Source organism: Acidimicrobiales bacterium (genome assembly GCA_036270875.1).
Lineage (GTDB): Bacteria > Actinomycetota > Acidimicrobiia > Acidimicrobiales > AC-9 > AC-9.
Window position 1 is genome coordinate 1 of sequence record DATBBR010000070.1, and the last position, 57,671, is coordinate 57,671.

At 70.1% G+C, this 57,671-nt stretch carries 57 protein-coding genes (1 of these 57 running past the window's edge); 24 read left to right on the top strand and 33 right to left on the bottom strand.

The window, feature by feature from the left end:
- The 4 genes from VH112_07890 to VH112_07905 all read left to right on the top strand — a co-directional run.
- Positions 1-207, top strand: a 207-nt coding sequence (locus VH112_07890) for a hypothetical protein (protein ID HEX4540152.1), incomplete at its 5' end; no start/stop codon positions are given.
- Positions 208-306: 99 nt separating this feature from the next.
- Positions 307-1,704 carry a M20/M25/M40 family metallo-hydrolase gene (locus tag VH112_07895; GenBank protein HEX4540153.1) on the top strand — a complete coding sequence of 466 codons (1,398 nt, stop codon included), beginning with the start codon at positions 307-309 and terminating at the stop codon, positions 1,702-1,704.
- Positions 1,701-3,206 (top strand): glycine hydroxymethyltransferase, encoded by a 1,506-nt coding sequence (locus tag VH112_07900; GenBank protein HEX4540154.1) that lies wholly within the window; start codon positions 1,701-1,703, stop codon positions 3,204-3,206. Before VH112_07895 ends, VH112_07900 begins: the two co-directional genes overlap by 4 nt.
- A gap of 197 nt (positions 3,207-3,403) precedes the next feature.
- Positions 3,404-3,751, top strand: coding sequence for a hypothetical protein (locus tag VH112_07905; protein HEX4540155.1), 348 nt, complete (start codon positions 3,404-3,406; stop codon positions 3,749-3,751).
- Positions 3,752-3,860: 109 nt separating this feature from the next.
- On the opposite strand, the gene VH112_07910 is transcribed toward VH112_07905, so the two are convergent.
- The 4 genes from VH112_07910 to VH112_07925 all read right to left on the bottom strand — a co-directional run bounded on the left by VH112_07910 (position 3,861) and on the right by VH112_07925 (position 6,480).
- A complete protein-coding gene (locus VH112_07910; GenBank protein HEX4540156.1) occupies positions 3,861-4,076 on the bottom strand; it encodes a hypothetical protein in 216 nt (71 codons plus the stop codon).
- A gap of 91 nt (positions 4,077-4,167) precedes the next feature.
- Complete coding sequence (locus VH112_07915; protein ID HEX4540157.1) at positions 4,168-4,662, bottom strand: hypothetical protein; 495 nt, start codon at positions 4,660-4,662, stop codon at positions 4,168-4,170.
- A 104-nt stretch (positions 4,663-4,766) separates the two neighbouring features.
- Entirely contained in the window at positions 4,767-5,264 is a 498-nt protein-coding gene (locus VH112_07920; protein ID HEX4540158.1) for a DUF1003 domain-containing protein, read from the bottom strand.
- Positions 5,254-6,480 (bottom strand): CBS domain-containing protein, encoded by a 1,227-nt coding sequence (locus tag VH112_07925; GenBank protein ID HEX4540159.1) that lies wholly within the window; start codon positions 6,478-6,480, stop codon positions 5,254-5,256. Before VH112_07925 ends, VH112_07920 begins: the two co-directional genes overlap by 11 nt.
- A gap of 269 nt (positions 6,481-6,749) precedes the next feature.
- Between VH112_07925 and VH112_07930 the strand changes: the two genes are divergently transcribed.
- Positions 6,750-6,938, top strand: coding sequence for a hypothetical protein (locus VH112_07930; GenBank protein ID HEX4540160.1), 189 nt, complete (start codon positions 6,750-6,752; stop codon positions 6,936-6,938).
- Positions 6,939-6,995: 57 nt separating this feature from the next.
- On the opposite strand, the gene VH112_07935 is transcribed toward VH112_07930, so the two are convergent.
- From VH112_07935 to VH112_07975, 9 genes are all read right to left on the bottom strand, one after another.
- Positions 6,996-8,114, bottom strand: a complete 1,119-nt coding sequence (locus tag VH112_07935) for an ATP-binding protein (protein HEX4540161.1) — start codon at positions 8,112-8,114, stop codon at positions 6,996-6,998.
- A complete protein-coding gene (locus VH112_07940; protein HEX4540162.1) occupies positions 8,111-8,875 on the bottom strand; it encodes a response regulator transcription factor in 765 nt (254 codons plus the stop codon). The genes VH112_07935 and VH112_07940 overlap by 4 nt, the downstream gene beginning before the upstream one ends.
- A gap of 74 nt (positions 8,876-8,949) precedes the next feature.
- Entirely contained in the window at positions 8,950-10,011 is a 1,062-nt protein-coding gene (locus VH112_07945; protein ID HEX4540163.1) for an NAD-dependent epimerase/dehydratase family protein, read from the bottom strand.
- The gene (locus VH112_07950) at positions 10,008-10,691 is read right to left on the bottom strand and encodes a class I SAM-dependent methyltransferase (protein HEX4540164.1); all 684 of its coding nucleotides are present in this window, start codon (positions 10,689-10,691) and stop codon (positions 10,008-10,010) included. The genes VH112_07945 and VH112_07950 overlap by 4 nt, the downstream gene beginning before the upstream one ends.
- 11 nt (positions 10,692-10,702) lie before the next feature.
- Positions 10,703-11,341 (bottom strand): DUF2064 domain-containing protein, encoded by a 639-nt coding sequence (locus tag VH112_07955; protein ID HEX4540165.1) that lies wholly within the window; start codon positions 11,339-11,341, stop codon positions 10,703-10,705.
- 25 nt (positions 11,342-11,366) lie between these two features.
- The gene (locus VH112_07960; protein ID HEX4540166.1) at positions 11,367-11,996 is read right to left on the bottom strand and encodes a glycosyltransferase family 2 protein; all 630 of its coding nucleotides are present in this window, start codon (positions 11,994-11,996) and stop codon (positions 11,367-11,369) included.
- Positions 11,997-12,007: 11 nt separating this feature from the next.
- Complete coding sequence (locus VH112_07965; GenBank protein HEX4540167.1) at positions 12,008-13,582, bottom strand: glycosyltransferase family 39 protein; 1,575 nt, start codon at positions 13,580-13,582, stop codon at positions 12,008-12,010.
- Positions 13,579-14,034, bottom strand: a complete 456-nt coding sequence (locus VH112_07970; protein HEX4540168.1) for a hypothetical protein — start codon at positions 14,032-14,034, stop codon at positions 13,579-13,581. The genes VH112_07965 and VH112_07970 overlap by 4 nt, the downstream gene beginning before the upstream one ends.
- Complete coding sequence (locus VH112_07975; GenBank protein HEX4540169.1) at positions 14,035-15,219, bottom strand: molybdopterin-dependent oxidoreductase; 1,185 nt, start codon at positions 15,217-15,219, stop codon at positions 14,035-14,037.
- A gap of 193 nt (positions 15,220-15,412) precedes the next feature.
- On the opposite strand from VH112_07975, the gene VH112_07980 reads away from it, so the two are divergent.
- The 6 genes from VH112_07980 (at position 15,413) to VH112_08005 (ending at position 21,194) form a co-directional block, all read left to right on the top strand.
- Entirely contained in the window at positions 15,413-16,507 is a 1,095-nt protein-coding gene (locus VH112_07980; protein HEX4540170.1) for a hypothetical protein, read from the top strand.
- Complete coding sequence (locus tag VH112_07985) at positions 16,504-17,469, top strand: ABC transporter ATP-binding protein (protein ID HEX4540171.1); 966 nt, start codon at positions 16,504-16,506, stop codon at positions 17,467-17,469. The genes VH112_07980 and VH112_07985 overlap by 4 nt, the downstream gene beginning before the upstream one ends.
- A 10-nt stretch (positions 17,470-17,479) precedes the next feature.
- Entirely contained in the window at positions 17,480-18,259 is a 780-nt protein-coding gene (locus VH112_07990) for an ABC transporter permease subunit (GenBank protein HEX4540172.1), read from the top strand.
- A gap of 59 nt (positions 18,260-18,318) precedes the next feature.
- Complete coding sequence (locus tag VH112_07995) at positions 18,319-18,813, top strand: thioesterase family protein (protein ID HEX4540173.1); 495 nt, start codon at positions 18,319-18,321, stop codon at positions 18,811-18,813.
- The gene (locus tag VH112_08000) at positions 18,810-19,160 is read left to right on the top strand and encodes a VOC family protein (protein ID HEX4540174.1); all 351 of its coding nucleotides are present in this window, start codon (positions 18,810-18,812) and stop codon (positions 19,158-19,160) included. Before VH112_07995 ends, VH112_08000 begins: the two co-directional genes overlap by 4 nt.
- A gap of 141 nt (positions 19,161-19,301) precedes the next feature.
- On the top strand, positions 19,302-21,194 hold the full coding sequence (locus VH112_08005) for a glycosyltransferase family 39 protein (protein ID HEX4540175.1): 1,893 nt from the start codon (positions 19,302-19,304) through the stop codon (positions 21,192-21,194).
- A gap of 108 nt (positions 21,195-21,302) precedes the next feature.
- Here VH112_08005 and VH112_08010 read toward each other — a convergent pair whose 3' ends face one another.
- From VH112_08010 to VH112_08020, 3 genes are all read right to left on the bottom strand, one after another.
- Entirely contained in the window at positions 21,303-21,641 is a 339-nt protein-coding gene (locus VH112_08010; GenBank protein HEX4540176.1) for a P-II family nitrogen regulator, read from the bottom strand.
- Positions 21,638-23,119 carry an ammonium transporter gene (locus VH112_08015; GenBank protein HEX4540177.1) on the bottom strand — a complete coding sequence of 494 codons (1,482 nt, stop codon included), beginning with the start codon at positions 23,117-23,119 and terminating at the stop codon, positions 21,638-21,640. The genes VH112_08010 and VH112_08015 overlap by 4 nt, the downstream gene beginning before the upstream one ends.
- A 160-nt stretch (positions 23,120-23,279) precedes the next feature.
- Positions 23,280-23,696, bottom strand: coding sequence for a hypothetical protein (locus VH112_08020; GenBank protein HEX4540178.1), 417 nt, complete (start codon positions 23,694-23,696; stop codon positions 23,280-23,282).
- 400 nt (positions 23,697-24,096) lie between these two features.
- Between VH112_08020 and VH112_08025 the strand changes: the two genes are divergently transcribed.
- Positions 24,097-24,645, top strand: a complete 549-nt coding sequence (locus VH112_08025) for a helix-turn-helix domain-containing protein (GenBank protein ID HEX4540179.1) — start codon at positions 24,097-24,099, stop codon at positions 24,643-24,645.
- Between the two features lie 27 nt (positions 24,646-24,672).
- Here VH112_08025 and VH112_08030 read toward each other — a convergent pair whose 3' ends face one another.
- Positions 24,673-24,918 carry a hypothetical protein gene (locus VH112_08030; GenBank protein HEX4540180.1) on the bottom strand — a complete coding sequence of 82 codons (246 nt, stop codon included), beginning with the start codon at positions 24,916-24,918 and terminating at the stop codon, positions 24,673-24,675.
- A gap of 397 nt (positions 24,919-25,315) precedes the next feature.
- Here VH112_08030 and VH112_08035 point away from each other — a divergent pair, with 397 nt between their 5' ends.
- Positions 25,316-25,468, top strand: a complete 153-nt coding sequence (locus VH112_08035) for a hypothetical protein (protein HEX4540181.1) — start codon at positions 25,316-25,318, stop codon at positions 25,466-25,468.
- Positions 25,469-26,158: 690 nt separating this feature from the next.
- On the opposite strand, the gene VH112_08040 is transcribed toward VH112_08035, so the two are convergent.
- The 8 genes from VH112_08040 to VH112_08075 all read right to left on the bottom strand — a co-directional run bounded on the left by VH112_08040 (position 26,159) and on the right by VH112_08075 (position 32,465).
- Complete coding sequence (locus tag VH112_08040) at positions 26,159-26,815, bottom strand: PadR family transcriptional regulator (GenBank protein HEX4540182.1); 657 nt, start codon at positions 26,813-26,815, stop codon at positions 26,159-26,161.
- Positions 26,812-27,843, bottom strand: coding sequence for a DUF4097 family beta strand repeat-containing protein (locus tag VH112_08045; protein HEX4540183.1), 1,032 nt, complete (start codon positions 27,841-27,843; stop codon positions 26,812-26,814). Before VH112_08045 ends, VH112_08040 begins: the two co-directional genes overlap by 4 nt.
- A gap of 81 nt (positions 27,844-27,924) precedes the next feature.
- The gene (locus VH112_08050; GenBank protein HEX4540184.1) at positions 27,925-28,392 is read right to left on the bottom strand and encodes an MOSC domain-containing protein; all 468 of its coding nucleotides are present in this window, start codon (positions 28,390-28,392) and stop codon (positions 27,925-27,927) included.
- Positions 28,393-28,443: 51 nt separating this feature from the next.
- A complete protein-coding gene (locus VH112_08055; GenBank protein HEX4540185.1) occupies positions 28,444-29,541 on the bottom strand; it encodes a hypothetical protein in 1,098 nt (365 codons plus the stop codon).
- A gap of 136 nt (positions 29,542-29,677) precedes the next feature.
- A complete protein-coding gene (locus VH112_08060) occupies positions 29,678-30,502 on the bottom strand; it encodes a VC0807 family protein (protein ID HEX4540186.1) in 825 nt (274 codons plus the stop codon).
- Complete coding sequence (locus VH112_08065) at positions 30,499-31,488, bottom strand: diiron oxygenase (protein ID HEX4540187.1); 990 nt, start codon at positions 31,486-31,488, stop codon at positions 30,499-30,501. The genes VH112_08060 and VH112_08065 overlap by 4 nt, the downstream gene beginning before the upstream one ends.
- The gene (locus VH112_08070; GenBank protein HEX4540188.1) at positions 31,485-32,162 is read right to left on the bottom strand and encodes a TetR/AcrR family transcriptional regulator; all 678 of its coding nucleotides are present in this window, start codon (positions 32,160-32,162) and stop codon (positions 31,485-31,487) included. Before VH112_08070 ends, VH112_08065 begins: the two co-directional genes overlap by 4 nt.
- A gap of 96 nt (positions 32,163-32,258) precedes the next feature.
- Positions 32,259-32,465: a hypothetical protein gene (locus VH112_08075; GenBank protein HEX4540189.1), complete on the bottom strand. Its 207-nt coding sequence runs from the start codon at positions 32,463-32,465 to the stop codon at positions 32,259-32,261.
- A gap of 156 nt (positions 32,466-32,621) precedes the next feature.
- Here VH112_08075 and VH112_08080 point away from each other — a divergent pair, with 156 nt between their 5' ends.
- On the top strand, positions 32,622-33,107 hold the full coding sequence (locus VH112_08080) for an HU family DNA-binding protein (protein HEX4540190.1): 486 nt from the start codon (positions 32,622-32,624) through the stop codon (positions 33,105-33,107).
- 178 nt (positions 33,108-33,285) lie between these two features.
- Positions 33,286-34,167 carry an undecaprenyl-diphosphate phosphatase gene (locus VH112_08085; protein ID HEX4540191.1) on the top strand — a complete coding sequence of 294 codons (882 nt, stop codon included), beginning with the start codon at positions 33,286-33,288 and terminating at the stop codon, positions 34,165-34,167.
- Positions 34,168-34,201: 34 nt separating this feature from the next.
- Here the strand turns inward: VH112_08085 and VH112_08090 are convergent, their stop codons facing one another.
- Positions 34,202-34,909 (bottom strand): HAD-IB family hydrolase, encoded by a 708-nt coding sequence (locus VH112_08090; protein ID HEX4540192.1) that lies wholly within the window; start codon positions 34,907-34,909, stop codon positions 34,202-34,204.
- Between the two features lie 205 nt (positions 34,910-35,114).
- On the opposite strand from VH112_08090, the gene VH112_08095 reads away from it, so the two are divergent.
- From VH112_08095 to VH112_08110, 4 genes are all read left to right on the top strand, one after another.
- Positions 35,115-36,665 (top strand): alkaline phosphatase family protein, encoded by a 1,551-nt coding sequence (locus tag VH112_08095; protein HEX4540193.1) that lies wholly within the window; start codon positions 35,115-35,117, stop codon positions 36,663-36,665.
- A gap of 552 nt (positions 36,666-37,217) precedes the next feature.
- Entirely contained in the window at positions 37,218-39,104 is a 1,887-nt protein-coding gene (locus tag VH112_08100; protein HEX4540194.1) for a ferritin-like domain-containing protein, read from the top strand.
- Between the two features lie 55 nt (positions 39,105-39,159).
- On the top strand, positions 39,160-40,962 hold the full coding sequence (locus tag VH112_08105; GenBank protein HEX4540195.1) for a carboxyl transferase domain-containing protein: 1,803 nt from the start codon (positions 39,160-39,162) through the stop codon (positions 40,960-40,962).
- A 188-nt stretch (positions 40,963-41,150) separates the two neighbouring features.
- Positions 41,151-41,816 carry a maleylpyruvate isomerase family mycothiol-dependent enzyme gene (locus tag VH112_08110; GenBank protein HEX4540196.1) on the top strand — a complete coding sequence of 222 codons (666 nt, stop codon included), beginning with the start codon at positions 41,151-41,153 and terminating at the stop codon, positions 41,814-41,816.
- An 86-nt stretch (positions 41,817-41,902) separates the two neighbouring features.
- On the opposite strand, the gene VH112_08115 is transcribed toward VH112_08110, so the two are convergent.
- The 5 genes from VH112_08115 to VH112_08135 all read right to left on the bottom strand — a co-directional run bounded on the left by VH112_08115 (position 41,903) and on the right by VH112_08135 (position 48,026).
- On the bottom strand, positions 41,903-43,240 hold the full coding sequence (locus VH112_08115; protein HEX4540197.1) for a DUF445 domain-containing protein: 1,338 nt from the start codon (positions 43,238-43,240) through the stop codon (positions 41,903-41,905).
- 118 nt (positions 43,241-43,358) lie between these two features.
- On the bottom strand, positions 43,359-44,246 hold the full coding sequence (locus tag VH112_08120; protein ID HEX4540198.1) for an ABC transporter permease: 888 nt from the start codon (positions 44,244-44,246) through the stop codon (positions 43,359-43,361).
- Complete coding sequence (locus tag VH112_08125; protein ID HEX4540199.1) at positions 44,236-45,048, bottom strand: ABC transporter ATP-binding protein; 813 nt, start codon at positions 45,046-45,048, stop codon at positions 44,236-44,238. Before VH112_08125 ends, VH112_08120 begins: the two co-directional genes overlap by 11 nt.
- A complete protein-coding gene (locus VH112_08130; GenBank protein ID HEX4540200.1) occupies positions 45,045-46,124 on the bottom strand; it encodes an ABC transporter substrate-binding protein in 1,080 nt (359 codons plus the stop codon). Before VH112_08130 ends, VH112_08125 begins: the two co-directional genes overlap by 4 nt.
- Before the next feature lie 117 nt (positions 46,125-46,241).
- A complete protein-coding gene (locus VH112_08135) occupies positions 46,242-48,026 on the bottom strand; it encodes a hypothetical protein (GenBank protein ID HEX4540201.1) in 1,785 nt (594 codons plus the stop codon).
- Positions 48,027-48,154: 128 nt separating this feature from the next.
- On the opposite strand from VH112_08135, the gene msrB reads away from it, so the two are divergent.
- The 5 genes from msrB to VH112_08160 all read left to right on the top strand — a co-directional run bounded on the left by msrB (position 48,155) and on the right by VH112_08160 (position 54,853).
- Positions 48,155-48,580 (top strand): peptide-methionine (R)-S-oxide reductase MsrB, encoded by a 426-nt coding sequence (gene msrB, locus VH112_08140; GenBank protein HEX4540202.1) that lies wholly within the window; start codon positions 48,155-48,157, stop codon positions 48,578-48,580.
- A gap of 73 nt (positions 48,581-48,653) precedes the next feature.
- Positions 48,654-50,264 carry a glycosyltransferase family 39 protein gene (locus tag VH112_08145; GenBank protein ID HEX4540203.1) on the top strand — a complete coding sequence of 537 codons (1,611 nt, stop codon included), beginning with the start codon at positions 48,654-48,656 and terminating at the stop codon, positions 50,262-50,264.
- Between the two features lie 10 nt (positions 50,265-50,274).
- Positions 50,275-51,504: a hypothetical protein gene (locus VH112_08150; protein ID HEX4540204.1), complete on the top strand. Its 1,230-nt coding sequence runs from the start codon at positions 50,275-50,277 to the stop codon at positions 51,502-51,504.
- Positions 51,505-51,715: 211 nt separating this feature from the next.
- Positions 51,716-53,209, top strand: a complete 1,494-nt coding sequence (locus tag VH112_08155) for an NAD(P)/FAD-dependent oxidoreductase (GenBank protein HEX4540205.1) — start codon at positions 51,716-51,718, stop codon at positions 53,207-53,209.
- A 135-nt stretch (positions 53,210-53,344) separates the two neighbouring features.
- Entirely contained in the window at positions 53,345-54,853 is a 1,509-nt protein-coding gene (locus VH112_08160) for a DUF2142 domain-containing protein (protein HEX4540206.1), read from the top strand.
- Here the strand turns inward: VH112_08160 and VH112_08165 are convergent.
- Together VH112_08165 and VH112_08170 are read right to left on the bottom strand one after the other, a co-directional pair.
- A complete protein-coding gene (locus tag VH112_08165) occupies positions 54,788-57,211 on the bottom strand; it encodes a hypothetical protein (GenBank protein ID HEX4540207.1) in 2,424 nt (807 codons plus the stop codon). The genes VH112_08160 and VH112_08165 overlap by 66 nt on opposite strands.
- A 39-nt stretch (positions 57,212-57,250) precedes the next feature.
- Positions 57,251-57,671 carry the end of a hypothetical protein gene (locus VH112_08170; GenBank protein ID HEX4540208.1) on the bottom strand. 1,427 nt of this gene lie beyond the right edge of the window, so only the last 421 of its 1,848 coding nucleotides appear in the window; the start codon falls outside the window, past its right edge; its stop codon occupies positions 57,251-57,253.

Sequence of the window (57,671 nt, forward strand, 5' to 3'; positions counted from 1 at the left end):
CAGGTCTACGGCCATCGGCTGGCGTCGACCGGGGAGGTGGCGGAGTGGGTGAGGGGGACGAGCCTGACCCGGTACTCCTCACGCCTTCCCGACGACCTGTTCGGCGAGTACCTCGACCAGTACCGCAGTCGGCTCGTCCAGGCCCTCGGGAAGCAGGAGCCGTACTTCTACCCCTTCAAGCGCATCCTCTTCTGGGGCGCGACGTAGCCGTCGGGCGCGGTACAGGTCGCGGCTCATCCAGTCCAGTACCCCCCTGGCGGTCGAGACGGCGTGAGAGGGATGCTGTGCGATGCTGGGGTCTCTCGTGTGCAGACACACGATGACGTCGGAGCGGACCTCGACCAAAGGGAGCGGGTATTGACCGTCGTCGACGAGGTGACCGACCTCCTCCAGCACCTGATCCGCAACGCCTGCGTGAACGACGGGACGCCCGAGTCCGGCCAGGAGGTGCGGAGCTCCGACCTCCTGTCGTCCTACCTGGAGGGGTCCGGGCTCGATCTCGAGCGCTACGAGGCGCTGCCGGGCCGTGGCAACCTCGTGGCTCGCATCGAGGGCAGCGACCCGACGGCGCCCTCGTTGCTGCTCATGGGCCATACCGACGTGGTTCCGGTCACCGCGGCGCGATGGAGGCGGGACCCGTTCGGCGGCGAGCTCGTCGACGGCGAGGTCTGGGGACGGGGCGCCATCGACATGCTCAACGAGACCTCGGCCATGGCCGTGGCGTTCAAGGCCCTCGCCGTCGAGGGCTGGCGGCCGCGGGGCACGCTCAGCTACCTCGCCGTGGCCGACGAGGAGGCACTCGGGACTTTTGGAGCCGACTGGATGCTGCGATGGCACCCCGAGGCGGTGCGCGCCGACTACGTGCTCACCGAGTCGGGTGGCTTCGAGATACCACTGCCGTCGACGTCCGGCCCGAAGCGGTCCATGATGGTGGGCGAGAAGGGCACCCATTGGGTGAAGCTGCGGGTACGGGGCACGGCGGGGCACGGATCGATGCCGTTTCGCAGCGACAATGCGTTGGTCAAGGCGGCCGAGGTGGTGCGTCGGATCGCCGAGTACGAGCCGGGCACCGACATCAACGACGTGTGGCGCGGCTTCGTGAGCCAGGCCGACCTCCCCGACGAGATCGCTCGCATGCTGCTCGATCCTGGTGCGCTGCGCTCGTTCGTCCAGGAGAGCGACGACATCGGGGTGGCTCGCATGGCGCACGCGGCGACGCACACCACGTTCGCTCCGACCATCGCCCACGGCGGTACCAAGACGAACGTCATCCCCGACAGCGTCGAGCTCACGTTGGACATACGGACGCTGCCAGGCCAGAAGGCCGAGGACATCGACCAGATGCTCGAGCACGCCCTCGGCGATCTGGCCAGCCACGTCGACATCGAGTCGCAGACGACCGACGAGGCGACGAGCTCACCGGTCGACACGCCGCTGTGGGACTCGATGCAACGGGTCACCAGTCGGCTGAGCCCTGGCTCCACCAACGTCCCGTTCATGATCGTGGGAGCCACCGACGCTCGGTTCTTCCGGCGGGCGGGATCGGTCGCCTACGGCGCCGGTCTGTTCAGCGACCGCATCTCGTTCGCCGACTTCGCGTCGATGTTCCACGGCGACGACGAGCGCATCGACCAGGAGTCGCTCCGCCTGTGCACCAAGTTCTTCGAGGAGGTCGCTCGGGACCTGCTGGGAGGTGGCCGGTGACCGTCGGCTCGCTGCTCGATCGATACCTCTCGGGTCTCGGCGTGGAGACCCGGGCGCTGGGCGCATCGGCCGAGGCGATCGCCTTCGCCGCCTCGCTCGATGTCGTGGCCAGCGTCGCGCCCGAGGTCGCGAGCTCGATCATGGCCGAGCTGGCCGACCAGCGCTCCCACCTCAAGCTGATCGCCAGTGAGAACTTCGCGTCTCCTGCGGTGCTGCTCGCCATGGGCAACTGGCTGTCCGACAAGTACGCCGAGGGCGTGCCGGGACACCGCCACTACGCCGGCTGCGGCAACGTGGACGCCATCGAGACCCGAGCGGCGGAGCTCGCCCGGTCGTTGTTCAGCGCCGACCACGCGTACGTGCAGCCCCATTCGGGCATCGACGCCAACCTGGTCGCCTACTGGGCCATCCTCAGCCACCGAGTCGAGGCCCCCGCCCTCGAGCGCCTGGGGGCCGCCGACGTCAACCGCTTGTCGGTCGAGCAATGGGAGGGGTTGCGCCACGAGCTCGGCGACCAGACCCTGCTCGGGATGGCGCTCGACGCCGGCGGCCATCTCACCCACGGCTTTCGCCCCAACATCTCGGGCAAGCTGTTCCGCCAAGCCTGTTACGGGGTCGACCCCGCAACAGGGCTCCTCGACTACGACGACGTGCGCCGGATCGCCCGCGAGGTGCGCCCGCTCGTCCTCGTGGCCGGCTACAGCTCCTATCCCCGGCTCATCGATTTCGCCCGCTTGCGGGAGATCGCCGACGAGGTGGGCGCGACGCTCATGGTGGACATGGCCCATTTCGCAGGCCTGGTGGCAGGCGGCGTGCTCCGGGGCGACCACGACCCCGTTCCCCACGCCGAGGTTGTCACCACGACCACCCACAAGACACTGCGCGGCCCGCGAGGGGGGCTGGTCTTGTGTACAACCGAGCTGGCGGCAGCCGTCGACCGCGGCTGCCCCCTCGTGCTGGGCGGCCCGCTCCCCCACGTCATGGCGGCCAAGGCGGTGGCGCTGCAGGAGGCGTCGAGGCCCGACTTCTCCAGCTACGCCCAGGCGGTGGTGGACAACGCCCGCACGCTCGCCGACCGCCTGCAGGCCGCCGGGGTCGGGGTCCTCACCGGCGGCACCGACAACCACCTGGTGATGGTCGACCTGCGCAGCTTCGGCCTGACGGGCCGCATCGCCGAGGCCGCCCTCCGAGACGCCGGCGTGACGTGCAACCGCAACCCCATACCCGCCGACCCCGAGGGCGCCTGGTACGCGAGCGGGCTGCGCCTCGGCACCCCCGCCGCCACCACCCTCGGCATGGGCGCCGACGAGATGGGCCAGGTCGCAGAGGTCATCGGTGACGTGCTCGGCGCGACGAGCCCCGCCGCCATCGCCTCGGGCCCGAACGCCGGCAAGCCGTCCCGGGTCAAGTACACGGTCGACGACTCGGCCCTCCAAAAGGCCCGAGCGCGCGTCCAGGAGCTCCTCGGCCGGCATCCGCTGTATCCCGGCGTCAACCTCTGAGCGGGACTGGGCCTTCTACCTGGGACGTCACGCTCTGGGGAAGACTTCGGCGGGACCTGCTGGGGGACGCCTGAAGGCATCTTGGTCGCCACCAAGACAGGTCAAGGTCCGCGCGATCCCGAAGTACAGAACACCAAACACCGATGAGAATGTAGCCCCGGTGCCCTTGTCGGTATCGAGCGCAGCTGGAGCTGGCCATGACCTTCGACCTGGCATCGGCCCGAGGTTGGGTGGCCCAGAACCAAGTCTTTGCCGCTAGGAGGCGGCGCGAGGGAGACATGACGGCGGCGCAATACTTCGCCAAGGCCGCTGCGGACGAACAGGCTCGGATCGACGCGCTGATCGAGGCCAAGGGCTTGGCGGGGGACCTGGCCGAATGCGACGGCGCCACCGGTGACTACGGGGCGAGGCTGTGGTATCTGCTCGATCAGGTCATTCCCGAGATCGACCTTATTGAGGTCATTGATACCGACGTCGTTGAAGAGAGAGCCGAGACACCCACCGGATCTGGGGCAGCCATCGACGACGCGGATCGCGACGAGTGATCTCGCGCCGTGGGTGTCGCCGACCTGGGGGACGACAGGGCGCGGCTCGACCGGCTGCGTAAGGGGTTGCGGGAGGTGCCGGGCGACGGGTGCTGAGGCGACCAATCGGCTAGGAGTCCACGATCTCCTGACACTCGACGCACCGGTCCCCACCGACTACGGGATTGCTCCAGGGTTCGTCCTTGCGAACCGTGTACTGGTCGGTGATGGGATGCGCGGCCTCGCCCTCATCCAAGTTGAAGGCGTGTGTGACCTTCCTCCGTGGGTCTCGCTTGCCTGCCGGGTCGGGATCTTCCCTGACGATGGCCTTCACCCACGTCGCCATGGGGCAAATGTACAGGGCGCTACCCCAGCACCGGCGCCACCGTTGACGGCTGTGGCCGCTGCCCCCAGCATCGCGGCGACAACCATGAACCTCACTGTTTGAACTGGCAGTCCGTGTGATCCCCGTGGTAGTCGACGTGGTCAAGATGGTTGGTCACTTGGCCGTTGTCACCGTGGTGGTACTGGCTGTACAGGTCATTGTGGAGACAACCGCCGTATGGAGGGCGCTCATCAACATGGTGGACCCCCGGGCTGTCGTTGTGCGGTACGTCGGTGTGCGTCCCGCCCGTGTCCGCGTGAGTGGCGCCGGAGTCTGAGTGGTCGGTATGGCCCCTGTCGGTGTGTGAGGTGTCGGTGTGGGTCGAGTCGCCGTGCGAGCTGTCGTTGTGGCCGGCGTCCTGATGGTCGGCGTGGTCACTGTGGCCGCCTGAGTCGGTGTGGTCACCGTGGCCCGCCGCCACGCTGGAACCACCACCACAGGCGGCGGCCATCACCGGCAGGGACAGTACGGCCGGCAGGGCGATCCCGGCTCGCAACAGCTCCCGCCGGGAGAACTGTCGATGGCGCTCGCGCCGCTCTTGGTCCAATGACCGCCTCCCCCTTGCAGTCACGCCAGACAAGCCAATGATCCGACTCGCATGGTAGGGATCAGGAGCTCGGCACGCAAGCACTCCCAGGTGCTGCTCCGACTTCAGGTCCGGCTGACGCCGCCACCTCGCGTCGAACCCTCCGCTGCGCCCTCGATCGTCTCCGCCAGCTCGGCGACGAGCTCGGCGATGTCCTCACGGGACGCCTTGGCCTCGAGGGCGATCCGCATGGCGGCGATCTCGCGGGCCAGGAAGTCCGTGTCGGCCAGCTGGCGAGACTCCGCGTCGCGGTCGCGCTCCACCTCCGCCCGGTCGCGCTCGGCCTGGCGGTTCTGGGCCAGCAGGATCAGCGGGGCGGCGTAGGCCGCCTGCGTCGAGAAGGCCAGGTTGAGCAGGATGAAGGGATATGGATCGAAGCTGAGGCTGGCGGCCACGGCGTTGAAGGTGATCCACATGACGACGATGATGCTCTGGATAGCGAGGAAACGAGCTGTCCCGAAGAACCGGGCCAGCGTCTCCGAGAACCGTCCGAAGGCCTCGGGGTCGTAGTGGATCCCGCCGCTGATCCCGCGGGGCATCGCCAGGGTGTCTTCATGGGCCATTCGCTGTCGTCCTCCTCGGGTCTCGCCAGTTTGGGGGCAGCACTCGGTCGAGCACGTCGTCGACGGTGACGGCGCCGACGAGGCGCCCGGCGGAATCGGTGACGGCCACGGCGAGCGCGTCGTAGGCGGCGACCCGGGCGGCGACCTCGGCCGCGCTGATGTCGGCGGCGACCGGTGCCGGCCTGTCGTCGAGGCATCGACCCAAGGGCCTCGGAGGAGGCTCCCGGAGCAGGCGTTGATAGCCCGCCACGCCCAGGTACCGGCCGGTCGGGGTGTCGGTCGGCGGGTGGGTGACGAACACCTGGGCGGCCAAGGTGGCGGGGAGCTCCGGGTCGCGCATGCGGGCCAGCGCCTCGGCCACGGTCACCGTCGGCCGCAGGATGACCGGCTCCGGGTTCATCAACCCGCCGGCGGTGTTGGGGTCGTAGTCGAGCAGCCGGCGCACGGGGGCCGCCTCGTCGGGCGTCATCGCCGCCAGCAGGGCGCCCTGGCGCTCGGCCGGGAGCTCGCCCAAGAGGTCGGCGGCGTCGTCAGCCTCCATCTCGTCGAGCACGTGGGCCAGCCGGTCGCCGTCGAGCCCTTCCACGATGCGCAGCTGCTCGTCCTCCGAGAGCTCTTCGAGCAGATCGGCCAGCCGGTCGTCATCGAGGGCCCCCGCCAGCACCCGCCGGCGGGCCAGCGGGAGCGCCCGGATCGCCGCCGCCATCTCCACGGGGTGGAGCGCTCCGATGGCGGCGGCCTCGCGCCCGACGGGGCTGCGAACGGTGAACAGCTCGGTGGCCTCGGGCCAATCGATGATCTCGGGAGGCCGCCGGCGCCCGAGGCGACCACGAGAGCCGAGGGCCACGGTCGCCACTTCCCAGGCGAACGACACCATCGGGTCGGGGCGGATGGCCAGGTCGATGACCCTCTGTCCGCGCAACGAGCGGCCGAGCAGCTGGCCCATGACCAGGAGCTCGCCCGGCCGCAGCTCGAACTGGCGGAGGTTGATCGCCCCCCGCAGGCGGGCGCCCTCGTGGCTCAGCTCGGCGATGCGACCGGCGGCGACGAAGACCCGCCGGCGCTGGAGCGCGACGACAAACCCGCGGACGTCCGGCGCGTCACGGCCGCCCCATGCGCTGAGCACGACGTCCGCCAGCTGGCCAACGGCGGCCCCGTCGGCGCCGAGCAGCGACAATCGGACCAGCCGCGAGACATAGACGAGACGCTCCGCCACCTCGCCAAGGTAGCTCCCGCGCCCGGGGCAGCCACTGAACGTGCCTGAGGGCGACGTGTCGAAACCACGACGAAAATCATTCAGCCCGAGTTCATCTGGGCTTCACAGGCGTTCGGCCAGACCGTTCGCTCGCCGACACGGGCGCCCAATAGCATCGGGCGTGTGCCGTGAGGAAGACTCGGGGAAGGCTCGGTCCATGACGCCCAGCGGCGCCAAGGGCCCGAGGCGATCAGCGTTTCGCTCACCTTGGCGACTGAGAGGTGAAGACCATGGCGTCTAGCGCAAACGGCCGTGAGACGTCGGAGCAGAGGGCTCCGTTCGGAGACCATACGCTTCCAAAGACCATCCGCATCCTGAGCGACCGGGCCGAGCTGGAGGAGGCGCTGCGCAAGGCGGCCGCCCACGATCAGGCCCTGGCCGACCAGATCTCGAGGCGCGCTGCCCGCTACCGCCGCTGAGCGTCCTGTCGCGAGCGGGTGCCGTCGGCGAGCCGAGGCTGCCGAAGCCGGCAGCGATCAGCCCGATGAGAAAGGTACGAGCGGATCGGAGCCATCACGCTGCAACGGCATCCGCACGGTGAAGGCGCACCCGGCTCCCTCGTTGTGGACCACGATCTCACCGCGCTGCGCCTCGACGAGGCCTCGAGCGATGGCAAGACCGAGGCCCGCTCCCCCACCGCCGTCGCGGCCGCGGGCGGCGTCGCCCCTGTAGGCCACCTCGAAGACCCGCTCGAGGTCCTGGGCCGGGATCCCCCCACAGGAGTCGAGCACCGTCACCGTGGCCGAGCCGTCCTCGTAGCCGGCGGCGATCGTCACTTGCCCTCCGGCCGGCGTGTGTCGGATGGCGTTGTCGAGCAGGTTGCGGAGGGCCCGGCCGAACTCCGGGGTCGAGAGCTCGACGCTGGGGCCCGAACCGACGGCCCGGCCGCTCAGGCGTATCGCCTTGGCCTCGGCGGCGGGCCTGGCCCCGGCGAGCGCGTCGGAGACGAGGTCGGTGAGGGAGGCGGGCGCGGGCGACAGCCGCAGGGTGTGGGCCCCGATCCGGCTGAGCTCGAACAGCTCGTCGACCAGCTTGGCCAGGCGCTCGGTCTCGAGCCGCATGGTCCGGTGGTAGCGGGCGACCGTCTCGGCGTCGTCGACCACACCGTCCTCGAGGGCCTCGACCATGGCCCGGATGCCGGACAGCGGCGTGCGAAGGTCGTGGGAGACCCACGCCACGAGCTCGCGGCGAGAGGCCTCGACGGCCTGGGCCCGGGCCCTGGCCTCGGCCAGGCGAGCCTGGTCATGGCCGAGGATGAGCGCGGCAAGGATGCCGACCGTGCCGGCCGGCGGCAGGACCACCAGGAGCACGGCGAGGTCGTGGTCGTTGATGAACATCTGCGACGCAGCGACGAGGACGCCGGCTCCCACCGCGGCCACCACGCCCAACGCGACCACCGCGGCCTGGAACCCGACAGACCGCGGGGGCGCGCCGCGAAGGGCGCCCCACCCGATGACGCCGACCGCACCGGCCGCACCGATGCTGATGCCCGACAGCGTCATCGCATCGCCCCAGGGCATCCCGGTGGCCAGCGCGGCCAGCGTGGTGACGAGGGCGCCGGCAGCGACGACCAGCCATACCCGCCGTGCGGTCACGGCTCGAACCGGTAGCCGACGCTCCACACGGTGACGACGTGACGAGGATCGGCCGGGTCGGCCTCGACCTTCTCGCGCAGTCGCCGGATGTGGACCGTGACCGTCGACGTGTCGCCGTAGGTGTAGCCCCAGACATGCTCGAGCAGCTCCTCCCGGCTGAACGCCCGCCGCGGGTGGCGCATCAGGAAGACGAGGAGGTCGAACTCCTTGGAGGTGAGGGCGACGAGCGTCCCGCCGAGCCGGGTCTCGCGGGCCGCGGTGTTCACGCTGAGCCGGCCTGCCGTCAGGACGGCGCCGGACGGCGTCGAGCCGGCGGACGCCCCCCCTGCGGCCGGCCCGGCATCGGGCTGCGGCCACGGCCCACCTCGAGCCCGGCGCAGCACCGACCGGATCCTGGCCATGAGCTCCCTGGGCGAGAACGGCTTCGACACATAGTCGTCGGCACCGAGCTCGAGGCCGGCGATGCGATCGGCCTCGTCGCTCTTGGCGGTCAGCATGATGACCGGGATTGGGGCCGCCAGCCGCAGGCGCCGGCAGACCTCGAGCCCGTCCAGGCCCGGAATCATGAGGTCGATCACGACCAGGTCCGGCAACGAGCGAAGGGCTCGCTCGACGGCGTGCGTGCCGTCCGCCACCTCTTCGACGGCGTAGCCCTCACGGGTCAGGTAGCGGGCGACCACCTCCGAGACGGTGCGATCGTCCTCGACCACCAGCACCCGGGTGGTGGCGCCGTCGGGCGCGGGCGCAGCGAGGCCCTCCACTCCCGTGATGCTAGGCCCCGGGTCCCCGGGGCGTGGCGCGCGGCCCGCCGGGCCGCGCCATCCGTGAGGCCTCCTCATGACGATCGCGCCGCTCGCAGCTCGGCGCGTGCGAGCTCCTGCATGCCGTCCGCGAACCCGACCTCGCTGCGAAAGCCCAGCCGATCCGCGGCCAGCGCCGGCGACGCCGTCACGTGGCGGACGTCGCCAGGGCGGTAGCGGCCGGTGACCACCGGGGGCGGTGCATCCGATCCGACGGCGAAATGCAGGGCGGCGGCCATCTCCGCCACGGAGTGGACCTCCCCCGAGGCCACGTTGAGCGGCCCGTCCGGCGGCTCGGGGGCGAGCAGCGCGAGTCGGTTGGCCCGGGCGACGTCGCGCACATGGACGAAGTCGCGCCGCTGACCACCGTCCTCGAACACCAGCGGGGCCAACCCCGCCAGCAGGCGGCTGCGGAAGATGCTGGCCACCCCCGCGTAAGGCGTGTCCCGCGGCATCCTCGGCCCGTAGACGTTGTGGTAGCGCAGGCGGGTGACCGGCACGCCCCGCTCCTGTCCGAACACCGCGCAGAGATGCTCCTGGTGCACCTTGGTGGCGGCGTAGATGCTGCGCGGCTCCAGGGGGGCGGCCTCGGTCACGGCCGACGGCTCGAGCGGCGCCCTGCACGCAGGGCACCTCGGCTCGAAGCGCCCCGCGTCGAGATCGTCGGGCTGGCGGGGCAAGGGCCGCACCAAGCCGTGATCGGTGCACAGATAGGCGCCCTCCCCGTAGACGACCATGCTGCTGGCGAGGACGATCCGGCCCGCGAAGCGGTGGCCGTGGAGCGCCCGGAGCAGGACGGCGGTGGCCCGGTCGTTGTCGTCGACGTAGCCGGTGACGTCGGCGAAGTCCACGCCCAGGCCCACCCTGGATGCCTGGTGGCACACGGCATCCACTCCCTCGGTGGCGGCCATCGCCAGGTCCGGGTCGGCGAGATCGCCGAAGCGGTACTCGGCCTGTTCGTGCAAATACGACGGCAGGCCCCCGTGGGCATTCGGGTGCAGCGAGTCGACGACGCGCACCTCGACCCCGGCCTGGACCAGGTCGTCGACCACGTGCGACCCGATGAAGCCGGCGCCGCCGGTGACGAGAACCCTCACGCTCCCTCCGCCAGCGCGATCGCCCAGGCGTCAGCACCGAGGCCCGATCCGCACCCGACGCATCCGTCGTGATCCGACCGCGGATCATGGCCGTGATCACCTGCCGGGTGCCGAACGAGCCGGGCGAACCAGCGACTCCCGGACTCCCAGATGGCAGAGACTCCGAGGCCCGAGGACTCGGCCGTGAGGGGCAGGCGGGAGGCGGCCACACGGGCCCACGGGAACCACGGTCCGCGGACCGAGCCATGCTCGACGCGGGCGCGCATCCGCCCGGTCGGGGTGCCGGGCGGATCGACCTCCACCAGCGCACAACCTCCAGGGGCCAGGAGCTGACCGATGCGACGGAGCAGTGCCGTCGGCGACCCGCCGATCCCGATGTTGCCATCGAGCAGCAGCACGGTCTGCCAGGCCTCGGCCAGCGGAAGCGGCCGGAAGACGCAGCGCTGCAGCACCGCGGCGCCACGGTCGCGCGCGACCGTGACCGCGAGGGGCGAGATGTCGATGCCCAGCGCAGGCACGCCCATCCTGGCCAGGGCCAGGACGTGGCGGCCGGGCCCGCATCCGACGTCGAGCGCTGGCCCCACGACCTCGCCCAGGATCCGCTCCTCCTCGGGCGTCGGTTGACCGCGCCAGCGGCCCGGCTCCAGCGAGAGGGACGACCCGTCGGTACCGCGAAGCACGGGACGAGCCTTCATGCCGAGCGGGCCGCCCGCTCTTCGGTGGAGAGGCGCAGGGCAGCGGCGAAGCGGGTACCGGGAGCGATCTGGGAGACGGCCACGGCGTCCTCGATGCGGTCCACGTCGCGCAGGATCGGCAGCTCGACGACCCGATGCCCCAGGGCCCGCAGGCGCCGGTGCTGGGCCGCACCGGTGTGGGGCATGCTCATCGGCACTCCGATGAACACCCGAGGGTCCGGGCGCGGGAGGCCGATCGCCCACCATCCCCCGTCGAAGGCGGGGCCGAACAGGGCAGCCGTCGACGGCGGGCACAGCAGCCCGAGGGCCTGGTCCAGGACCGCTGACGTCACCTGGGGCGTGTCCATCCCGATCTGCACCCCCGGGCCCCCGGTGTCGACCCAGGCGTTGGCCAGGCGCTCGCCGAGACTCCGCCCCCGCTGGGCGATGACCTCGAAGCCCGGCGGCAGCCAGTCGCCCGGCCGCCCGTCGAGGGCGACGACGCGGCGCTCGGCGCCGCAGCCGGCCACGGCCTCACAGGTGTCGGCCAACGACGCCTCGGCCAGGGCCGCGGCCTCGACGGGATCACACGGCGGGCACAACCGGGTCTTTACCCGGCCCGGCTCCGGCGCCTTGGCCATCACGAGCACGTGCACGAACGCCTCCTGGTCGGGCCGACGCTCATCGCAGGGCCGCCCCCATGTCGCGCGCGGCGCGCACCGTCCCCCTGAGCGTGCCGGTCACCTTCGAGCGCCCGACCCGGCGTCGGTAGGTGACCGGGACCTCGTTCACCCGCCAACCCGCCGCCCCGGCACGCAGCACCATCTCGAGGGGCCAGCCGAACCGACGGTCGACGATACCGAGGTCGAGCAGGGCACGACGACGGGCCGCCCGCATGGGGCCGAGATCGGAGAGGTGCACGCCGGTGCGCCGTCGCAGCTCGACGCACAAGGCCAGGTTGGCGGCGCGCAGGTGCAGCGGCCAGGCAGCCCGATCGGCGTGACGGGCGCCGAGCACCAGGTCGGCTCGATCGACCCGCACCGGGGCGGTCACGCGCTCGAGGTCGAGCGGGTCGAGCGATCCGTCGCAGTCCATGATGCAGACGACCTCCGACGACGCCGCAACCAGCCCGGCGAAGCAGGCCCAGCCGAAGCCGGGTCGGCCCTCGGATACGACCGCGGCGCCCGCCCGTCGGGCGATATCGGCCGAGCCGTCGGTCGACCCGTTGTCGACCACCAACGGCTCGTAGCCGGCGGGCATGCGACCGAGGACCCACGGCAGGGCCTCGGCCTCGTTCAACACTGGAAGCACGACCTGGATCGTCATCGCGGTCCCGCCCGCCGGAGGAAGAGCACCGTCGGGCGCAGCTTCTGATCGGTGACCGGATAAAAGGCAGCGCCCGACATGATCGGCGCCGGCACTTGGACGAAGTCCCGCCGCAGCACGTCGGCAAAGCCGCGCTCGTCGTCGGTGTCGTCGAGCACGACCGCGCCGACGGCGGGCGAGGCAATGGCCCCCGGCAGATCACGCAGGAGGACGCGGCGGCCGCGATCGTCGCCGCTCCGAAGCACCTCGAAGATCGCGTCTTCCTGGGCCGAGGTCCCCTTGCCGGCGATCGTCGCGTACCAGGGGTGGTCCAGCACGATGACCCGGCCGGGCAGATGACGAAGGGTCGCGACCAGCTGGTCCCCCGCCCGATGGTCGGCCGCGGTCGGGATCTGGGCCGCCAGCGGGTATCGCAGCTGGCCGAGCTGGAGCGCGATCGGCGCGGCCAGCAGCCCCGTCACCAGCCAGCGCCACCGGACTGGCGGCGCCCGGCGCAGAGCGGCAACGGCGTGCCCGACGAGCAGGGCCACCCCGGCGGCCGCCGGGATGAGCACGTCGTCCCAACCACCGCTGTGCAGCCGTCCGACCCAGCTGGCGCCGACCAGGCCGAGCACCACAGCCAGTTCGAAGCCCAGCACGTCAGGGCGAAACGGCCACCGGCGGCGAATCGCCCAGGGCCCCAGCACGGCCGCCGCGGCCAACAGCAGGGCCACCCCCAGGGGGTGCCAGAGGTCGTGGACCCAGAAGCCGGTCAGTGCGCCAGAGACGAACGGCTGGTGAGCCAGCTCACCGAAGACGTAGTAGGCGTACCAACCGTGGGACAGCGCGTTCATGACCAGGGTCGACCCGATCACGAGGACACCCGCCGTCCCGGCGGCGCTCGCCCCCACCCGCGGCCGGCGGAGCAACAGCCAGGCCAGCAACGGGAGGGCGGCCACGAGCGCCGTCTGCTTGGTGAAGAAGGCGAGGAACACGAGGACGCCGACGGCAAGCCCGCCCCGCCATGACCGGGCGCGCCTGGCGGCGAGCACGGCCAGGAGAAACAACAGCAGGAACAGCGAGTCGACCCGGCCGAGATCGAGCCAGGCGCCAGTGAGGCGGAACGTCGCCGCGTACAGCCCGACAGCGCACAAGCCGGCGACGCGGTCGCGCGTCTCCGACCTGACGAGGACGTAGATCACCAGGAACGTCGCCAGCGACGCCGTGAACGACACGAGCCGGAGGGCCAAGAAACCGACACCGATCACGTGCGCCACCGCGCCCGAGGTCCAGAAGTACAGCGGCGGGTACGGCCACGGCACGTAATGCAGCGATGGTTGGACGTACAGGCCGTGACCGGCAGCCGCCCGCTGCACGATGCCGACGGCACCGCCCTCGAGCCATTCGAGCTCGAAGGGGTAGCCAATCCGGTGCAGCGCCACCCAGAGGTAGGCGGCGACGGGAAGCATGGCGACCGACCCGAGCACCAAGCCGGGTAACCAGCCGAGACCGGGCCGCTCCCGGGGTGGTCTCACCGGCGCCCGCTCCTCGTGAGCCAGGAGGGGCTCGACGGCAGTGGCGACGTCGCTCACCCGCGGGCCCTCCAGAGCCGACCGAGGTAGAGGAGCGCGGACCCGGCGAACAGGATGCCGGTGACCAGCAGCCATCGACCCAGGTACGGACCGGTACCGAGCCCGGTGGCCGATCGGTAGGTCCGCTCGCCCAGTCCCAGCACGAGTGGGAAGAACATCAGAAACAGCAACCCCGACAGCAGGGCGGGGATCCTGATGTGGTTGATCAGGGGCGGGGCCGCGCCGTGGCCGGACGGCAGGCGGATGCGGCGCATGAGACGGTCGACGAGAGCGTCCAGCGGGAACAGCACGAAGTCGTGAAGGACGGCGGCGGCCACGAAGTAGACGCCGATCATCCATGCGTAGGGCACCTGGACCACGCGGTCGATGACGTAGCCGGCGAAGGCGAAGCACCCAGCGAGCAGCACCAGATGGGCGGGTCGGGCGCCGTAGGCGCGACGAAGGCGCTCCACTCAATCCACCGCGAAGCTCATCTGGCGGACCCACTTGGTGTTGTGCACACCCGGCGCGGCGGGGACGATGACCCGGGCCGGGTAGCCGTGGTCGGGCGAGAGGTCCACACCGTTGACCCGGAGAGCGAGCAGGGAACGGGAATCGGCGACCTGGTACCCGCTGAGCGTGGCCTGCCCGAAGGCGCCGTTCACTTCGAGGGACTGCACATAGACCGAGCGGGGCGCGTGCGCGCCCGCCATACGGGCGAGGTCGGCCAGACGGACACCGGTCCACGTCTGCTCGGTCGACCAGCCTTCCACGCAGGCGATGGGCAGGCGGTACGTGTGCTGAGGAAGGGAGAGCAGCTCGGGGCGCGAGAGCTGTCGGACCACCGGGCCCTGCAGCACCAGGCGCCACGCGTCACCGGTGAGCTCGGGACGGATACCGGCCGCGCCCGCCGTGCGGTTGATCTGGAAGTCGGTGGGACCGCCCCCGTACGAACGTCCTCGGGGGGCCAACAGCGCGGTGCTGCGCAGGGCATCGACCGACTCACCGAGAGTGAGGGCGAGCACGACGAACGAGGCGCCCCCCACGACCCCGAGCAGACCGCGTCGCGAGATCGTGGGCGCGGAAGGGGCGACCGGTGCCAGGCCGTCGGGTTCCGGAGGTTCGGGGACGGTCTCGGCGACACCGGTCCGTAGTTCCGCCCGCAGGCTCCGGCTGCGGAGCGCCGTCACCAGTCGAGGCGTCTTCAGCACGACATGAACGGTGAAGCCGGCGAGGAAGGCCCAGGCCCCGAAGAAGTGGGCGTCGTAGAAGGAGAACTTCCACGGGTAGAAGTACTCGACGTTGAAGATGCCGGTGAAGAACTCGAACACCGCGCCGCCGACCAGCAGCACCAGGCTGGCCCGTTCGAGCGCATAGGCGATCGAACGGATAGGGGGCCACGCGAACAGCCTCGGGATGACCGACCACAGCTTGGCCAGCAGCACCGGCGTGAGGACCAGGCCCAGGATCACGTGCGTGCCCTGGCTGACCCGGTAGACCCACGACGGGTTGGTGATCCAGCTGAAGAGGTAGAAGCCCAGCACCCCGTGCGCCGGCGTGGTGTCGTTGTGGGCGAGCCGCGGGTTGTAGGCGGCGTAGGAGACGAGCCCGGTCACGACGAGTACCGGGATCCCGATCAGCAGGACCGAGCCCAGCACGCTCGTCAGCCATGGCCCCCGAAGCGGGCTTCGCCAGACTCTGGGCCGGAACGGCCACGGTGGGCGACGCATCAAGGGGTATAGTGCCCGCTCGCATCCGCCCCTTACCGTCGATGAGCGACAGTTCAGACTTCTTTAATTCCTTGGCGCCCGCGTACCGGGCCGCCGGGTGGGGACCCTACGGTGGACTTCCATGTCCCGGGCTTGGCGGTGGATCGTGGTGGCGGGTGGCGTCGCCGTCCTGATCGCCATCCCCCCCGCCGTGGGCGCCCTCCCGGTCTCGGTCACCGCCCCGCCACCGGCCGTCCTTCTCCAGCGGGTGGTCCACTCCACGGCCGTCCCCTATCAGGGGTACGCGCTCAGCGAGGCGAACTTGGGCCTACCCGACGTCGCCCAGGCCGGCGACGCGACCGATCTGCTGAACAACACCTCCCGCCTGCGGGCGTGGGTGGACGGCACCGACCGTTGGCGGGTCGACCAGGTCTCCACGGTCGGGGAGAAGGACACCTACGCGGACCAGGGCGGCGTGTGGATGTGGGACTCCGGGCATCACAAGACGACGCGCGTCGAAGGCCAACCTGGGGCCCGGCTGGCGCGCCCTACCGACCTCCTTCCTCCCGAGCTGGGAAGGCTCCTGGCCGCGGCGGCCACCGCCGACGAGGTGCGCGCCGTGGGACCGAGGCGAGTGGCCAACGTCGCCGCCGCCGGGATCCGGATCACGCCGCACACCAACGCCACCACCATCGCAGCCGTCGACCTCTGGGTCGATCCCGGGAGCGGTCTCCCGCTGGAGGTGGCGATCTACGCCAAGGGGAGCTCGCGCGCCGCGCTGCGGTCGCGGTTCCTGGACGTCTCGCAGTCGCGGCCCTCGTCGTCGCTGGTGACCTTCCAGCCGCCATCGGGTGCGATCGACTACCACGACTGGGACGACGTCGACATCGCGGCCCGCATCGACCAGCGGTCTCCGATCCTGCTTCCGAACGTCCTCGGGTCGCTCGTCCGGAGGACTTCCCGCCCTGCGGCCGTCGCGACCTACGGGGCTGGCTTCTCGGTCGTGGCCGCCGTCGGCATCCCCGGACAAGTCGGGGGCCAACTCGAGCGGCAGCTGGCCCGCCTCCCGACGATCGACACCCCGGTAGGTCAAGGGCGGCTGGTGCAGACGCCGTTGCTCAACGGGCTCGTGGTGTCGAACGGTGGCGCGCTCTACGCCATCATCGGTGCCGTTCCTCCCGGTCAGCTCGCCGGCCTAGCCGGGAGCCTTCCGTACCTGGGAGTTGCACCGCTATGAGCGCGGTGATCGAGACCAGCGGGCTGATCAAGCACTACGGCACGGTCACCGCCGTGGAGCGCCTGGACCTCGAGGTGGAGGAGGGCGATCTCTACGGATTCCTCGGACCGAACGGGTCGGGCAAGTCGACAACCGTGCGAATGCTCCTCGGCCTGGTCTTCCCCAGCGCCGGGCGGATCCGCGTGCTCGGTCGCGACATGCCCGCCGAGGGGCGATCGGTCCTGCCGGCGATCGGCGCCATCGTGGAGGAGCCCGGCTTCTACGGCCACCTGTCGGGCGCCAGGAACCTCGCCCTCATCGAAGCGGCGAGACGGGACGACACGCGCGCCGGCCGTAGGCGCCGGATCGGCGACGCCATCGACAAGGTGGGGCTTCTGGGCGCCGCCCGGCGCCCGGTGAAGGCCTACTCGACGGGCATGAAGCAGCGCCTGGCCATCGCCGCCGTGCTGCTCCGGCGCCCCCGCCTCGTCATCCTCGACGAGCCGACAAACGGTTTGGACCCACAGGGGATCCACGAGATCCGCGACCTGCTCCGCGAGCTCGTGACCCAGGGGACGACCGTCTTCCTCTCCAGCCACCTGCTCGCCGAGGTCGAGCTGATCTGCAACAGGGCGGCGATCATGTCCGACGGCCGCCTGCTGGCCCAGGGCGATGTCACTCAGCTGCTGGCGCCGACCGGTCGCGTCCGGGTCGAGACCCCTGACGCGAGCACCGCCGTCGAGCTGGCCCCGACCATCGGCGGGGTCACGGTCCACGACCGGACGCCGAGCTCGGTGGTCCTGGCCCTCGACGGGAAGGCCCCGGAGGAGCTCAACCGGGTGCTGGTCGAGAAGGGCGTGCGGGTGCGGGAGCTCATAATCGAGCGGCGCCGGCTGGAGGATCTGTTCCTGGACCTCACGGGCCACCAGACCGCCGACCGGAGCACGCCGAGGGAAGGGCACGGGGACAGTGCTGCGGGTTGAGCTTTACAAGATGATCGTGCGCCCCCGCACCTGGCTCATCATCACGGTGCTCACCGGGTTGCCCGTCGTGGTGGGCGTCCTGCTCAAGGTAACTGGAGTGGCTCCCCGGCCGGGAACGGGCCCGCCCCTGCTGGCCGAGGTGCTCAGCAACGGCAGCCTGTTCCCCGTCGCCGCCCTCGGCCTCGTGCTGCCGCTGTTCCTGCCCGTGGCCGTGGCCATGGTCGGCGGGGAAGCCGTCGCTGGCGAGGCGGCGGGGGGCACGCTCCGTTACCTGCTGATCCGGCCTGTCTCGCGCGGCTACCTCCTGCTCGCCAAGCTGGCGACGGTCAGCATCTTCGTGGTGCTGGCGGTCGTCGTGATCGCCGCGGTGGGCTTCATCGTGGGAGCGTCGCTCTTCGGCGTCCATCCGCTCGCCACCGTCTCGGGTCAGACCGTTCCGGCCCAGGACGCGACCCTGCGCATCTTCGTCGCCGTGGTGTTCGCCATGGTCTCGATGCTCGGCGTCGCCGCCATCGCCCTGTTCGCATCGGTGCTCACCGACTCGCCCGTCGGAGCCGGCCTGGGAGCCATCGCCGTGCTCGTGTGCTCCGAGGTCTTCGACCTGCTCGACGCCGCCGCCGTGCTCAAGCCGTACCTCCCCACGCACTACTGGCTGTCGTTCGTGGACATCTTCCGGTTCCCCATCCTCTGGCACAACGTGGCCCGAGGCTTCCTCATCCAGGCTGTCTACATCCTCATCTTCCTTGGGGCCGCCTGGGCGAGGTTCTCGACCAAAGACATCACGAGCTGAGGGGGACAGCGGCGCCGCCCTGCGTCGCCGTGAGGTCGACCGCGTCTACGCTTCCGCCCATGCGCCGGCGCTCGGACGCTCGAGGCGGTCGCGCCGGTGACGGCAGCTCCGTGGTTCATCGCACGGTCGAGATCGACCTCGACATCTACACCTTCGACATCGACTTCGCAGGCCACGTCAGCAACATCACCTACATCCGCTGGCTGGAGATCGGGCGTCTTCAGCTGCTCGTCGACGCTGGCATGCCCACGCCCGAGCTCCTCGCCGAGGGGCTGGCACCGTTGCTCGTGCGCACCGAGATCGACTACCGACTCCCGCTGAGGCTCGGGGACCCCGTGCACCTGTCGCTGGACCTGGCCGAGCTGCGGGCCGCGTCGGCGGCCATCGACTTCCGCATCACCTCGAACGGCCGGCTGGCGGCGGCGGCCCGGCAGCTCGGGATCTTCGTCAAGCTGGACACGGGCAAGCCCACCCCGATCACCCCTGACCGCCGTGCTCGGTTCACGCCCTATCTCCAGCAGGAGCCGTCCGATCGCGAAAGACTGGAATCGTGAGAACGCTCGGTGTCCATCACGTCTCGATCAAGGTCGCCGACACCCGGGAGGCGATTCGCTTCTACTGCGACGTGCTCGGTCTCTCGGCGCGAAGCGACCGACCGGACCTCGGCTTCGGCGGGGCCTGGCTCGACGCCGGCGGCCAGCAGGTCCACCTGGTGGAAGGCGAGCTGCCCCAGGACCAGGGTCAGCACTTCGCCCTCCAGGTCGACGACCTGGGCGCGGCGATCGACGAGCTGCGGTCCCGTGGCGTCAGCGTGAGCGATCCCATTCCCATCGCCAGCGCCCAGCAGGCCTTCGTCAACGACCCCGACGGCAACCTCATCGAGCTGCACCAGCCCGGCTGAATCGCCCGGCAGGGCGCGGCACCCGTCTGTAAACGCCGACCAGCTTGATCTGCGCTGCGACCAGGGCATATTCTCCTGCCCGCTTTGGGCGATTTGTCCGAAGGACGACAGTGCGCAGCTGGGGAAGGGGAGCCCGACACCGTGCAACGGGTCGATCGTCGTCTCGCCACGTATCAAGGCGACGCCAGGGCTGGCGACATCGATGCCATGTACAACCTGGCGGTCTCGCTCGAAGCGCGACAGATGTGGGCCGGTGCCCGACTGTGGTACGGCCGGGCGGCAGCTGCCGGCGACGTCGACGCCATGTTCAACCTGGCCGTCCTGTTCGACCGATTGGGGCAACCGGCCGAAGCCACCAGATGGTTCCGGCGAGCAGCCTCGGCAGGGGACCACGAAGCGCGGCTGACCTTCGACCCGCCGCTCGAGTCGATCCGCCATGCATACCGCGACCCGGTGCTCGACACCGCACCCGTCGCCGACGCAGCCGACGATGCTGTCGATGCTCGCCCCGGCCTGACGCGGGTCTCTCTGAGCCCTTCGACCCGTCGATGGCGCTGGCTTGTCGGTTCCATCGTCCTGGTTGCGGGGATCTGGCCCATCGTGGGGTCCATCTGGCTCTTCCCGAGCCTCACACGAAACGCCGACGAGGTTGTCTGGCTCGCCCAGGCCGAGGTGCTCGAGTCGGGATCGCTGACAGCACCCGCCCCGGCCAAGCACCCGGAGAGCTACCGGCCTTGGTTCGCCTCCATGCGGGACGGGCGGTATGTCTACCGGTACGCGCCGCTGTTTCCCGCCGTCCTCGCCGCCTCCGACCTCGTCACCGGCACGCCTCGGACCGGGCTCGGTCTTGTCAGCGCCTGGGCCATTCTCGCCGTCTACCTCCTCGTCGCCGAGCTCGTGAGGCGGCGAGGTACAGCGCTCCTCGCTGCCGTCCTGGTCGGAACCAGCCCTCTCTTCTTCCTGACGTCGGCGATGTTCCTCGGGTACGTGTTCTTCATCGGGGCCTTTTGTACAGCCGCATGGCTCCTCGTCCGGGGGGCACGTACCGATCGGAGTGCTGACCTCGTCCTTGCCGGCGCCGCATTCGGCCTCGCCATCTTCCACCGCCCCTACGACGCGCTGTGGCTCGGCGTGCCGTGGCTGGCGTGGTTCGCGTGGAGATCTCGCCGGAAGACGCCAAAGGCCATCCTCCTCGTCGCCGTCGGTGCCCTCCCGGTTTTCGTCGCCATGCTGATCTACAACTGGCATCTCACAGGCGATGCGTTGAAGCCGCCGTTCCTGCTCTGGGATCCGAGAGACACCGTCGGTTTCGGACTCCACTCCTTGTCGCCAACCGACCCGCAAGTTGAGTTCACCTTCAGTATGGGCCTGACGGGAGTGGGCCACTTCTGGGAGGACCTGCTCCTGTGGACCGTGCCTGGCCTACCGCTCCTCGCCGGAGCGAGCCTTCTCGTGCTGAGAACGGCAGGGCGACGGCTGGCCCCGCTGGCGGGGATGCTGCCGGCCCTGACATTCGGATGGATCGGCTTCTGGGGGAGCTACTACGCACAGTTCCGTAATCAGCTCGGCCCGATGTACTTTCTCCCGCTCGTCGTGCCCTTGGCGGCCCTGACAGCCGTCGGTGCAACCGCTCTGGTGCAGGCGATTCGTCGCCCTGCCCACCGGGCTCTCGCGTACGCCGTCGGGGGGTGTCTCCTCGCTGCCGCGCTCGTCGAGGGTGGCGCCCACGCTGCTGCATGGCAGCCGAAGGCGAGAACGGCTGCACGTGTCGTCTGGCAGCTGCCGAGTCCCGCCTCGCTGTCAAGGGCAGTCGGTGGAACCGGTCGCACCCGGGCGATCATCTTCCTGCCCGAGGCGTTCGTCGGCTTCCTCCCCCCTCTCCACAACACGCCGCAGCTCGACGGCACGCGGCTGTATGTGGCTGACCGTCCCGGCACAAATGACCTGGCGATCGTGGCGGCGCATCCCGACCGGGCCGTGTTCCGGCTCGTCGCCGCCCTCGATGGCTCTGTTCGTCTCCAACGTCTGCGCTGATCAGCGCCACCGGCCTCCGGTCGGCCCGATCCCGGCGTGAAACGGCGACGGGGACAGAAGCCGGATCCTCGACCCGACTCCTGTCCCCGCCACCTCCGGGGGGAGTTGTTACAGGGCCTCGCCGCCCCGCTCTCCGGTGCGCACCCGGACGACCTCCGACAACGGAGTGACCCAGATCTTGCCGTCGCCGATCTTGCCCGTGCGCGCTGCGTTGACCATGGCCTCGACCACCTCGTCGGTGTGGCTGTCATCGACCAGCACCTCGAAGCGCACCTTGGGTACGAACTCCACCTGGTACTCGGCGCCCCGGTAGACCTCTGTGTGGCCGCGTTGGCGGCCGAAGCCCTGGACCTCGCTGATGGTCATGCCTTGCACGCCGACCTTCTTGAGGGCCTCGCGTACGTCGTCGAGCTTGAAGGGCTTGACGACTCCTGTGACGAGTCTCATCGGCCGCCTCCTTCCCAGGTCCTCTCGTCAGTCGACGCTGTCATTCCGGTTGGTGGGAGGGCCACGTCGGGCCCCCCTCCTCCGGCCCCGCCGGCAGAGCGGACGCTCGTCCCCTCGTCGACGCTGGCCAGCGCCCCCGATCGGCTGCCCACGCGTTCGAGCACCCTCTCGTCGGGGTAGACCTCCTCGTCGTGGACGGCGACGTCGCCGAGCGCGAGCTCCTCGTCGGTGTACCGCAAGGGCACGAACACCCCGACGATCTTGAGGAGGATGAAGGTGACGATACCGTCCCAGCCGATGATCGTGAGGGCGGTCATGAGCTGGAGCATCACCAGCCACGGATGCCCGTAGATCAGTCCGCGGACCGATGTACGGGAAACCCCACCGCCCCCGAGATAGACGATGACGTCGGGATTGGCGAAGAAGCCGACGAGCAGACCACCGGTGAGTCCGGCGATCCCGTGGGTGTACACGACCCCCATGGCGTCGTCGACCTTGCTGAACGGCCGCACCTTGGCCAGCTTGTTCCAGGCCAGCCAGACGATGCTCGAGGCGATCAGACCCATGAGAAGGGCTCCCGTGCCGTCGACGAAGCCCGCAGCAGGCGTGATGGCCACCAGTCCGACGATCATGCCGTTGACGCCCCCCAGGAAGGTTGGCTTCTTCTGCGGACCGGCGAACATGTCCCAGATGACCCACGTGAGCAACGCCGCAGCCGCGCACAGGTTGGTGTTGATGACGGCGGTCGACGCGTTGGCTCCGGCGAAGTACGGATCGCCGCCGTTGAAGCCGTTCCAGCCCAGCCACAGCAGGCCGGCTCCGACGGCGACGAACATCAGGTTGTTGGGCGCGGCGATCTCTCGGTCGCGCTTCAACCTTGGTCCAATCACCGCCGCGGCCACGAAGCCGGACGTGCCGGCGGCGAGGTGAATGACGTAGCCGCCGCTCCAGTCGACAGCTCCCTTCCCGGCCCAGTAGCCGCCACCCCAGATCAGGAAGGCGTTCACCGAGTACACGAAGGTGCTCCAGAGCAGGACGAACGGCACCCACGCCTTGAGGTTCATCCTGCCGAGCACGCTCCCCATGAACAGCAGGGGCGTGATGGCGGCGAAGACGAACTGGAAGTAGACGAGGGTGGACATGGGAAAGCGGAACGGGGGCATGAGGCCGGCCCCGCTGAGCAGCGGGATGTTGGCCTGGTTCTGCTCCGTCCCGTGACCCACGACTTGCCCCGGGATGCCGACCATGCTGTTGAGGATCCCGGGCCCGACGTGCCACGGCGTGCCGAAGCCCATGTCATAGGTCCAGAGGACCCAGGCGACCAGCACCACCGAGAAGCCGGTGAATGTCATGAGCAGGGTATTGACGGCCCAGCGTTTCTGGACCAGGCCGCCGTACAGGACGGCCAGTCCAGGGATGCTCATCAAGCCGACCAGCGTCGCCGCTACCAGCTGAAAGCTGTTGTCCCCGGCGTTCAAATAGGTTGGATACGGGTGCAGCAAACCAGCCACCTCCTAGGGCTGTCGTTCCGAACGCTTGCTCAGGACGATCGCCCGAGCACCGATTGCCCGCCGGCCGCGCCGGCGTCTCGAATTACGTGAAGTTCCAGTCCAGGTCGTGACAGTGCGCCAGAGCTCCTCACCTCCTCCGGCGCTGCGGCGCCGTATAGCGCGCCGAGCTCGCCGGTCGTGGGCGCGCCGCCTCAGCTGCCGGGGCGGGTGAAGGAGCGAACCTGAGCCGCAGCCCCGACAACAACGAGGAGATGCGGCTGTCTGCCGCGGTGGTGGCCCGTGTCTGACGGGCGACCATCACCATGAGGAAGACGGCATAGAAGAAGAACAGGATCTGGATGTAGAACTCGGGGCCCCACGGCCCGACGGCCACCAGCAACGCCCCTCCCGCCATGAGCACGCCACGGCGAGTGATCGTCGCGGCGGCGAGGAGCCCCGAGAGCACCAGCCCGATGAGCAGATAGCTGGTCCCTGTGGCGCCGGTCGCGACCCGGCTGCCGAGGTTGGGCACCCAGAGAGCGGCGAACCCTCCAGCCGCGGTCACCGCCGCAAAGAGGCCGACCCAGCGGTGCCGGTCGGCCAGGCGGATCGTCAGGGGCCCAGGGCGTTCGCTGCCTTTGCTTCCCCCGGACCGAGGTCGGTCGAGAACTGCGCGCGATGAGTTCGTTGCCACGTCAGCCAACCCTTCCGTTAGGCATGGCGGAGAAGGTAAGGCTCGTACGTCACAGGCGTTCGACAGGCTGATTAACAGCGCGTTAACAGCCTGACGCTCGGAACTGAAACAGAAGCGCTCGCTGATTAACGCGCCGTTTACATGCCCTGAAGCGACACGAAACAGCCGAGACGTACGATCCGCTCACGACGGAGGAGGTGTCCACGTGCGGGAACCGGATCGAGCCATGCCTTCGTACGGGCCCTCGCAGGGGCTCGCGTACGAGGTCCCGATGGCCCACGCCGACTCTGAGCCGGTGATCGTGGCTGTGGTGCACTGGCCGGAGGACGAGGAGCTTCTCCGCTGGTTCGCAGAGTCGGGGACGGCGCGGCTCGTGCTCGCCAGCGGCGACGAGCCCGTACCGTGGGTCGACGACCCGCTGCAGGACTGGGTGCGGATGCCCGTCCACCTCGGTGAGGCCCAGGCCCGCCTCGAGGCCCTGGCCCGGAAGGTGGCGGATCGTCGCCGGGTTGCGACCGTCCCCGTGCTCGACGAGAACGGCCGGTTGTTCCAGGGCGGACGCTGGGTCCCGTTGTCGGGCGTGACGGCGCGACTGGCGGCGGCACTCGTGGAGGCGTTCGGACAGGTGGTCGAGGACGCCGAGCTGCTGTCCCGCGGCTGGCCCGACGGCGGTGGGCAGCGGGACACCCTGCGGGTCCAGCTGACCCGGTTGCGGCGCCGCATCAAGCCCCTCGGGTTGGGGATCCTGTACGTGAACGGCGGCCACGTGCTCAGCGACCTGCGGCAGATGCCGCCGAGCCGCCGACCGGACGGCACGTGACTCGGCAGGTGCCCGGACCCGGCCTGACTAGGCCGCTCCGGCGCGGGGAACCTCCCGGCGCCGTCGATCGGCCCGTAGCTCGTGGGCCGAGAACGTGATCGGAAGGACCTGGCCGTCCGAGAGCCGTCTCAAGTGGTAGGCATGGTGCTCGACGCCGGCGACCACGAAGCCGCGGCTCCAGCTCCCGGTGAAGCGGGTCGCCACCTCGACCAGCTCCCCGACCTCAGGTCCCTGGGGCAGGGATCCGCTTGCCTCCGACGCCAGCTGCTCCATCACACCTCGCCTTCTCACCGTCGCGAGCACCTCGCCGTCATTGAACTCCTCGCCGGTCACGAGCCGATTGCCCCGATGTAAACGCTCGATGAACGCGCCCCCGGAGCTTGCGGCTGGTCACCGGCTCCTCGCCACGCGGGGGGTGGGTCTTGCTCGGGCGCTGCGATCCTGAGCGAAAAGAGCCGGCACCAGCTACCCTCGAAGGACCGGGATAGGGGACGGGCGGGAGACCTATCTGGGGGGAGGACTCTCGGCCGCTCTTTGTGTCTTAGGCGAAGGGGGGCGCCGTGGGCATTCAGATCATGTCCGGCGCTCGGTGTGCCGGAGCGAGAGTGTGGACGTCAGGTCGACGCTGCTGCTATCTCAACGCTTGCTCTCGGCGTGACTGGAGGGCTTCGTGAGCGTACCCGTCGGCCGCAACCCGTGGCCGTTCCTCAAGCGAAACATCTGCCAGCACTGCCGCGAGCAATTGCGGTTCGTCGACTCCCGCGACGGACAGGAGGTCGTCATCTGTCCCAATTGCGACTCGCCCTCGGGCGTGTTCAGATGACGCCACGCCAGGGCGCCGGCCCCAGCTCCTGAGCGACCTAGCTCATCAGGTCTCGTCAGCGGCGTCGCGCTCGCGGTAGTTCGCCGACGGATGACTCGTCCCGCTACGACGTCCTCTATTGGTCCGGCCACTCCGACCGCGCCTGCTGCGAGGTGGCCCGAACAGTCGCTTGAGCTCGAGTCTCTGCCCGTCGTCGGCCTCGACCGACTCCTCGTCCCACGCCCGCAACAGCTCCGGAGCGTTGGCCCACCACCACGGGGACGGCTTGTCGCCCCGATCGTGCCGCCCACAGAGCTGGCTGCCCGGAGCAGCTGGATTTCGGCAGGGGCGCCCGTTGCCCGTCCGGGCCTTGCAGGTCCCCCCGTTGCCGTTGCTTTGCACCACGATTCCCCCCTCCGGGCCCCTGGAATTCCAGGACCCGCCGCGAACCGACGAACGCGACGCTCCCCCACATCGAGAGCGTTCTCCGGTAGACCCCGAGATTAGGGCTTTCTGCCGCCGGTTGCGAGGTGAACTTACGCCACCCCAACGGGGTAATCCTGCTCCCCATTTTGACCACGCAGTGGCGCGAGATTCCGATGGAAATACGCCGTGATGCAGGAGCCCTTTCCGAGCGGCATCGGCTGGAAGGGCGACGCCGGCTGGAAACTGGGTCCAACGGACCAGGCAGTTGGGGCGGGGACGAAGGACTCAGCTCGAGGGCGTGCCATTGGCGCTCAGAGCGGCGATGATCGCTTCTCGAGCCGCCAGCAGGGCCTCCCTCACCGCACGAAGTTGACCGGTATCGATCGGTCTCCGTCGGGCGGCAGTCATCACGTCGGTCACGAAGGCGTCGAGATCTGCCCCGAGCGACCGGGTCTCATCGCCCCGGCCCTCGGGCGGCCGGCGATCGCCAGCGACGTCCCGCATCTGATCGTGTCGCTGCTTGGCCCCCTCGCGGGCCGTGCGGCGTTCCTCCCGGCGAAGGTCGCGCATGGCCACGCCAAGCTCCTGACGCAGCTCCCGCACCGAGGCCTTCACCTCGTGGCGGATCTCGCGGGCCAGATGGCGGGCCGACTCGGCGGCGCGGGCCTCGAGGTCGCGAAGCTCGTGCCGGTGGGCCTCGAGCTCGGCCCGCCCGGCGTCGGTGAGGCGGTAGATCTTGCGGCCCTCGATCTCGTCGTGCTCGACCAGGCCATCCTCCTCGAGGGCAGCGAGGCGTGGATAGACCGTGCCCGCCGACGGCGTGTAGAGGCCGAGGAAGCGGTCCTCCAGGAGCCTGATCAGCTCGTAGCCGTGGTTGGGCCGCTCGGCCAGCAACAGGAGCAGGAAGAGCCGCAATCGCCCATGGGAGAACACCTGGCTCATGCCACGGCCTCGACGGGTGCCCCGCACATCATCGAGACGTCCCCGAGGAGGCTGGCCATGCGCAGCGTCACGTCACCTTGTCCGAGCCGGCCGCGCACGGCACGCCCGAGACCGCCGAGGGGCAGCGAGTTGCGAGCACACGACCCCGCAGGCTCGCCCAGCAGCCGCGTCCCCGCTCCCGCCAGTGCGTCGGCCCACGCGCCGGCCCGGTCAGCCAGCGCGCCCGCCCGGTCAGCCAGCGCGCCGGCCCGGCCGGCCCAGTCGCCAGCCCAGGTTGCCCAGGCGTGGGCCGTCTCTGACCAGGCCTGCGCCGTCCCTGGCCACCTATGGGCCCAGGGCGGCGCCTCCTCCTCCGATGTCTCGGCCCAGGCGGGCACGTCGATGTGCCCCATCAGCGACTCCGCCTCGAAGGCGACGCTGGCGTCGGCTGGCAGGCGCACCGTCACCGGACCCGACGCCGAGCGACACGAGCAGCGGGCGCCGGGACGGGGGTCCAGATCGGCGACGACCTCGCCGGTGACCGTGGAGATGGCCGCCTCCTGGAGTCGGCCTCCGACAACGGTGACGGGGCCGGAGACGGACTCGACCCGAAGCCGCCCCGCCACCCCGTCGAGCGCCACCTCGCCGGAGACCGTTCGGGCCCTGACATCGCCGGACACGCACGTGGCCGTGACCTCGCCCGACGCCGTCGTGAACGACATCCGACCTGCCAAACCGGCGGCGAGAAGGGCCCCCGACTCAGTCTGGACCGTCGCCGCCGCCGCCGGCGGCATGGTGAGCGTGATCGTGGCCCGGGGGCGGACCAACCTGCCGGACCACCTCGTTGGCTGCTCGACGGTGAGCACGCCGTCGTACAGCCGGATCGCGACCGGCTCCTCGGTCACGCCGTCGACCTCGAGCCGGGGCGGCGAGGACGTGCCGGCCAGGGATACCTCGCCGCCACCCATTCGCACGTGCGCCGCATCCAGTTCCCCGAGATCCAGCCGCAGTCCCTCGCTCCCGGGCTCGACCGCGTAGTCCATGCTCATCACTCCCGCTCTCAGCGCCCGTCCCCGTGCCCGGCCAACACACGATATGTCGCGACTGGGTGGCAGTCAAGATATATCGCGTTAGCGGTCCTCAAGCGTTCGTACGGCATCGCCGACCCGGATCCGACCGCCCGACGCGACCTCACACCGCAGGCCGCCCCGGTGCACGAATGCCCGGCGCACTCCCTTCGCGGTCAGGGACTCCAGGTGGGCGCACGGCTCAGCCAGCCGGACCCCGATGACCTCGACCTCACCCACACGGAACGTGCGACCCACCAGGTGGTTGAGGGCGACGCCGCGCGTGACGACGTTGCGCCTCGTCGCCCCCGGTTCCAGGTCGATGCCGTAGTCCCGTCGGACGGCCTCGATGGCTTCCTCCTCGATGAGGGTCAGCGCCCGCCCCGAGGCCGGCTTCGACGACCAGCTCCCGTTCTCGGAGGCGTAGCGATCGCCAACGACACCCGAGGCGTGCACCTCCAGCTCGTCCTCACCCCGCATGTCCGCACCGGCCGTCGCGCTCAGGAACAGGTCTGCGACCACGCCGTCCATGCCGAGAGCTTCGAGGCGGCCGCTCGCTTCGTCAAACGTCTTTTGAGTTCGCTACCCGCCGGCCGTTGGGGTGCCGGGGACGGCACCTGACGACGGGGCGCCCGCCGCCGAGGCGCCAGATGGCGACGAACCCGACGACGTCGCCCCCGACGACGAGCCCGAGGTCCCTGGCGTCGAGCCGTTCGAGCCTGGCGGACTCGACGGTTGGGTCGACGGAGTCGGTGTGGTGGTGGCCGTCGACGGCGTGGTCGTGCTCGACGAGGACGGAGACGTGGTCGTTGTCGACGAGCCGTCCGGGGTGGTCGTCTGCGGGTTGGTCGTGGTCGAGCTCGAAGGGGTGGACGGTGTCGTCGGTGACGGCTTGGACGACTGGCCGCCGCCGACGATCCCACCGAGCGAGGTCGTCGCACCGGCGGGAGTCGAGCCGCCGACGATGCCCGACAGCGGCTTCTTCGCCAGGGCCTCGACGGCGGTCACGGCGGCCATGGACAGGCCGAACGCCGCCACCGTGGCCAGGGCGATGTTGCGCCAGCGGAGGGAACGGACGAGGCGGAGCAGGCCCGACCAGAGCGCCTCGATGCTGGCACCCACTTCGCGTTCCTTCGGGGGTACCGGTACGCCCGGAGGCGGCGGCGGCGCGCCGGGACCCCTCCCCGACGGGATCGGGGGAGGGCCGAGGGGGCCCGGAGGCGGGACCTCCGTGGACCGATCCAGGGCCGGCACCTCGTTGGTGTTGTCAGGATCCCCACCAATGCCGTCGCCGCCCGTCCTGCCCGAGGCGCCACCGGAGACCGGGCCACCGGAGACCGGGCCACCCGAGACGCGGGCTCCGCTGCTCACGAGGGAGCGGACGGTCGTGGCCGGCTGCTTGATGGCCGTCGGGAGGGTGTCTTTGAACGCCGACGGAATGGATTGCCGCAGGGCCTTGCGGGTCGACCTGATCGAGTACGAGTACACCGCGTTGCCGATGCTGGCGGCGGCGCTGACAACGCCGGCGCCGATGACCGTTCCCGCCACGCCGAAGAACGAAGCCAGCACGGCCGCGGTGATCGACGCCAGCGCGCTGGCCACGACCTGGACGGGGCTGAGGTGAAAGGTGCGTTCGCGATCGTTCATGGTCACGGCAGAGGGACGTTCGTTCATCGTCACGGCACAGGGATGTTCACTAGTTGCAAAGCATATACAGCATGTGCTTACTAAATCAACTTACGGACCAACCCCAGCACCGCCCGACCGGTCATCGGACACTTCTCCCCACCCCCGGCCCGCCAGGCCAGTGTATGGGTCAGCGCGCCGGACCCGTGTCGCGGCCGTCCTGCGCCGCGACCTGTTCCGGCTGCTGCGCCTCGTAGGCAGCCACGACGTCCGGCGGCGGCTCCTCCCCGCGCAGCGCCCAACCCCACTCCTCGCTGCGACGGAAGGCGCGCACCGCGTACCAGATCGACCACGCCATGAGGGCCACGATGAATGGTCCGCTGGTGATCAGGTTGACGACCAGGAAGGCGTCGATGCTCCCCTTGCTGAGCGCCCCCAGTCGGACGACGCTGCGCAGCACCTGGTAGACGCCCCAGGCCAGCGAGATCCGGGTGAAGACCCGACGAAACGTCGCCGAGCTCCGGACCTCGTCGGGGAACGGAAAGATGTCCTGGGCGAAGAGCCCGGCGAGCGGCCGGCGAAGCGCGATGGACACCAGGAAGGCGACGCCCAACCCGGCTGACAGCAGGACCTGCTGGGCCAGATAGATCCGGGCGCTGTGGAACGCCAGACCCACGCCGGCTTGGACGAACACGAACCCGAGCGCCAGCAGGGCCACGGCGCCAGGTCGCTCGCGTCGCCGCGCCGCGTACCAGGCCACGATCCCGACAGCGGTGGCCACACCGATCCCGACCTCCGTCCCTGCGACCTTCCAGCCCACATAGAAGGCGAGCACCGGCCCGAAGGCGTCTCCGGCGAAGCGCGGTCCGCTCCCGAATAGCAGTGATCTGACGGTGAGCGAGCCCGCCGCCGTCAGCGCCGCCTCAGCGGCCGATAATTCGGCGGTAGGCACCGCCACCTCCGGAGGTGCGTGCTCGCCGCCTCTCCCCTGCCGGTGCGCCGCCCGCACACTCATGCCGCACGTTCGCCATCGGTCACGTCGCGCCACAGTCCGAGCAGCCTCCACAGGGACCGATAGACGGGGCCGGCCAGCCCGAGGTCCGCCCACAGCCGACGAAGCTTGTGCATGGACGCCAGGGCCTCGTCGTGATGGACAGCATTGCGGGTGAAGGCCTCCGTTACCACCTCCTTCGGGATGTGGTGGCGGCGGACGATCTGCGTCGACGGCCGGAGCATCATCTGGGCCATCACGGCGAGCACCAGCGGCGCGCCGATGGCCAGCTGCGCACGCCGCAATCGGCCCAGTCCGGGGACGCTGCGCTTGAGGTAGTGGCGAGCGAACGAGAGATGCCGGGCCTCCTCGGTCACATGGATGCGCATGACCCGTTCCAGCAGCGGGTGGATGGTGCGGCTGCTGCGCAGCTCCCGGCGCTGCACGTAGTCGATGGGATCCTCTCCACCGAGGACGAACGCGAAGAACAGCGGGGGGAAGCGGCGCCCGAGGGAGGCAATGAGACGGGATGCGGCGCGCTCGAAGCGGTCCAACCCCTTCGCGTCGAAGCCGCTGCGGTTGACGAACTCCTGGAACATGAGCGAGTGCTGGGCCTCTTCGACGACCTCATGGTAGGCATAGCGAAACTCCGGCGACCCGTTGGGCAAGGTCGCCGCGTACTCGAGCAGCCCCCGCTTGAGCACGTTCTCGAACTCGAGCCCCGTCTTCATCTTCGACGCCACCAGGTCCAGCCCAAGGCGAGCGCGCGCCGGCTGGGGCAGCGCCCGGTACCAGGCTGTGCCACCGAGCGAGTCGTCGCTCGACAGCTCCCAGCGAGGATCGCCGCCGTCGATCGCCAGCTCGGGCGCGTCCCAGTCCACATCGGCATAGGCGTCGAAGTGCTTCACGACGGACTGGTGGCTGAGCCGGGCGAGCAGGGCGGCGTACGGGTCGAGCTCGCGATCCGGGAGGTGCTCCTCGCAGGCGAGCTCTCGATCGAGGGTCGTCACGGCGCTTCCTCCTTCTCGTCGCGCCGTTCTCCAGGACCGGCGGTGTCAGGTGGGCGGGGCACGAAGAGCCGGCTGATCGCCTTGAGCGCGTCGATCATCTGCTGCTGGTGCAGCTCGTCGCCGACGACCATTCGCTGCAGGGCGAGACCCTCCATGAGCGTGCTGGCGAAGGCCTGACCGACCTCGTAGAAGCCGGGATCGACGCCGTGCTCGGGCGGGAACAGCTCGAGGAAGACGGCCCGGCTCTCCTCCATGAACGTGTTGTCCATCTCCAGCACCTGGCGGCGCAGATCCGGGTCGGTTCGAGCGGCGACCCACAGTTCGACCCAGGCCACGAACGTGGGACCTCGGAACATCGACCACAGCAGATCGATGGCCACGTCGAGGCGGTCGGCACCTGGCTCGGCCTGGGCGAAGCCCTTCCGGAACTCCGTGGTCCGGCGCTCGCACAAGTGGTACACGGCGGCCGTGAGCAGCTCGGCCTTGGTCGGGAAGTGGTGCAGCTGGGCACCCCGTGAGATCCCTGCCCGCCTGGCCACCTCCACCGTCGTCGTCGCCCCGTACCCCTGCTCGACCAGGCAGTCGACGGCGGCGTCGAGGAGGGCCGCGCGTGTGGCCACCCCGCGCTCCTGGGTTCGCCGTTGACGGACACCGTCCGTGTCTTCCCCAGCCACGGCGCATCTTCTAGCAGGGGTCAAACCAATCAGTCAAGACTGATTGGTTTGGCGGGCGCTCCTAGGACCGCCTCACAACTCTGTCAAGACGGCGCGCTAGTCGTCCGGTCCGGTCTTGGGGTCTCGCCGAAAATCGACGCCGGCCAGGAGCTCGGCGGTCTCACGGGACCGCCGGCGTCGGGCCCGCATGATCAGCAGGGCGATACCAGGATGACCGGCTGGGACGGGCGAGATCGGCTCGGAAGGGCGCTCCGAGGTCGGCTGCTCCGACGTCGACGGCGGTGCCCCGTGGGCATCCGGCATGTGAAGAATATTCTCCTTCGCTCACCCTTCTTCCTACCCGCGACAGAATGGCGGCAATCAACGGTCGGTTGGCACCGGTCTTCACGACCATCCTCGCCTTCACGCCCCAAATAACGCAGAATGGTCGGGCGCTGAGGGCCTACGAAGGAGGCGAGCATGAACCGCAGAGACCTCGTGCGAGCGGTAGCGAACGAGACCGGCCAGGATGCGAAGGCCATCGACTCCGCCCTACGGGGCTTTACTGACGTGGTGACGGCCGCGGTGTCCAAGGGGGAGCAGGTGGCGATCTCCGGGTTCGCCAAGTTCGCCAAGGTGGAGCGGGCAGCCCGTATGGGCCGCAACCCCGCGACCGGGGAGCAGATCCGAATCAAGGCGTCGAAGCGGGCCCGCATCACCGCGCTCAAGGGCTTCAAGGAGGCGGTCCTCAACCCCTCCCAGGCGCCCAAGCTGGGGCGTGGCGTGCTCGATGGGACGGCCGGCCCCGCCAAGAAGTCGACCGCCAAGAAGTCGACCGCCAAGAAGTCGACGGCCAAGAAGTCGACCGGCAAGAAAGCCACGGCCAAGAAGTCGACCGCCAAGCGACCAGCGGCGAAGAAGACGGTCAAGAAGAAGGCTGCGGCGAAGAAGACCGCCAGGCGTTGAACCGCCTCCGGCCTCAGCGCGATCAACCGCTCCTAGTCGTCGGGAACTGAGTTAGTCGTCGGCCAGCTCGCTGTGCGGGCTGACTGTCCACTGTCTTGGCCTACGATCTCCCCGTCGATCAAGCGTCACCAGCGCCGGCCCGCCCGCCTGCGCTGAGTCGAGGAGGAGCAACGCGATCGTGCTGAGCTATCTTCAGGCCGTCATCCTGGGCCTTCTGCAGGGGATCACCGAGCTGTTCCCGATCTCCAGCCTGGGCCACACGGTGATCTTCCCGGCGCTGTTCGGCTGGCACGGTGTGGTCCAGGCCCAGTCGGCCAAGGAGTCGTTCTATCTGGCCTTCCTGGTCGGCATGCACGTGGCTACCGCCCTGGCCCTGCTGATCTATTTCCGGGACCAGTGGTACCGGATCATCAGGGGGTTCTTCGTCACCCTTCGCACGCGCCGCATCGAGACGGCGGACGAGCGCCTGGCGTGGCTCCTGATCGTGGCCAGCATCCCGGCCGGGCTCGTGGGTCTCGTCTTCGAGCACGTGTTCCGTACCGTCTTCGCCAAGCCGCTCGCCGCCGCCGCCTTCCTCATGGTCAACGGACTGATCTTGTTCAGCGGCGACGCGGCCCGGCGACGGGCCGAGGCGAGACAGCCCGCGGGCGCGCCGGGTGCGGCGAGGGCCGCCGCCCGGAGGCTGGACAGCCTCGACTTCCGGGAGTCCGGCGTGATCGGCGTCGCCCAGGTCTTCGCGCTGTTCGCCGGGATCAGCCGTTCGGGTATCACCATGGTCGCCGGCCTCTTCCGCGGCCTCGACTACGAGGACGCGGCTCGCTTCTCGTTCCTGCTCGCGACTCCGATCATCCTGGCGGCCGGGATCTACAAGCTCCCGGACCTCCTGGGCCACAACGGCGACGGTGTGCGTAGCCAGATCCTGGTCGGCAGCGTCGTCGCCGGCGTGGCCGCCTACCTGGCCGTGCGGTTCCTCATGCGGTACTTCGAGACCAACAAGCTGTGGCCGTTCGCCGTCTACTGCCTCCTCTTCGGCGGCGCGATGGTCATCCGTTTCCACTGACGGTGGCAGCTGCCGGAGGCTGACGGCCGGCGACTCAGTGGAACCGCAGGATCGGCCAGCCCGATGCACGGGCCGCGCTCCGCAACTCGCGGTCCGGATTGACGGCGACGGGGCGACGGCAGGAGCGGAGCAGCACGAGGTCGGAGGCGGAGTCGGAGTAGGCCGCGGCGTCGGTCAGCGGCACGGGTCCGACCTCCTGGGCAAGACGGTCGAGCTTTCCTCGGCCCTGGCAGAACGGCCCCGCCAGCCGCCCCGTGTAGCACCCGTCGACGACCTCGGCCACGGTGCCGACTCCCCGATGCGCACCGAGAAGGGCGCTCACAGCCGTCACCAGCTCGTGGGGGCTGGCGGACAGGACCACGCAGAAGTCACCGCGCTCGAGGTGCTGCTCGAGCAGCCAGCGGGCGCCGGAGTAGACGTCGGAGGCGACGTCGCTCGCCACCTCCATGACGGCTGAGAGCAGCGGGGCCTGCGGGGTACCCGAGAAAGCCCCGAGCATGCTGTCCCGCAGGCGCTCCACCTTGGACTCGCTGGCCCCGCAGCGCCGGAACACCAGGTTGCGAGCCATGTGGGTGGGCAGGGTCCAGGGGCTCACCAGCCCTCGTCGGGCCAGGGCCCGGCCGAGATGGACGAGGCTCGAACCGGGTATCAGCGTCCGGTCGAGGTCGAAGATGGCGAGGGTGCTGGAGGGCGCCGTGGTGAGACCCGGCCGGCTTCGCTCGAGGGCCGCCAGTGCCGCCATGGCCCCAGTGTGCGATGGGCCTCTTGCGCCGCGATGAACGCGGTCGACAGGCCAGATGAACCGTCGGCGAACATTCCGCCTGCCGCGTCACGAACCACATCGCGCCGCGGCAACTGCGCCGCCCGACCATTCTTTGCCTCGCGTTCACCCGCACGCTCCGATATCGTCATAAACCGGTCACAGTCGGGCCGTAACGTCCCCCACCATGCGCAAACTTTCGCACGTGGGGAAGCTCGGTATCGCTGCCATGACGCTGGCGACCACCGCCGTGATGACGGCAGTGGGCTCGGGCGCGATCGGGGCGGCCAGCCCGGGCGCGCCACCGCCCGACAGCTCCGCAGCCGCCACGACCACGCCAATCAAGCACCTGGTCGTCATCTTCCAAGAGAACATCTCGTTCGACCACTACTTCGGCACCTATCCTCACGCCACCAACCCGGCGGGTGAGCCGTCGTTCACGGCCAGCCACGACACACCGAGCGTCAACGGCCTGACCCCGTCCCTGCTGACCGCCAACCCAAATCAGGCCAACCCCAACCGACTGGACCGCAGCCAGGCGATCACCTGCGACCAGAACCACGACTACACGTCCGAGCAGCAGGCCTTCGACCACGGCCTGATGGACAAGTTCGTGCAGGACACAGGCGCGACGCCCCCATGCGATCCAAAGCAGGTCATGGACTACTACGACGGCAACACCGTCACGGCGCTCTGGAACTACGCGCAGCACTTCGCCATGAGCGACAACTCATTCTCGACCGGCTTCGGGCCGTCCACACCCGGCGCCCTCAACCTCGTCTCCGGCCAGACCCACGGCGCCACACCCGCTGCCCTGCCGGGCGAGGTGGCCAACGGCACCGTCATCGGCGACCCCGACCCCACGGGAGACGACTGCGGGGGGTCTACGGGAACGGCGAGCCTCACCGGCAACAACGTCGGCGACCTCCTCAACGCCAAGGGGGTCACGTGGGGCTGGTTCCAGGGGGGTTTCAAGCCCACCGGTCAGAGCAACGGCAAGGCGGTCTGCAACTCCGCCCACCCCAACGTCGGGGGCGTGAGCCAGCGGGACTACAGCGCTCACCACGAGCCCTTCCAGTACTACGCCCAGACGGCGAATCCGCACCACCTGCCCCCGACGTCGGTGGGCGCCATCGGGACGACCGACCAGGCGAAGCACCAGTACGACTTGTCAGACTTCTCGGCTTCGGCCGACAGCGGTCACCTGCCGGCGGTGAGCTTTCTCAAGGCCGCCAGGTACCAGGATGGCCACCCCGGGAACTCGGATCCGCTCGACGAGCAGCACTTCCTGGTAGACACCATCAACCACCTCCAGAAGCTCGACAGTTGGAACTCGACGGCTGTGGTCGTGGCCTACGACGATTCGGATGGGTGGTACGACCACGTGATGGGACCCATCGTGAGCCAGTCCAACGATCCGAGCGCCGACGCCCTCACCGACCCGGGGATGTGTGGGACAGCCCAGCCCGGCGCCTACCAGGACCGCTGCGGCTACGGTCCCCGGCAGCCTCTCCTGACCATCTCGCCCTGGTCCAAGAGCAACTTCGTCGATCACTCGATCACCGACCAGACGTCGATCCTCCAGTTCGTCGAAGACAACTGGGGAACTGGTCGGATCGGCAACCAGTCGCTCGACGCCAAGGCCGGGAGCCTGACCAACCTCTTCGACTTCACCGGGAATGCGGATGGGCGCCGGCTGACGCTCGATCCGACCACCGGGCAACCGACATCCGGCTAGTCGCACTAGGCCTCCGGGCGCCTTCGGCCGACGGTAGGATCTTCGCATCGATGAGATCCTGACGATTGCCTTCGGGATCGGACTGGCCGGTGTGGGCCTCGTCCGGCGGTGGCGCGGCGGTCGCTCGTCACTGGGCGCGACGGTGAACCGGCTCGGCACGGACGTCACGGTAGGTGTCGCCGGGGCCACGGAGGAGGCCGCCAAGCAGGCGGGCTCGCTTGCGGGAACGGCCGTCTCGGTCACGGGCTCGATCGTCGTGGGCGGCGCCAGCCTGATGGCCGACGGCGCCGTAACCCTCGCCAGTGTCGCTACAGGACACATCCTGAGCCGTCCGCCTTCGCCACGAGCGATGCCGGAGAAGGCAGCAGGCGAGAGAGGGCGTCCCGAGGCCGGCAATCCCAGTGGCGGCCAGCAAGCCAAACGCGCTCGCCCGAGCTCGACGCCGACATCCACCGGGCGGCGCTCGTCGACCACCAAGGCGCGCAAAGCTCCGAAGTCGTCATAGACAGCGGCCAAGGGCGCCCCTGGCGAGCCCCCCGATAGCCTCGGGTGATGGCGGAGGAGACCCCGGCCGGGGAGGAAGCCGAACGCCAGGCCGGCGGCGGGCGCCTCGAGCAGATCTACCGAGAGTCGGAGCGCCTTCTGGCCAGGTGGCGCAGCCGATACCGCGGTCGCCCCGAGCGGGAGCGGCGCCGGCTCTGGCTCCTCGCCCTCGAGCGGGAGCAGCTGGTCGGTGTGGCCTACCGGGAGCGGGCGATCGCCCAGCGCGTCGCCCGAATGCCCCTCGATGCGGAGGTGCGCCATCTCGTGCGCCGGGCGCTCGTCTGGGTCTGGCAGGACGAGGAGATGCACGCCGCTTACGTGCGGGGGGTCCTCCTCCACCACGCCTCGGGGTGGATGCGAGGTTTGACCTACGGCGAGCAGCTCTACGGCGCCCTGTCCGGATGGGCCAGCGCCACGGACCAGCATCTCCACCTACGGGAGCGCCCGCTCGCGGTCGCCTTGGCGCGGACGTTGACCCTTGGGGGTTTGCTCACGGGTCAGCTGAGCAGCGCCCTACGACAGGAGCTCGACTACGGGCCCTTCCGAAAGTTCTGCCGCCTCAACGTGGAGCTCGAGCGCAGCGCGGCGCTGTGCTGGGCCCGCATCGTCGAGCTGGCTGAGACCGAGGACGAGCGCGAGGCGGCCGAGCAGATCGCGGACGACGAGCGCAGGCACGGTCAGGTCTTCGCCCTGCTGGCAAGGGCCCTCGGTGACGACGACCGCCTCCGCCCGGGATGGACGAGGGATGTCGTCGTCGACGAGCTGCGGTCCGTCGGAGAGTGGTTCCTACCCGGGCGGGATCGAGCGGCGGCGGTCCGGCCCGGTCGCTTCGCCACCGGCGCGCCGGTGTTCGTCGAGCGGGGCAGCTCGTCCCCCGACAAGCGCGCCAGCCTCCGTCGGGTCCTCGACCGAGCGGGCCTGGCCGAGCTCATCACCTCGAAGGCCGCGGCTGGCCGGCCCCTCCGAGCCGCGGTGAAGACGGCCTTCATGCTCGGCTACGACCGCCACGACCGCTCGACGGTCGTCGACCCGATCCTGGTAGAGGAGCTCGCTCTCTACCTGGTCGACCACGGCGTCGCCGAGGTGGCGGTACTGGAGGCGCCCACGCTCTACGACCGCTACTACGGGCACCGCTCGGTCGCCGAGGTGGCGCGCTACTTCGGCTTCGAGTCGCCCGCCTACCGCGTCGTCGACTGCTCGCGGGACCAGGTCCCGTTCGCTTACCTGCGGGGGGCGGCCCAGTCGTGCATCAGCAGCACATGGCGCACCGCCGACGTGCGTCTCGTCCTCGCCAAGCTGCGCACCAACCCGTCGGAGCTCGGACACCTCTGCCTGTCGTCCCTCGAGGGGCTCGGCGAGCGCCAGGATCGCTACGTCTTCTCCGATCGCCAGCTCCACTACCGGATGGCCACCATGATGGTGATCGACGCCTACGCGCCGGATTTGGGCGTGGTCGACGCCTTCGAGGACGCCGCCCAGGGTCCCTTCGGCGTGATGGCCTGCCGCCACCCGGTGTCCCCCCGTCGTGTCTATGCCGGTGCCGACGCGCTGTCGGTCGACACCGTCGTGCTGCGGGACATGGGCGTGCCCGATCCCCTCCTGTCACCGATGATCCGCATGGCCACCTACTGGTTCGACGCGCCGGAGGACGCTGCGACCGTGGTCGGTGGCGGCGGCCCGATCCCCGGCTTCCGCCACCCGTACCACAGCGGCATCTCGACCGCGCTGTCGACAGCCGCGTACCCCGTCTACGTCTACGGCAGCGGCGCCGGGCGGCTCTTCGTCCCCGCCATGGACGAGGGCGCTTTTCCCCCCTTGGCCAAGACCGGGCCGGTCGTCGCCGCCGTCCGCGGAGCGGCCCAGCTGGCCTTCGGCCTGCGGCCGCCGGCCCGCTAGTCGGCGCTGCCCACCAATGCCCGCCTGCCGGGGCCAACTGCTAGACAGGTGACCGATGCTCACCGTCGGGTCGCCGCTGCACGGGACGGTCGTCAGCATCGACGTCGGCGAAGGCGACGTCGTACGCAGCGGACAACAGGTGGTCGTCATCGAGTCTATGAAGATGCAGCACCCAGTCGAGGCGGCGGCCGGCGGCTTCGTCCGCAAGATCGAGGTGTCGGTGGCCGACACGGTCGTGCCGGGTCAGGCCCTGGTTGTACTGGAGGAGGCGGCAGTCGGCGACGATGACGGACGTCAGGACCAGACCGGCCCCCCGCAGCAGATCCGGCCCGATCTCGCCGAGGTCCTCGAGCGCCACGCCATCGGACTCGACGACGCAAGACCGGACGCCGTGGAGCGACGCCGGCACACGGGCCAACGCACGGCCCGGGAGAACATCGAGGACCTGTGCGACGACGGGAGCTTCGTCGAGTACGGAGCGCTCGCCATCGCCGCGCAACGGCGACGCCGTGAGGTGGACGACCTGATCAGGCGAACGCCGGCGGACGGCATGGTGGCGGGGATCGGGACGGTCGACGATCACCGGACGATCGCCATGTCCTACGACTACACCGTGCTGGCAGGGACCCAGGGTCTGCAGAACCACCGCAAGAAGGACCGGCTCTTCGAGCTGGCCGAGACGCTCCGCCTCCCGATCGTGTTCTTCACCGAGGGAGGCGGCGGACGACCCGGGGACACCGATGGCGTCGGCGTGAGCGGGCTCGACTGCATGGCCTTCAACCTCTTCGCCGGGCTGAGCGGCCTCGTGCCGCTGGTTGGTGTCAACTCCGGCTACTGCTTCGCCGGCAACGCCGCCATCCTCGGCTGTTGCGATGTGGTCATCGCCACGGCCAACTCCAACATCGGGATGGGCGGTCCGGCGATGATCGAAGGGGGCGGGCTGGGCGCCTACCCGCCTGGTGCCATCGGACCCATGGAGGTCCAGGTACCCAACGGCGTGGTGGACATCGCCGTGGCGGACGAGGCGGCCGCGGTCGCGACAGCGCGGCGGTACCTGTCATATTTCCGAGGGGCGGTCCCCGAGTGGGACGAGATGGACCAGGCCCGCCTTCGCCACATCGTGCCCGAGGACCGGCTGCGCACCTACGACGTCAGGCAGGTGGTCTCCACGCTGGTCGACCGGGGCTCGCTGCTCGAGCTGCGCGAGGGGTTCGGGACGGGCATGATCACGGCCCTCGCCCGCGTCGGTGGTCGGCCCGTGGGCGTGATCGCCAACAACCCCGCTCATCTGGGCGGAGCCATCGACGGGGCGGGCGCCGACAAGGCCGCCCGCTTCATGCAGCTGTGCGACGGCTTCGACGTGCCGCTCATCTCGCTCTGCGACACGCCGGGCATCATGGTGGGTCCCGAGTCGGAGAAGCAGGCGACCGTCCGCCATTGCGCTCGCATGTTCGTGATCGGGTCCACGATCACGGTCCCCTTGCTCACGATCGTGCTGCGAAAGGGCTACGGGCTGGGCGCCCAGGCCATGGCAGGAGGCAGCTTCAAGGCGCCGATCTTCACCGTGGCCTGGCCGACCGGAGAGTTCGGGGGAATGGGCCTCGAGGGCGCCGTGCGACTCGGTTACCGCCGCGAGCTCGACGCCATCGACGACCCCGAGCGCCGCGAGCAGGCGTTCCAGGAGATGGTCGCAGCCATGTACCGGCACGGGAAGGCGCTCAACACCGCGACCTACTTCGAGATCGACGACGTGATCGACCCGGCCGACTCGCGCCGATGGATCATCGCCGCCCTCGACTCGGCTCCACCCCCTCCAGCGCGGACGGGCAAGAAGCGTCCGTGCATTGACACCTGGTGAGCAGCGTCTCGACGTCGGATCCGGTGGCCTCCTTCTGCCGGCCGGCACTCCGCTGCCGACATTGACCGTCGAGTCAAGCGGAGTAGCACTTGACATACGGACTGTATGTCTGTGTTAGCATTTCGGTCGTCAGTATCCACTCGTCGGCGGCGCCCTGTCGGGCACCGCCGATGCCCAGGAGGTGGGAGATGGGGTTGCCCCGGGAAGAGACGCTGACCGGCAGCGCGGACGAGCTGGCGCGGTTCGAGGAGCTGGTGCGACCGCTCACCGCGACCGAGTGGGAGGCCCCGACGAGGTGCGCAGGATGGACGGTCGGGGACCTGGCCGCCCACGTCACCGGCACGATCGCTGACATCGCCACCGGGCGCCTCGACGAGCTGGCCGCACCAGACGCGTCCGCCCGCCAGGTGGCCGAGCGACGCGGCCGGTCGCCACGGGAGGTGGCCGACGAGCTGCAGCAGGCGACGAAGGTGGTGCGTGATCTCGCCGCCGCCTTCGACGACGCCGCCTGGTCCGGTCCCGCTCCCGCGGGGATCCCCGGCACCCTCGGCGAGGGCATCGAGGCGGTCTGGTACGACGCCTACGTCCACGCCGAGGACATCCGTTCGGCGCTCGGCCGCCAGCCGGAGCGGGGGCCCGGCCTCCGGGTCTCTGTGTCCCACCTGGCCGACCTCCTCGCCCGGCGCGGCTGGGGACCGGCGGTCCTCGTCCTCGACGGGCTCGACGAGGTAGCCGTGGGCGGCGACGGCGGCCGGCGAATCACGGGCGACCCACTCACCTTCGTGCTGGTCGCCACCGGCCGGCTCGCGGCGGCGGAGCTGGGACTCGATCACACCGTCAACGTCTATGCATGAAGGCCCCCCAACTTCCGCGCCGCCGTGGGCCGTGTCCGCGGGTCGGCTGGCGCCGATCGCCGTCGAGACGGTGAGCGACCTGTTTCCTAGCTGATCGCCTGGCCGACCGAGAAGATCACGAGACCGGCCAGACCGCCCACGACAGTCCCGTTGATGCGGATGAACTGGAGGTCGCGTCCGAGGAGGATCTCGAGCTTGCTGGACGTCTCGGTCGCGTCCCACCGGGAGATGGTGCCGCTCACGAGATCGATGATCTCGTCGTGGAAGTGCTCCGCGACATAGCGGATCCCCGACTCGACGACCTGCTCCACCTTGTCCGCCAGCGCCGGGTCGTCGCGGAGCCGTCGTGCGATGCCGATCAGGACGTCGGCCAAGCGCCGACGGAGCTCCGACTCGGGGTCGGCCGCCTGCGATCGAAGGGTCGCCTTCACCTCGTCCCACAGCGAGGAGGTCCACTTCCGCAGCTCCGGGTTTGTCAGCAGGTCACGCTTGAGCTGCTCGCCGCGCTCGCGGTACTCGGGCGCGTTCTCGAGGTTGTCGGCGAGCGTGGCGACCCATTTGTCGAGCTGGGAGCGGATCTCGTGGCCGGGGTCGGTGTTGATCTCCCGCAGCACGTCGTGCACCCCGTCGAGGATGCGATCGAAGATGCGCTCGTCGACGACGCGCGGCAGCCACCACGGCGACTCTCGTGCGTACCGCGTTCGTAGGCCGTCTCGGTTGTCGTCGAGGAACCGCTCGAAGCCGCGGAGGACCGAGTCGAGCAGCTCCTGGTGCCGTTGGTTGGCCGTCATGGTCCGCAGGGCACGCGCCGCCAGCGGTGCGAGCGGAACCCGCTCGAGGCCGCCCGAGATCTCCTCCTCGATCAGACGGTGGACGTCCTCGTCCCGGACGGCGTCGGCGAGACCGACCACCAGCGTCGCTGCATGGCCGGCAATGTTCTCGGCGTTCTCGCGCACGATGAGCCAGTCCGCGGCCCTCGTCAACTGCTGGGAAGACCGGATGCGATCGGTGATGGTGTCGGAGCTGAGGAAGTTCTCCTGCACGAAGCCGCCAAGCGCGGCGCCGAACTGGTCTTTGCGCTCGACGATCACCGCGGTATGGGGGATGGGCAGCCCGAGGGGGTGGCGGAAGATGGCCACCACCGCGAACCAGTCGGCCAGCCCGCCGACGAGTGACCCCTCCACCGCCGCCCGCACGTAGGCCAGCACGCCATGGTTGCTCCCGGCGACGCTCACGACGACGAACACGGCGAACATCACCACGAGGAGGCCGGTGGCCTGGCGCTTCTTGGCCCGGAGCTGGCGGAGCCGCTCCCCGTCCCCCCGCCCCGGCGACTGGGCGGACCGCGTGCGCGCCTCGGTGCGTCCCGGCTCAGGCGACGACGGCGAGGCGCCACGACCCGTGCGTGTGTCGAGCGCGCTCATAGAGCTTGGTCATCATGCTAGGCGCTCCCGCTGGCCCCGGCGACGCGGGTGCCAGCGCGGGTGCACCCAACGTCTCGGTTCCACCTCTTGTCGAAATCGGCCCCTCCGGGCGGGTGGCTCAGTCGCCTGACTCGATGAGCCCCCACCGACGGCGGATGGAGCGGTCGGCGAACGAGAACACGGAGTCGGCCAGGATGCCGATCAACAGGACCACGATCATGAGGGCCAGCAGCGTGTCCGCCTGCGAGAACTCCCGGGCGAACTCCAGCCTGGCGCCGATGGATGGGCGGTTGGCCACGATGACGAGCAGCTCGCCGGCCATGAGACTCCGCCAGGCGAACGCCCACCCCTGCTTGAGCCCGCCGACGAAGGCCGGCATCGCCGCGGGCAGGATGACGAATCGGAACAGCCTGATCCCGCGAGCCCCCAGCACCCGACCCGAGCGAAGCATGAGGGGTGGGATGTGGTCGATGCCGGAGATGAGGCCGTTGGCCACCGAGGGGGCGGCGCCGAGGACCACGACGAACAGGATGGCCCCCTCCCCGAGCTTGAACAGCAGGATGGCGAGCGGGAACCACACGATCGAGGGCATGGTCTGAAGCCCGGTGATGAGCGAGCCGATGGCCCGCCGCAGGGGTCGGATCCGTGCCACCGCCGCCCCGACCAGCGAGCCGATGAGGACGGCGACTGCGTAGCCGATCGCTGCCCGCTGCAGCGTGATGCCGACAGCGTGCCAGAAGCTGGCCTGCGAGAGCTGACTGCCGAGCTCGCTGAAGACCGGCGCCGGCCCTGGCAGCACATAGTCCGGGCGCCACTGCGACCACACCACGATCTGCCACACCAGCAGCCCCACGCCGATCGCAGCCAGCTTCGGCCACAGCGCGCTGCCGGCACGCACGAGCCGGCTCCGCGCCGGTGCAGTGGACAGCTCGAGCGCGTCGAGGCCGGCCATCTCCCGGTCAAGGCTGGATGCCTCGACGGTGGAGGTCGACGCGTCAACGGCCATGGCGGCCCACCTCCTCGCGGAGCCGCGCCGTCACCCGTCCCGCCAGCTCGGACACCTCGGGCGACTCGATGCGCCGCGGTCGGGGAATGTCCACGTCGAACGTGGCTGCGACCCGACCGGGTCGGCTGGTGAACAGCACGATGCGATCGCCCAGGCGAGCAGCCTCGCGGACGTTGTGGGTGACGAAGAGCACGGTGATGTCCCGGGCCTGCCAAATCCCCTCGACCTCGTCGTGCAGCAGGTCCCGGGTGATGGCGTCCACCGCACCAAAGGGCTCGTCCATGAGCAACACCCGGGCATCCTGGGCCAGCGCCCGGGCCAGGGCGACCCGCTGTCGCATCCCTCCTGAGAGCTCGTGCGGCCTCCGTCGTCCCATCTCACCGAGGTGAACCGCCTCGAGCAGGTGTGCGGCGCGTGTCCGGCGCTCGGCCTTCGGGACCCCGTTCAGCCGCAGGGCCAGCTCGACGTTGGCCGCCGCCGTGAGCCACGGGAACAGGGCCGCGTCCTGGAACATCAGGGCTGGCCGTCCTCCGCCGGCGTCCACCGCCCCGGCGCTGGGCCGGTCGAGCCCGGCGACCAGGTTCAGCAGCGTCGTCTTGCCGCAGCCGGAGGCGCCGACCAGGCAGACGAACTCGCCCGGCCGCACGTCCAGGCTGACCCGGTCAAGGGCGAGCACCGCGGCGCCGCGCTCGCCGAATGCCCGGGAGACATCCCGGAGCGAGACCGCTGGCGAGGGCCCCACGGCGGCGGGCGGATCGGGGGCCCCGACCCTGGCGGCGAGCTGGCGGGCGATGGCCGTCACGCCGCCTTCACCTGCGGCTCGTTCACCTGGGCCAGCGCCTGGTTGAGCGGCGTCAGGTCGTAGATGCCCTTCAAGTCGCCCGGTGGGAGCAAGCCGATCTTCTGGGCGTGGGCGGCGGAGGCGGCGAGGGAAGCCGCCACGGGGTCGTTGGTAAACGTGAGGTCGGGCCACGCCGCCTGGATGACCCCCGGCGACAACCCCTTGCCGGTGAGCTGGGTGAGGCCCTGGTTGACGATTTGCTGAGCCTCCACCGGATGCTGGTTCACGAAGTCGTTGGCGCGCACCTGACCCTGCAGGAGACGGGCAACGGCGTCCGGGTGCTGCTTGAGGAAATCAGTGCGCACCGCGAGCTGAGTGGTGACAAAGCGCCCGCCCGGCCACAGGCTCTTCTCGTTCACGAGCACCTTGCCGCCGGCAGCGACCATCTGGCTGACCCACGGCTCGGGCTCCCAGGCGCCGTCGATCTGTCCGGTCTGGAAGGCGCGCAGGGCAGTGGCATTGTCCTGGGGCAGGATCGAGACGTCTCCGCCTCCCTGCGGGTCGGTCTTGAGGCCCTTGCCCTGCAGCCAGAACCGGAGGGCGACGTCCTGGGTGTTCCCGAGCTGCGGCGTGGCCAGCTTCTTCCCCCGCAGGTCGGAGGCCGAGTTGATGGTGGGCTTGACGACGAATGCAGCGCCCCCCGAGGTTGCCCCGGAGATGATCCGGATGGCCTGGCCGTGGGACTGCTGGAAGGCGTTGATGGCGGGATTTGGTCCGATGTAGGTGGCGTCGACGGCGCCCGAGAAGAGGGCCTCGACCGCTGCTGGCCCAGCGTTGAACGTGGCCGTCTGGAGCTTGTCCTGCCCCAGGGCCTGGGCGAAGATGCCCTGCTGCACGCCGACGATGGCGGTGGCGTGGGTGAGGTTGGGGTAGTAGCCGAGCTTGACCGTGACGGGCGGCCCGCCTGACGACGAGGTCGTCGCCGTGGTCCCGGCGTTGGCGGAGCTGCTGGTCCCGCCCCCGCAGGCCGCGGTCACTAGTGCGGCCACGGCGAGCGGGGCGAGGAGGAGGAGTGGACGAGGACGGCGGAGCGGCACGGAAAGTTCCTTCTTCACCCAGTTGGAGAGGCAATCTCTACCTATTTGATCAAGATAGTCAACAAGACCGCCGCTCGCCCCGTCAAACAGGCCCCCGGGGACGGCGGGCCGGACGGCTCAGGCGGACGGCAGGGGCCGCAGCCAGAGCTGCATGCCCTCCACCGTCCCGAGATGGGTGGCGCCCGCCGTCGAGACCGCCGGTGAGGGGTCATGTGGGCCGCTGATGACGAGGAGCGCCTGGTCAGGGCCCCGGACCTGCTCCTGGGGGCCGTAGCTGGTGCTGGCGGGTGGCTCGAGGTGGGTGGCCACGCCCGCCTTCTGGAGCTCCACGACGACCGAGGCAGCCAGGCCGAACTGGTCCGGGTCGGCTTCCTGGACCCTGAGATCGCGCACGTGCATCGCCCGCACCGGCCGTTCGACGAGCTGGGCGGCGACCTGGCGTCCCGGGTCGTCGCCGTAGCCGATCGGCGGATCGCGGAGCAGCGACCACCCCAGGGCCAGGCACGGCACTGCGCAGCCCACCGCCAACGCCCCTGAGAGAACCCGGCGGCCGACGGGCCTCGAGAGCGGCCCGCCCTTCCGTTTCGCGACGAGGTCGAGCGCCAGCAGGCCGGCGCCGATCCACGCCGGAACGAGCACCGCGGTCGTCCACCACAGCAGGTGCTCGTACAACGGCCCGACGACCTGGGTCGCCGACACGACAGCGGCTCCGGACGCAACCACGGAGACGGCGCCGAGGGCCATGACCAGCTGGTGGCGACGTCGCCAACCGATCAGCGCAAGACCCACCCCGACCAGGACGCCGCCCCCGAGGATGACGAGGCGACCGGTGTAGGCCGAGTTGGGCCCGGCAAACTGGTTGGGCTCGCAGCATGGAAAGGGATCCGCCTTGAGCGGCAGGGTGGCCGCGTACTCGGCCACGCCCCGCACCGCCTGGCCCCTCGTGTGTCGTCCCCCGGCCTCTTGCGCCGTGGGCGGGTGCTCGAAGAACGAGACGATCCTGCCGGCGTTGCCCGGCGTCCGGGTCGTCTGCTGGATCAGCGGCGGCACCCACACCAGCACGACGAACAGCGCGCTCCCCGCCAGGGCGACGAGGTGACGCGAGGGCCTGGTCCAGGGAGGCAGCGCGGGCGCCGTCGCCGCTGACCCCGCCCGCTTCCTCCAAACTGCCCAGCCCCACAGGGCGGCGCCAACCACGAGCACGGCGAGGACGGCCGGCGCAGTCCCCAGCTCACTCTGGATGACGAACGAGCCGACCAGCCCGGCCCACAACAAGGAGAGGGTCGATCCGGTCGCGGCGGCCGCTGCCAGGATCATCACCAGCAAGAAGGGCAGTGCCAACAGGGCCGGGTTCCACGGGTTGTACAGCGACAGGGAAGAGGCCTCGCTGAAGAAGAGGAGGCCGCCGACCACCAGGGCGCCCCACCGCGCGGCCCACTCTCCAGCCCGCCAGCGGATGACGACGATGATGGCGAGCGCGCAGACGGCGTTGATGAGAAAGGCACCCAGGAACATCGCCCGGGCGCTCTCCCCGAAGATCCAGTAGACCGGGGCCATCACGTAGAAGTAGGCCGGCCCGGGATGGAACCAGCCGAAGTGCGAGTAGGGCCCCAGAAGCTGATGGCCGCCGAGGGTGTCCCTGATGGTGGACTCGAGGACGGCGACGTCGCCGAAGCTGACGAACGGTTGATTGATGCTGGACAGGGCCCGGCCGACCCCCACCCCGACGGGCACCAGCATCATCACGATCGAGATCGGCGCGAAGCGGCTCGCGGTGCCGGCGATCCTTGCCGCCCGTTCACTCATCGATCGGGCGCGACGCCCGCCGGCGGCGGTGGTCTCGCCGCCAGGTCGGGCCGGCCTCCCGGGGCGCCCCCAGGCCCGCCTGGTCGTGACCGACATGGGGCCTGATAGTAGAGGCCCGGCGGCTGGCTCCACGGCGTCCGAGCGGGCCTGATGCGCCTCGGCGCGGCGCTACGATCGAGGTGCAAGCGAGCGAGGGCCGTCTGCGGCGAGCGTCGAGGGGGAGCATGGCGAGCGAAGTCGACAAGACTGACGAGCAGTGGCGCCAGGAGCTGACGCCCGAGCAGTACCGGGTGCTGCGGCAGAAGGACACGGAGCGTCCCTTCACGGGGGAGTACCTCGACGCCAAGGAGGACGGCACCTATCGCTGCGCCGGGTGCGGCGCGGTGCTGTTCGACTCGTCGACCAAGTTCGAGTCGGGCACGGGTTGGCCGAGCTTCACGGAGCCGGCGGTGGCGGCCAACGTGGAGCTCCACCGCGACGCCAGCCTCGGAATGGTGCGGACCGAGGTGATCTGTCGGCGCTGCGGCGGCCACCTGGGCCACGTCTTCGACGACGGTCCCCGTCCCACCGGCCAGCGCTACTGCATCAACTCGGTCGCTCTCGCCCTCGATCCCCGCACCGGCGGCGACTCGCCAGTCGAGCCCGGCTGATCGGAGGGACGGCTGGGCCGTCCTGGGCGTGGTGGCATCCGGGCCACGGCGGCGGTGACTACCCTGGCGGGCCGTGACGAGCCGCTCCGTCGAAGCACCCCCGGAGCACCCCGAGCCGGTCGTTCCGAGCGAGCGCGCGCCGGGCCGCCTGTCCCGCCCCACCATGTGGCTGGGACTGGCCGCAGCCGCAGTGCTGGTCGCCGCCATCGTGCTGCGCTTCTGGGCCCGGTCGCCACTGTGGTTGGACGAGGCGAACACCGTCGGCATCGCCGGGCTTCCGTTCTCCCGCATCCCCGACGCCCTCCGCCACGACGGGGCACCCCCGCTGTACTACCTGCTCCTTCACGGGTGGATCCGGCTGTTCGGCACCAGCGATCTGGCCGTGCGGTCGCTGGGCGGCGTGATCGCCGTCGCCGCGTTGCCGTTCATGTGGCTCGCCGGGCGTCGGGTCGGAGGACGGCCGGGGGCGTGGGTCGCCCTGCTGCTCCTGGCCAGCTCGCCGTTTGCCGTGCGCTACGCCACCGAGGCCCGCATGTACTCGCTGGTCATCCTCCTCGTCGTGTGCGGCTTCCTCGCCCTGTCCCGGGTGCTGGAGCGTCCCCGGCCGAGACCACTCGACCTCGTCGCCGTGACCGCCCTCACCGCCCTGCTCCTGTACACCCACTACTGGTCGATCTACCTGCTCGTGGTGGTGGTCGCCATCCTCGCCTGGCGCATCCGCACCCGGCCCGCGGATCGGACCGCCCCCTTCTGGGCGCTGGGCGCCATCGCCGCCGGGTGCGTCCTGTTCCTGCCTTGGGTGCCGATCTTCCTGTCCCAGCTCCGGCACACCGGGACACCGTGGGCCGAGCCGGCGAGCTTCAGTGCCATGGTCAACGCCATCGGCGAGTTCGCCGGCGGTAAGTCCAGCGCCGGTCGGGGCCTCGGGCTGACCTTCTTCGCCCTGACCTTCCTCGCCCTGTTCGGCATGGCTCTGGACGGTCACCGGATAGAGCTCGATCTCCGCACCCGGCGACCGCCCCGGGCTCTGGCTATCGCCACGGCGGGAACGCTCGCACTGGCCATCGCCGTCGGCCTGGTCTCGAGGAGCGCCTTCCAGGGTCGCTACGCGGCGGTCGTGCTCCCGATCTTCCTCCTCCTGGCTGTGCTCGGGATGGCGACCCTGGCCGACCGGCGCATCAGGGCAGGGGTGCTCGCCATCGCCGTGGTCCTGGGGCTGGTCGCCTCGGCCAGCAACGTGACGACCAACCGCACCCAGGCCGGACAGGTGGCCGCGGCGATCAACGCGGCAGCCAAGCCTGGCGATGTGGTCGGTTACTGCCCCGACCAGCTGGGCCCGTCCGTGAGCCGCCTGCTCCCGAGCAATCTGGTCCAGCTGACCTTCCCGGCGGGCGCAGCGCCGCAGCGGGTGGACTGGTCCGACTACTCGGCCAGGAACGCCGCGGGCCAGCCGGCCGCCTTCGCCCGGACCCTCGCCTCCCGGGCTGGTCCCGGCCACACCATCTGGCTGGTGTGGATCAGCGGCTACAAGACACTCGACTTCAAGTGCGAAACGCTCTCCAGCCAGCTGGCGGGCCTGCGACCAGGTGCGACCCAGGTCGTGAGGCCGGACACCAACGCCCACGACGACCTCACCGGTGTCTTCGAGCAGCAGGCCCTGTTCCGCTACCCGGCAACCCCCTGAGCCTGCGGCCATGCTGCGCCGGGACGGCATCGGACAGCGCCTGCCGACGACCTCGAGTCGGCCCTCGGGCCGGGCTCGGGCAAGCGTGTCGGGCAGGCTGCGGGTGGCCTGGACGGGAGCTCCGGGCCGCCCGGGCGGGATCAGGGCCGACGTCATGGCGGCGCTTCCGGGCTGGATCACGGCTCGGCTCATCGTGCTCGGGGCGCTCGCCCTGTCCCACTTCCTGGTGACTCACCTGCATCCGACGGCGGCGGGCGTGTCCTTCCGGGTCGACCAGGGCCTCCTCGGTTGGGACGCCGGCTTCTACCGCGCTATCGCCTCGCACGGCTACGCCCCCCTCGGCCACAGCGCAACGCGGTTTTGGCCGCTGGTCCCCCTCGTGGCCCGCTACCTCGCCCTGGGCATCGCCAGCGCCACCGGTGTCACCCTGCTGATCGTCGCCAACGTCTCGGCGCTGGCCCTCGGCGCCCTGCTGCACCGCCTGGCGCTCGTCGAGACCGGCGACCGCGCCCTCGCCCGGCGGGCGGCCTGGCTGATGGCCCTGGTGCCGCCGGCTTTCGTCCTGGTGATGGGGTACGCCGAGGCCACAGCCATCGCCCTGGCGGTGGCCGCCTTCCTCGCTCTCCGCACCCGGCGCTGGGAATGGGCGGTGGCGGCCGGCCTGGCCGCCGGCCTCGCCCGACCGCTCGGCGTGCTCCTGGTGGTGCCCGCCGCCGTGGAGGCGGCACGGGGCTGGTCCGCCATCTCGCGACGGGAGGCGGTGGCCCGCGTGGGGGCGGTGGCGGCGCCGGCCGTGGGCGGCGCCATCTTCCTCGGTTGGTCGTGGCTGGCCTACGGCGATCCGCTGGTCCCGGTGCACGCCCAGCAGGCGGCCGGCCAGCGCGGCGGCTTCGTCGACCCTGTCACCTCCCTCGGCCACGAGGCTCGCCTGTTCATCCACGGGCACATCGGCAGCGGGCTCCACGACCCCTGGGCGATCGGCCTGGTCCTGCTGCTGGTCGTGTGCCTGCTCCGTTGGCCTGCGTCCTACGGGGCGTTCGCTGCCGCCACGCTGGTCCTGGCTCTGAGCTCGCGCAACCTCGACTCCCTCGAGCGCTACGCCCTGAGCGCGTTCCCACTGGTCCTGGCGGGCGCAGGCCTCACGGCCAGCGGCCGCGTGGAGCGAGGCGTGCTCGCCCTCGGCGCCGCGGGGATGGCTGGCTACGCCACCCTCGCCTTTCTCAACGCCTATGTGCCCTGAGGCCGCTCCACGGATGCCACCGCCCTCGTCTCCGTCGCGGGCGGACGGGGACGGTATCGTGGAATGTCCCGTCCCGGCGCTGCCCAGTGTGGGCACGCGGCCCACTAAGGAGAACATGGAGCCCTCCTCAGAGGCGACTGCAGATCCTCGCGAAACCGCACCCTCTGGGCGCACCCAGGACGGATCCGATCGACCCGCAACGGCGAGGGACTTGGAGGCGGTCATCATCGGCGCCGGCCCGGCAGGGCTCACCGCCGCGTACCAGCTGGCCAAGTCGGGGAGGACGTCCACGGTGCTGGAAGCCGACTCCGTCGTCGGCGGCATCAGCAGGACCACCGAGCGCGACGGCTGGCGCTTCGACATGGGCGGTCACCGGTTCTTCACCAAGGTGCCGGCGGTCGAGCGGCTCTGGCACGAGATCCTCCCCGAGGGCGACTTCCTCCTCCGCCCCCGCAAGAGCCGCATCTTCTACGGCGGCAGGTACTTCGACTACCCGATCCGCGGCGGCAACGCCCTGCGCAACCTCGGTCCCGTCGAGGCGGTTCGCTGCGTCGGCTCCTACGCGCGGGCCCGGGTGCGCCCGCCCAAGGACCAGGACAACTACGAGGGCTGGCTGGTCGCCCGTTTCGGATGGCGGCTCTACCGGACGTTCTTCAAGACCTACACCGAGAAGGTCTGGGGCATCCCGGTGAGCCAGATGCCGGCGGACTGGGCGGCGCAGCGGGTCAAGGGTCTGTCGCTGGGCAAAGCGATCGTGAACTCCCTCACGCCCAAGCGCAACCAGAAGGACATCACGTCGCTCATCGAGGAGTTCCAGTACCCGAAGTTCGGGCCGGGAATGATGTGGGAGGCCTGTCGCGAGAAGGTCGAGGCCCAGGGCTCGAAGGTCGTCTTCGAGACCAAGGTGACGCGCATCGGTCGTCGCGACAATCGCGCCGTCGAAGTGGAAGCGACGACGACCGGGGGTGGGACCACGACCTACCCCGTCAGCGAGGTCATCTCGTCCATGCCGTTCGGCGCCCTTGTCGAGGCGATGGACCCACCCGCTCCCGACGAGGTCCGTCGGGCCGCGGCCGGGCTCATCTACCGGGACTTCCTCACTGTCGCCCTGGTCGTGCCGGCCGACCGGGTGGCCTGGGACGACAACTGGATCTACATCCACGCTCCCGACGTGAGAACGATGCGGATCCAGAACTTCGGCTCCTGGTCGCCCTACCTCGTCAAGGGCGGCCGCAACGTCCTGGGTCTCGAGTACACGGTGTTCGAGGGCGACCACTCGTGGACCGCGAGCGATGAGGAGCTGATCGAACGGGGCAAGCAGGAGCTCGAGCAGCTCGGGCTCATGAAGGCCGCCGATGTGGAGGCCGGCTACGTGGTGCGGATGCCCAAGGCGTACCCCATCTACGACGAGCATTACCGGGACAACGTGGAGGTACTGCGCGCCTGGCTGGAGGCCAACGTGGTCAACGTCTATCCCGTCGGTCGCAACGGCATGCACCGGTACAACAACCAGGACCACTCCATGTACACGGCGATGCTCACCGTCGAGAACATCCTCGGTGCCAGCAACGACATCTGGAGCGTCAACGTCGAGGCCGACTACCACGAGGAGAAGGCTTCGGACCGGCCCGGTCAGGGTCGGTCGGGAACGGGCCGAGACGCCCCGGTGCTCCCCCGCGAGGCGATCCAGGGCGCCCGCCGGTAGCAGCGGGGGGCGACCGTCTCCACATCAGTTCCGCCGGTAACGCCCTCGGCCGCGCCGGCCTCCGAGGCCGGCTCGACAACACCTCCGGGCCGGGAGGACCGCCCGAAGTCACGGCTGGCCCGCAGGCAGTGGCTGGTGTCCTTCGCGCTGCTCTTCGTGATGGGCGCATCGTGGGCCGTGGCCAGCCCCTTGCTCAGCGGGTCCGACGAGGGAGCCCACGCCATCAAGGCCGCGGCCGTCGTCAGGGGCGAACTGCGGGGGGCGAACACCGGACCGCGTGGTCGACCTTGGCTGGTGCACGTCCCGGCACCGTTCGCCGGCGCCCAGGTCCCCTCCACCCTGTGCTACCTCTTCCGCTCCGGCGCGGCCGGCAGCTGCGGGTTCTCAATCGGCGGGCCGACATCGCTCGAGCAGGTCAACACGCAGTTCGGCGGCTATCCGCCGCTGTACTACCTGGCGGTCGGGCTGCCGAGCCTGGCCGCGCCGTCGGCGCTGGGGCTCTACCTGATGCGCCTGGTCAGCGTGGCCATCACGTCTGCGTTCCTGGCCTCGGCCCTTGTCTCGGCCTTCTCCTGGCGCAGGTCACGGATGTTGGTCCTGGGCACGGGAGTCGCGATCGTGCCCGCCGTGATCTACATCGGCGCCGTGATCAACGACAGCGGTCTCGAGATCAGCCCGGCCATCTGTCTGTGGGTGTCCCTGTTGGTCTTCATCCTCGACCCGCCGCCCGACGGTGGCGGGCGACTCCTCACCCGAGCCGGCGTCTCGGCCGGCGCCCTCGTGTTGGCCCGCCCGCTCTCGCCAGTGTGGCTCGTCGTGATCGTCTGCACTGTGCTCGCCCTGATGAGCCGGGAGCGCCTGGCTGCCGTGCTGAGACGCCGCGACGTCCAGGTGTGGGCGGCGATCGTGGCGGTGTGCACGGGCCTTGCCGTCGTGTGGACCACCTCGGTCGGCGTCGCCGTGGTCGGCCGCCCCTGCCCCTCGAGATGCACGTCTGCGTTCGTAACCGGGTACGTGCTCAGCCACACTGACACCTACATCCGCCAAATGACGGGACTGTTCAGCTACAACAACGTGGCCGCCCCCCTGTTCACCTTCGTGCTGTGGTGGACCCTTGCCGCGGCGCTCGCCGTCATAGCGCTCATCGTCGGCCGGCGCCGGGACGCGCTCGTCCTCGTCGGTCTGACGGCGGCGACGATCTTCCTGCCGGTCGTCATCCAGCTCGGGGAGGCCGCCAACTACGGAATACTGTGGCAGGGCCGCTATTCCCTGCCCTTGGCGACCGGGATTCCTCTCCTCGCCGCATTCATCATCGGGCGGCGGTCACCCGGTCTCGAGCTACGGCAGCGGCGGTTGGCAACGACCGCCATCGCCGCCATCGCCGTGGGCCACGCCGGCGCCTTCATCTGGAGCCTTCGCCACTTCATGTGGGGTCAAGGACAGTGGAGCTTCCTGCATTCTCAGTGGGAGCCGCCGGTACCGGGCATCGTGCTCGTCATCGCCTTCGTGGCCGTGGCCTCCAGCTACGCGTGGTGGTTGCGCGCCCACCTTGTGCTCGGTGGCGCGCCATCAGCCCCGTCAGTTGCCGGTGCTCGAGGCGGTCGCACCCGAGGCGACCGGCAGGCGGGGTCGCAGTCGGGATAGCCGCCGGCCCTCGCCTGGGCCCTCACCGCCGCCGTCGACCGGCGCCAGATCGGACTCGGGCCACCGGCCCACGACGACGTGAGCCAGGGCGACGAGATAGCAGGCGAGCGCGAGCAGCGTCGTGACCGCGTAGCCCCAGTTGATCGCCACGAAGACGCCCAGAGCCGACCCCAGCACGGAGGTGATGCCGTTGATGCCCCACGCCCACGCCACGCCGGCGGGATGGAGCGCGCTCAGGCGGCGGAGGCCGATCGGCATGGCCATGCCGAGGACCACGCCGACCGGCGCGAGAAGGGCGATGGTCACGACGACCCGGGCCGAGAAGGGAATCGTGATGAGGTGACGGAGCAGGGGCTGGAGCAGGTAGGCGCTCAGACCGATCAGCCCACACGTCAGGCCAAGGGCGATGGCCAGCGCCCGGCGCGGTGAGCGCCATCGGCTGGACAGGAGCGCGCCGAGGCCGGTGAAGATCAGCAAGGAGAAGAGCACGACCGACAGGGCGTACGTCGGGAAGCCGAGGAACAGCACGAAGCGCTGGATCAGGGCGATCTCGAGGGTGAGGAAGCCGAGACCGATCGCAGCGAAGTACAGCAGCGACGATTGGGGCGGTCGGTCCCTGCCCCGCGTCAGGCCCAATGGCAGGCCGAAGGCCAGCAACGTCAGCAGGACGAGGATCCCGACGGTGACACCAAGCAGAAGGAACGGATCGATGGTGTAGCTGTAGCCGGCCGGCATCGGCTTGGCGATGTCGGTCAGGCGCTTCATGTTGAAGAAGAACGGCTTGTCGTCGGTTGGTGCGCACACGTCGAGGCGATAGCTGCCGCAGAAGGCCTGCAGGCTGCTCGACTGGTGAAGGCCAACCCACTCTCGCTCGTAGGGCCCGCTGGGAGCGAACGCGATGGTGTCGCCGCGCTGGGCCGCCAGGGTCCGGATCTGGGCCAGCTGGGCCGGGCTGAACGGCTGGAGTTGCGACAGGACCGTCCCCGGGATGCCGCCGAACTGGTCGTGACCGAGGATCACGACCACGTTGTTCTCCGGGTGGGGGATCCCTCGTTGCTGGAGCGACTGGAGGGTGAGAACCGTCACCTTCAGCGCCTCGTCGCCGACGAGGTGATAGGGCCGGGTGACGTTGAGCATGCCGCCGGGCGCGAGATGGTCGTAGTACTCCTCGAACGCCTCGACGGTGTACAGGTTGTTCTCGGAGAGAGCGAAGGCGTCCGCCGAGCTCCCGCTGAGCGTGTCGGTGAAGCCGATGTGGATCTTGTCGTACCTGGTGCTCTGGGCGGCCAGTATGGCGCGGCCGTCGCCGATCACCGTGTGGACCGCTGGCAGCGAGTAGGGAGCCCCCGAGAACGATCCGAGGGATCGGTCGACGACGTCGCGGATGGCGCTGTTGAGCTCGATGACGTCGACACGCCGAGCGCCGGACGACAGGGCGTCGTAGATGTCGCGCCCCCCTCCCCCGCCGATGACCAGGACATGACCGTTGGGCGGCGTGGTCAATCCGACACTCTGCGAGCTGGTCAGTAGCTGCTGGTAGTCGGGGTAGGGCTGGCCGGGGTGGTACTGGGGGACGGGCGCGTAGACGCGGTCGTAGAACAGGTACCCGAAGGCGGCGGCGGCGGTGGGTGCATACCCGATCACCCGGTTGAGCGGGCTCCACTCGACGGCCGCCGGCTTGACGTTCGGAAAGTAGGGAGACGCCAGGCTGTTGAGTCCCGTTGTCGCCGAGATCGCCACCACGGCACAGCCGCCGGCGGTGATGCCGGCCGCCACTCTCCTCGACGGGAGGTAGGAACCAGCGAAGAGGACCGCCGCTACGGCGGCGAGCGCGCCCAGGGCCACCATCCCGGTCGGGGCGGAGACGATCCACATGACCGGCACGATCGCCAGCGCCCCGATCCCCGCCCCGGCCAGGTCGAAGGCGTAGAGGCGGCCGATCGAGGCCGTGTAGCCCCGGATGGCCAGCGTGATCGCCACGCCTGCGCACAGAAACGGCAGCAGCGCCAGCACGCACGCCAGCCCGAAGTTGAGCACGAACTTCAGCGTGATCGAGTTGTTGTAGCTGTAGTTCAGACGGACCAGCAGCGACGGCGTGACGATGAGGAGCACGGCGAACAGCGCCGTCCATCGGGCCAGCGACTGCTCGAGCGGCCGCCGGTCGAACAAGCGCGGCCACAGGTAGATGGCGATCCCCCCGGCGCCGGTCCCGAGCAGGGCGAGGGAGATGGCCAGGAAGGTGAAGTGGTAGAAGAGGACCGCCGAGAACATCCGGGTCAGGAGCACCTGCTGGGCCAGGGCACACCCGGCGACGAGGCCGACGCCGATGAGGACGCGGAAGGGCGGCCGGCTGTCCATCGCTGGCCGATGGTAGCCCATCGTCTCCTCAGGCCTTCGCTATGGCGAGCTCGACGTGCCGGGGGGCTGACCGGATCCGCAGTACTCGCGGTAGGCCACGCGCGGATCGGGCGGGATGCGAAGGCTGGTCTGGGAGAACGAGCGGCCGATGTTGCCGAGAAATGTCCCCGGTGTGAGCGGCCGCGAGGACGCCTGCAGCAAGCTGCTGATGTTCTTGCACCCGAGGGCGGCGCGGGCCCACGCCACCTCCTCGTCGAAGGCGGGACCGGTGGTCGGTTGGAGCGTGGAGCCGATGTACTTGCCGGGCGGGAAGTCGACCGGGTCGACGTTCGTGCCGGGCCGGATGAACCGAGCCACGAGCCAGGGGATCGGTATGGGCTTCTCGTGGCCGGGAATGGGGCCGCGCGACAGGTTGGCGAACCCCGCCGGCCGGCATGTGGGGTCGGTGACGGGGCATCTC

Excerpts from the sequence above, each read along its gene's own strand:
- VH112_07905 (HEX4540155.1), top strand. The coding sequence starts at position 3,404 with ATGACCTTCGACCTGGCATCGGCCCGAGGTTGGGTGGCCCAGAACCAA.
- VH112_07910 (HEX4540156.1), bottom strand. The coding sequence starts at position 4,076 with ATGGCGACGTGGGTGAAGGCCATCGTCAGGGAAGATCCCGACCCGGCA.
- VH112_07920 (HEX4540158.1), bottom strand. The coding sequence starts at position 5,264 with ATGGCCCATGAAGACACCCTGGCGATGCCCCGCGGGATCAGCGGCGGG.
- VH112_07930 (HEX4540160.1), top strand. The coding sequence starts at position 6,750 with ATGGCGTCTAGCGCAAACGGCCGTGAGACGTCGGAGCAGAGGGCTCCG.
- VH112_07980 (HEX4540170.1), top strand. The coding sequence starts at position 15,413 with ATGTCCCGGGCTTGGCGGTGGATCGTGGTGGCGGGTGGCGTCGCCGTC.
- VH112_07985 (HEX4540171.1), top strand. The coding sequence starts at position 16,504 with ATGAGCGCGGTGATCGAGACCAGCGGGCTGATCAAGCACTACGGCACG.
- VH112_07990 (HEX4540172.1), top strand. The coding sequence starts at position 17,480 with ATGATCGTGCGCCCCCGCACCTGGCTCATCATCACGGTGCTCACCGGG.
- VH112_07995 (HEX4540173.1), top strand. The coding sequence starts at position 18,319 with ATGCGCCGGCGCTCGGACGCTCGAGGCGGTCGCGCCGGTGACGGCAGC.
- VH112_08010 (HEX4540176.1), bottom strand. The coding sequence starts at position 21,641 with ATGAGACTCGTCACAGGAGTCGTCAAGCCCTTCAAGCTCGACGACGTA.
- VH112_08025 (HEX4540179.1), top strand. The coding sequence starts at position 24,097 with ATGGCCCACGCCGACTCTGAGCCGGTGATCGTGGCTGTGGTGCACTGG.
- VH112_08030 (HEX4540180.1), bottom strand. The coding sequence starts at position 24,918 with ATGGAGCAGCTGGCGTCGGAGGCAAGCGGATCCCTGCCCCAGGGACCT.
- VH112_08040 (HEX4540182.1), bottom strand. The coding sequence starts at position 26,815 with ATGAGCCAGGTGTTCTCCCATGGGCGATTGCGGCTCTTCCTGCTCCTG.
- VH112_08045 (HEX4540183.1), bottom strand. The coding sequence starts at position 27,843 with ATGAGCATGGACTACGCGGTCGAGCCCGGGAGCGAGGGACTGCGGCTG.
- VH112_08050 (HEX4540184.1), bottom strand. The coding sequence starts at position 28,392 with ATGGACGGCGTGGTCGCAGACCTGTTCCTGAGCGCGACGGCCGGTGCG.
- VH112_08060 (HEX4540186.1), bottom strand. The coding sequence starts at position 30,502 with ATGAGTGTGCGGGCGGCGCACCGGCAGGGGAGAGGCGGCGAGCACGCA.
- VH112_08075 (HEX4540189.1), bottom strand. The coding sequence starts at position 32,465 with ATGCCGGATGCCCACGGGGCACCGCCGTCGACGTCGGAGCAGCCGACC.
- VH112_08080 (HEX4540190.1), top strand. The coding sequence starts at position 32,622 with ATGAACCGCAGAGACCTCGTGCGAGCGGTAGCGAACGAGACCGGCCAG.
- VH112_08090 (HEX4540192.1), bottom strand. The coding sequence starts at position 34,909 with ATGGCGGCACTGGCGGCCCTCGAGCGAAGCCGGCCGGGTCTCACCACG.
- VH112_08095 (HEX4540193.1), top strand. The coding sequence starts at position 35,115 with ATGCGCAAACTTTCGCACGTGGGGAAGCTCGGTATCGCTGCCATGACG.
- VH112_08100 (HEX4540194.1), top strand. The coding sequence starts at position 37,218 with ATGGCGGAGGAGACCCCGGCCGGGGAGGAAGCCGAACGCCAGGCCGGC.
- VH112_08105 (HEX4540195.1), top strand. The coding sequence starts at position 39,160 with ATGCTCACCGTCGGGTCGCCGCTGCACGGGACGGTCGTCAGCATCGAC.
- VH112_08110 (HEX4540196.1), top strand. The coding sequence starts at position 41,151 with ATGGGGTTGCCCCGGGAAGAGACGCTGACCGGCAGCGCGGACGAGCTG.
- VH112_08115 (HEX4540197.1), bottom strand. The coding sequence starts at position 43,240 with ATGAGCGCGCTCGACACACGCACGGGTCGTGGCGCCTCGCCGTCGTCG.
- VH112_08120 (HEX4540198.1), bottom strand. The coding sequence starts at position 44,246 with ATGGCCGTTGACGCGTCGACCTCCACCGTCGAGGCATCCAGCCTTGAC.
- VH112_08135 (HEX4540201.1), bottom strand. The coding sequence starts at position 48,026 with ATGTCGGTCACGACCAGGCGGGCCTGGGGGCGCCCCGGGAGGCCGGCC.
- msrB (HEX4540202.1), top strand. The coding sequence starts at position 48,155 with ATGGCGAGCGAAGTCGACAAGACTGACGAGCAGTGGCGCCAGGAGCTG.
- VH112_08150 (HEX4540204.1), top strand. The coding sequence starts at position 50,275 with ATGCTGCGCCGGGACGGCATCGGACAGCGCCTGCCGACGACCTCGAGT.
- VH112_08165 (HEX4540207.1), bottom strand. The coding sequence starts at position 57,211 with ATGGACAGCCGGCCGCCCTTCCGCGTCCTCATCGGCGTCGGCCTCGTC.